This is a genomic window from Pseudomonas sp. 3A(2025) (assembly GCF_054589175.1).
Genome location: NZ_BAAILM010000113.1, coordinates 494,348 through 550,619 on the forward strand (window position 1 = coordinate 494,348; position 56,272 = coordinate 550,619).

Here is a 56,272-nt window from a genome sequence, read left to right on the forward strand (position 1 = left end):
CCAGCGCGGCATCGTCGACTTCGGCGGCACGCGCCAGCCCCGGCCACACACCGCTCGATAAGGCCACGACCAGCATCACAGCGGGCAACACGTCTCTCATTGCCCCTCCCGGCTGATTGACTGGCTACAGACCCTGACGCTAGCAGCCAATGCGACGTATTGACATGCGCAAGGTCGTATCCAGCCCGAACATGCCGCTCTCAGCAACGCCTGTCCAACCGCTCGGCCCCCTTGGGCAGGTCAATCGTCAGCATTAGGGTCAAGGTCCGGGAACAACACTTCGGTAAAGCCGAACTGGCTGTAATCGGTAATCCGCGAGGGGTATAGCCGACCGATCAGGTGATCGCATTCATGCTGCACCACCCGCGCATGAAAGCCTTCGGCCACACGCTGGATTGGCTGTCCTTGCGGATCGAAGCCTTCGTAGCGAATACGCAGGTGGCGTTCGACCAGGCCGCGCAGGCCGAGCACCGAGAGGCAGCCCTCCCAACCGGCTTCAAGGGTCGGTTCAAGCGGAGTAATCAGAGGGTTGAGCAGGATGGTGCGCGGCACCGCTTGCGCTTGCGGGTAGCGCTCGCTGCGCTCGAAACCAAAGATCACCAGTTGCAGATCGACGCCAATCTGTGGCGCGGCCAGACCTACGCCACCCACGCTCTGCATGGTTTCGAACATGTCGTCGATCAGGGTTTGCAGCTCTTGGCTGCCGAACAGGTGTTCAGGTACTGGCGGGGCGATACGCAACAAACGCGGATCGCCCATTTTCAGAATCTCGCGGATCATCAGGCAACATCCTGTAAGACAAAGCGCAATCCTGACATATTCCGCGCAGTGATTGCAGGCTCAGGCTTCAGGCATGCGGTTTGGTGTGCGCGCCGCCCACGCCTGGCTCATCGGGGCTGGAAGCCTCTACGCCACCGTCGCCCGGCTCTTTCTCGCCGCTGGCCTTGCCTTCCTGCGACATGTGCTCGATCACCGCGTTCATCTCCGCCCCCAGCAGCAGCACTGCCGCCGAGATATAGAAAAACAGCAGCAGCACAATGATTGCCCCGATGCTGCCGTACATGGCGTTGTAGTCGGCAAAGGTCTTGACGTAGAAGGCAAAACCCAGCGAAGCGATGATCCACACCACCACGGCCAGTACCGAACCTGGCGTGATGAAACGAAACTCCTGTTTGACGTCCGGCATGACGTAATAGATCAGTGCCACGGCAATCATCATCAGCAGAATGATCAACGGCCAGCGCAAAATCGTCCATAACGTGACAATGAACTCTTCGATGCCCAAATGGGCCGCGAACCAGTTCATGACCTGGGGTCCTGTGACCATCAGCGCAGCAGCGGCCAGCAACATACCGGCGATGCCGACGGTGTAGAAAATCGACAGTGGCAGGCGCTTCCACAGCGGGCGGCCTTCAACCACGTCATAAGCGGCGTTCATCGCGCTCATCATCAGGCGCACGGCAGCCGAAGCGGTCCACAGGGCAACGACAATACCGATCGACAGCAATCCGCCTTTGGACTGCTGCAACTGATCGATCACCGGGTTGACCTGCTCCAGCGCCTGGGGCGGCAACACCAGTTCGGACTGCAAACGCAGCCACGAGAAAAAGTCCGGCAAGTGCAGGAAACCGATCAGGGCAATCAGAAACAGCAGGAAGGGGAACAACGAAAACAGGGCCTGGTAAGCCAGGGCGGAGGCGTAAGTCGACATTTCGTCATCGATAAATTCGGTGACCGTGCGCACCATCACTTTGCCGAAAGACAAGTTGCGCAAGTGGGGAAAATTCATTGGCGTCTCCTTTCGCGAACAGACCCGCATACTTTACGTCTTCACGACGATTGGTGTTGTCTTGATCAAGGTCCCGGCGCGTGTGTCCTGATCCAGCGCACACATGGACTTGAATACCAGCAAAAGGTTTCAGCAAGGATAACCGTCACAACGCCTGCACGCTGTTGTGACGGTTGGGTTTACCCGACCGCAGGTCTTAACGGTCGATGCTTTTCTTGATTTCTTCTTTGGCCTTGCCTTTGATCTGCTGGCCTTCACCCTTGATTTCCTGGGCTTTGCCTTCGGCACGCAGTTTGTCGTTGTCAGTCACTTTGCCGACGCCCTGCTTGATATTGCCGACCGCTTCGTTGGCCAGGCCTTTGACTTTATCGCTGGTGCTGCTCATGAGGACTCTCCTGGGCCGCTGGGCCCGTATCGTAAGAAGGATGTCGTTATGAACCCGACAAAATCATGGACCCAAGGCCTTGGCGCAGAGTTTCAATTATTTGCACGATGAGTTTTCCGTTGATCCGTTCACCGTCGCCACGCCGGGCAATGGCTTATGCGACAATACGCGCCAGCGACGGGCGCTTGGGCCCGCACAGATGTCAGAATTTCCGGAAACCTTATGAAGCTCGATAAAAAGCAGGCCATTGATCGCCGTAATCAGCACCTTGCCCTCAACCAGAAACAGCCAGGCACTGTGCTGAACGCCGACAACAGCTACTTTGCGGTGCTGGACCCACGGCGCAATATCTGGTGGTTCGACCTGCCTGTCAGCCAGCTGAAAAGCCTCGAATGGCTGAACCTGCTAATGCACACGCCAGAGCCCGACCAACTGCTGCATGTCAAAGTGCCGACCTCGTTTTTGCGGGCGCGCATTGCCGGGCTTGAAGTGCGTAATCAGGGTAAACGCAAAGCCACGATCAGCCTCGAACTGAGCGCCGACCGTGATTCGTACCTCAAGGACCTGCGTCCTGAAGGCACCCACCTGGGGTTTGCGGTCTTCATCCAGGCCTGAATACTCAAACTGTGCCGTTCGTAACACAATCTTGCAAATAACCGGACTTTTCCCGGCACAAGGCAGTCACTCGTAAGGAGCCATACGGAGCCTTACCAATGAACACGGGTACGCCTAACACCCTCAGGGTCGACCTATGGAGTGACTACGTCTGCCCTTTCAGCTATCTGCAATTGCCGGTGCTCGAACAGTTGCAGACGCTCTATGGCTTGTCCATACAATGGTCCTGGCATGCATTCGAACTGCGCCCGGAACCCCTTGAAACGCCTGACCCGTGCGCTGAACACCTGCGCATGACCTGGTCGCGGGCCGTGTTACCCATGGCTGACAAGCGTCAGTTGCACATGAAGATTCCACCGGTGCAACCGCACAGCCGCAAGGCGCTGGAGGCGGCGACGTTTGCCCGCGCCCACGGTTGCTTCGAGGCCTTCAATCGGGCGGTGTTCAGGGCATTTTTCGAGCAAGGCCAGGACATCGGCGAGACGGACATTCTGTTGCAACTGGCCGATACCGCCGGTCTGGATGCGCAGGCGCTGCAAGAGGCGCTACTGCAAGAAGCGTACAGCGCCAGTGTACTGGCTGATGAAGGGCTGGCCGATGAGCTTGGCCTGCGGGCGGTGCCGACGCTGCTGTTGCGCCGTGCCGACCAGCCGCTGGCAGAGGCTCAGGTGCTCAATGGCACCCTGCCCCTGCAACGGCTGGCCCGGGAGATCGACGCACTGCTGAGTCAAGCCAGTTCGATGCGGTCCGGGTGAATGACGATCAGGCCCTGTTTGTACAAACCACCGATGGCCTTCTTGAAGTTGCCCTTGCTGACTCCGAACAGATCGCTGATGACTTTCGGGTCGCTCTTGTCGTTGACCGCCAACACGCCCTGGTTGTCGCGCAGGCGCGCCAGAATCTGCCCGGACAAACCGTCGGCCGCTTCGCTGCCCACCGGTTGCAGGCTGAGGCTGATCTTGCCGTCATCGCGCACTTGCTTGATGAAGCCCTTCTCTTGCATGCCCGGACGCAGGAACTTGAACACTTCGTTCTTGTGGATCAGGCCCCAGTGACGGTTGTCGATGATCGCCTTGAAGCCCATGTCGGTGGCTTCGACCACCAGCAGGTCGACCGCCTGGCCTGCACTGTAGTTGGCCGGGGTCTTGTCCAGGTAGCGGTCAAGGCGTGAAGTGGCGGTGATACGCCGGGTGTGTTTGTCCAGATAGACGTGGACCACACAGTATTCGCCAGCTTCCATCTGGCGCTTTTCTTCAGAGAACGGCAACAGCAGGTCTTTGGGCAGGCCCCAATCAAGAAACACGCCGATATTGTTGACCTGCACCGCCTTGAGGCTGGCAAAACCGCCGACCTGAACCTTGGGCTTCAGGGTCGTGGCGATCAGCTTGTCGTCGCTGTCCAGGTAGATGAAGACGTTCAGCCAGTCATCATCCTCAGTGGGCGTGTCCTTCGGGATGTAGCGGTTGGGCAGGAGGATTTCACCGTCTGCGCCGCCGTCCAGATACAGACCGAAGTTGGTGTGCTTGACGATTTGCAAGCTGTTGAAGCGCCCGATTAAAGCCATGTGCCGATACCCTGATTGCGTGACGCGTATTCTAACCGGTTTTGCCAAGCACGTACGGGCTGCTAATCTGCGGGTGATGAAACAGGAAGCAAAGGCCACACGGCCTTTCGGCACTCTCCCTTTCTGAAAAGCCCTTGGCGGAACTGCGTGATGAAAAACTGGATGCTGTTGGCGGCACTGATCGGGTTGAGCGGCTGCGCTTCATCGCCTTGCGAATACAGCGCCAATCAGGCCGCGCCCGGCGACAGCTGCCGTGCCGGGCAACTGCTGTACCAGAACGACATGCTCCAGGCCAAGCTGCTGATCAGCCAGGCCGACCGTGAAAACTACGAACTGGCCGAAGCCATGCTGCGCCGCGCGGCGCTGACCGACGCCTCGGGCGAGGCCGAGTTCTATCAGGCCGTGCTGCTGATTCGCGAACAGGCCGAGCCGGAACCGATCATCGCGCTGCTGGAAACCGCCGCCAGACATCGCCATCCACTGGCCATTGCCCTGCTCTCGCAACAGCTCACGACCCGCGATGAAAAAAAGGCCGCCTACTGGCGCGATCAATACGCTGAACTGGATGTGGCCAAGAGCGGCTACCCCTCGTTCGATCAGGCGTTGGTGGTGATTCGCGGCCTGGTGATTCCCCGCACCGAGATGACTGCTTCGCACTGATTTAAACGCGGATTTAAACGCGAATCGACGAACGGTCATACCCTGCAATATTTCGCCGGTATGCTGGCACGGCTCTAGCTTGAGGCTTGTAGCTCATCACTTGCCGCTTTCTTTTTCCACACTCCTAGCCCGCCCCTGGAGTGAGCAATGCTCTTTTTACGATCCCTGGTGCCCCTCGTTGGTGCCCTGTTGGTTTCTCAGCCGGCTGCTGCCCAGCTTCTGGAACGCAGCATGGGCGACTTCAGCCTGAAAGTCGGCACCACACCCGCCCGCACCATGGCCCAGGGCCTGGTAGCGCCAACCGGCGGCTCCGACGCCTTTCATGGCGGCCTGGACCTGACCCACGAAAGCGGCCTGTATGTCGGCCAGTGGTCACCCAATATGGGCCTGGTGCCTGAAAGCGACCTGGAGCTGGACTCTTACATGGGCTTCAAAAAGCCGTTCGACCAGACGCTGGGCTACGAAGTGGGGATGATCCGCTACAGCTATCCCGAGACCAGCCAGGTCGGCAGCCACGAGTTCTACGCCGGCCTGCGCGTACTCGACAGTCGCCTGGGCGCAGCCTTCAGCGACGACATCGGGGTGCGCAACAGCACGCTGTTCGTCGATCTGGGCAGCCTTGAACGCTTAGGCATGAACGTGCGCATGCAATACGCCACTCACCAGTTCGACACCACCCAGATCGCCAGCGACGGTAGCCTCATCGGCGGCTTTAACGATTGGTCACTAAAACTCTCGCGGCCCTGGCTGGGCATCGACATGAACCTCATCTACAGTGGCTCCAGCCTGTCCGGCGACACCTGCAATGTCTACAGCGGCCACAACCCGCGCTGCGAGCAGACCTTCACCATCAAGGCGGTACGCGCGCTGTTCTGAAATCCATGGAACCGCCTTGTATGCGCTGCCCTCTATTGGACAGCCAGTCGATCAAGGAGCGGTCATGCAGTACCTGTCGAAAGCCCTCGTTACGTTATTGCTCGCCGTGTCGTTACTGACCGGTTGCAGCCAGGTGAGCCTGGCTTACCGCAATCTGGACATGATCATCCCCTGGTCGCTCAACGATTATCTGAAGGTCAAGGGCGAGCAGAAAGACTGGCTCGACGAGCGCCTCAAGCAGCACCTGCAATGGCATTGCAGCACCCAGCTTCCCGGCTACCTGAGCTGGCTCGACGGTCTTGAACAGATGGTCCGCGACGATCAGGTGACGGCCGCCGGCTTGCAGGCACGCACCCGTGAAGCCGAACAGGCCATCGCCCGCATCGCGCAGCAAGTCACACCTTCGGCGGTCGAATTGCTTGGCAAACTGGACGACCGCCAGGTGCAGGACATGCAAAAAGCGTTCGAGCGCGATCAGGCCAAGCGCCAGAAGCAATACCTGAATCAGCCGCTCGACAAACAGATCGCCGAGCGTGCCGAACGCATGGAGAAACGCTTGTCGCCGTGGATGGGCTCACTGAATGCGACGCAAAAAGCTCGCGTACAGCAGTGGTCGGCGTCGTTGGGCGAGCAGAATCAGGCCTGGCTGGCGAACCGCGCCAGCTGGCAAAGCCGCTTCCTGACGGCCGTGCAACAACGCAACCAGAGCGACTTTGCCCCGCGCATCAGCGCCCTGCTGCAAGACCGCCAGACCTTCTGGACCCAGGATTACCGCGAGGCCTACGACCGCACCGAACAAGCCGCGATCAATCTGGTGGTGGATGTGTACGCGCAAAGCACACCGGAGCAGCGTCAACGGCTGCTGCGGCGTATCGATGACATGCGCAAGGACTTCAACGACCTGGATTGCCTGAAGGCCGCACGCGCTTCGTGATCAGGCCACTTGTGGCTTGGTCGCAACGTGGTCGAAAGTGGCAGGGTCCAGCGCATCGGCCTGTTCGTCCAGGACCTGACGCGGATGGTCGTTGCCGGGGATGCTGCTGTCGATCATCGCCAACAGGCTGGCACCGCGTGGGGTGAGGATGAAGTTGGCACCATCACCGCCTTCATGCTGCGGCCGCGGTTCAATATAACCACGCTCAAGCAATAGCGTCTTGAGCGGACTCTGACTCGCTACGCCATCATCGTTCTGTACGTCATGAAGCAGTCGCTCGATAAGGTCCCAATTGTAAGCCATGGTGCAAACCCTCCGTCCCGCATGGATTAATGGCCCCACGACATCCGGTCATGGGTGGCCTCATGGGTTGTGACAGAGGGAAGTGCACGGCGTTCAAGCGGGTTGCCGGATGGCAGGCGGCATGCGCCGCCCAACATCACTCAGCGGCAGGTGCCGGGGCCTTGCGCTTTTTCAGCGGTGCCATGCCGTCTTCGCTGACCAGCGCATCAGGCTTGGGACGATTGACCGTCTTGCGCTTGTTCGGGCCTTTGGCGGTGGTTTTCTTCTTGTCGCCCTTGGCGTCGGTCTTTTTCTTCTTCACGCCAACGGCCTTGCCCGAGGCCTTGACCTTTTTAGGCCCGCCGTAGGTGCCTTTGACTTCCTTGATGACGCGGCGCTCGAAGGTCTGCTTGAGGTAGCGCTCGATGCTCGACATCAGGTTCCAGTCGCCATGGCAGATCAGCGAGATGGCCAGGCCTTCGCCGCCGGCACGGCCGGTGCGGCCGATGCGGTGCACATAGTCGTCGCCGCTGCGTGGCATGTCGAAGTTGATCACCAGGTCCAGACCGTCGATGTCCAGACCACGGGCCGCGACATCGGTGGCAACCAGAATCTTCGCGCCGCCCTGCTTGAAGCGCTCGATGGAGGCCTTGCGGTCCTTCTGGTCCTTGTCGCCGTGCAGCACGAAGGCCTTGAGGTCTTGCGCCACCAGACGCCCGTACAGACGGTCGGCCATGGCCTTGGTGTTGGTGAAGATAATCGCCTTCTGGTAGGTCTCGTTGGCCACCAGCCAGTTGATGATCTGCTCTTTGTGCACGTTGTGGTCAGCCGTGACGATCTGCTGACGGGTACCGGTGGCCAGCTCGCTGACGCGGTTGAGTTGCAGATGCTGCGGGTCCTTGAGGACCTTTTGCGCCATTTCGCGCAGGCCGGCGCCGCCGGTGGTGGCCGAGAACAGCAGGGTCTGCTGACGCTGGGCGCATTCTAGCGACAGACGCTCGACGTCTTCGGCAAAGCCCATGTCGAGCATGCGGTCGGCTTCGTCGAGCACCAGCACTTCAACCAGTTTCAGGTCGAGGTTGCCGGCATTAAGGTGTTCGAGCATACGGCCCGGTGTACCGATCAGGATGTCCGGGACCTTGCGCAGCATGGCGGCCTGGACCTTGAAGTCTTCACCGCCGGTGATCAGGCCGGCCTTGACGAAGGTGAACTGCGAAAAGCGCTCGACTTCTTTCAGGGTTTGCTGGGCCAGCTCACGGGTCGGCAGCAGGATCAACGCACGAATGTCGACCCTTACACGCGCCGGGCCGATCAGGCGATTGAGGATTGGCAGTACGAAAGCGGCGGTCTTGCCGCTGCCGGTCTGCGCCGTCACCCGCAGATCGTGCCCTTGCAAGGCCAAGGGAATGGCCGCTGCCTGCACAGGCGTAGGCTCGACAAACTTCAACTCGGCCACAGCTTTGAGCAGGCGTTCGTGCAGGGCTAATTCGGAAAACACGGGTGCTACCTCGACGGAATACAGAAATACAGTCGCGTATCGTAACGGTTTCGAGCCTCGGGGCCGAGTTTCTTTAACGCCGCAGGTGGATTTTATTACCGGAGGCGTTGCGAATTTCGGCCTCAATCCCCCGCCGCATTGCCCTCACGGCGCGGGTCGGCGCCGCCCGACCAGCCGTTGGCGGTGCGCATGATCACTTGGGTGCCGCTGGTCATGTGCATGGGCTGGACCTCATGGCCACGGGCCTTGAGTTGCTCGATCAGGCCGTCGCTGATCAGTTCGGCCTCCACTTCAGTGCCGACATTGCGGCTGCCGAAGTTGGGCAGATTGACCGCCGCTTGTGGGTCGAGCTGCCAGTCCAGCAGGGCAATCAGGGTTTTATTCACGTATTCGACGATCTGCGAGCCACCGGGTGAGCCGACCGTGGCCAGCAGCGCGCCGCTGGCCTTGTCGAACACCAGCGTCGGCGCCATGGACGACAGCGGCCGCTTGCCGGGCTCGACGCGGTTGGCCACCGGCTTGCCGGCCTCTACGGGAATGAACGAGAAGTCGGTCAACTGATTGTTCAGCAAAAAGCCGTTGACCATGATGTGCGCGCCAAACCCCGCTTCCACCGAGGTGGTCATGGCAATCGCGCCGCCCTGATCGTCGACGGCGGTCAGGTGCGAAGTCGAAATGCGCAGCGGCGAGCGATCCGGCGCATAGGCCACGTTCAGCCCCGGCGGCGTCCCGGCCTGCGCCCGGCCCATGCTCTGCGTACCGATCAACGCCGCGCGTCCGGCCAGATAACCACTGTCGGTCAGGCCCTGAACGTTGACGGGAGTAAAGTCGCTGTCGGCCAGGTACAGCGCCCGGTCGGCAAACGCCAGACGCTGCGCCTCGGCGAGCAGGTGCGCGGCCTCGGCCGCAGGCTCAAGGCGGGCCGCAGAATCACTGGCCGTCGGCGGCATGCTCGTCAGATCAAGCTGTGGCGACTGGCGCTGCAGCGCGCCAAGAATACCCAGCGTCTGCAACACCGCAATGCCGCCCGACGATGGCGGCGGCATGCCGCAAACTTTCCAGCGCTTGTAGTCGGCGCATACCGGCGTGCGCTCCTTGGCCTGATAGTTGTCGAGGTCGGCCAGGTTCAGTTTTCCGGGATTACTGTGGCTGCCAACCTTGCTGACGATCGCCTCGGCAATCGCGCCGCGATAGAACGCATCGGGACCATCCTTGGCGATGGCTTCGAAGGTCTCGGCCAGTGCCGGGTTTTTCAGCAGGCTGCCGACCGGCTTTGCCTCGCCCTTGGCATCAAGAAAATAACGCGCCATCTCGGGCGAGTCCTTGATGAAGCGGCTGGCGGCAAGCTGCGTATACAAGCGCGGTGAAATCGGAAAGCCCTCACGGCTCAGGCGAATGGCCGGCTCGAACAGGTCGCGCCACGGCAATTTGCCGTGCTGCTCATGCGCCAGCTTCAAGGCCCTGAGCACACCGGGCACGCCCACCGAGCGCCCACCGATGCGCGCCTGATTGAAGCCCATCGGCTTGCCATCTGCCTGTAGAAACAGGTTTTCATCGACGCCTGCCGGGGCAGTTTCCCGGCCATCGAAGGCCTGCACGCGCCGGCCATCGGCGTACATCAGGAAGGCCCCACCACCAATACCACTCGATTGCGGCTCGACCAGGGTCAGCACCGCCTGCATCGCCACCGCCGCATCGATGGCGCTACCGCCGGCACGCAGCATTTGCTGACCGGCAGCAGTGGCCAGCGGGTTGGCGGCGGCGGCCATGTGTTTCGAGGCGTGTACAGACGTCATGCCGGATCGATAGCCGCTGGCAATTTCGGGCGGCAACGGCAATTGCTCTGGCGCAGAGGAATGATCGTCCGCCCAGGCAGACGTCAGCGTCAGCAGCGCCAGAGTGATTACACAGGCAGGTCGAGCGTTGAACAAAATACAGTCCCTGATTTGAGCATCCAGGGCCAGAAAGTAGTCCATATCGCACCCGCCTGAAAAGGCAAAACACTAAAGCGTTTGTGACGTTTGCATGACCTCGCAGCCCCTCGCCTGTCATCGAGGCGCTATGGATGTTCTAATCGTCATCCCTCTTTCATCACCGGGATCGTGTTGCCGCAATGGAGATTCAAACCCTTACCCTGCGCCTGCAAAAACTCTGGGACCTGCTGGATAAGCACCCCGTGATCAATGCCGGCCTGTCGCTGGCCCTGTTGCTGATCACCGCCCTGCTGCTGGGCCGCCTGGCGCGCTTCATGCTGATCTACAGCATGAAGGCGCTGGGCCGCAAACCCGCGCTGCAATGGATCAGCGACCTGCGCCACAACAAGGTTTTCCATCGCCTGGCGCAGATGGTGCCATCGCTGGTGATTCAGTTCGGCCTCAATCTGGTGCCCGAACTGAGCGCTGCCGGCAAGAACGTGATCGGCAACATTGCCCTGGCGTTCACCATCCTGTTCATGACGCTGGCCATCGGCGCCTCGCTCAATGCGCTGCTCGATATCTACGCGCGCACCGTGCACGCCCGTACCCGTTCGATCAAAGGCTATGTGCAACTGGCGAAGATGATCCTCTACATCTTCGCCACGATCATTATCATCGCCACCCTGATCGACCGTTCGCCGCTGCTGTTGCTGTCAGGTCTGGGTGCCATGTCGGCGGTCATCCTGTTGGTCTACAAGGACACGCTGCTGTCGTTCGTGGCCAGCGTGCAACTGACCAGCAACGACATGCTGCGCGTCGGCGACTGGATCGAAGTGCCGCAGGTCGGTGCCGACGGCGATGTGGTCGATATCACTCTGCACACCGTCAAGGTGCAGAACTTCGATAAAACCATCGTCTCGATTCCCACCTGGCGCTTGATGTCGGAGTCGTTTCGCAACTACCGCGGCATGCAGCAATCGGGCGGCCGGCGCATCAAACGCAGCCTGTTCATCGACACCAGCGGCATTCGTTTTCTCAACGATGAAGAAGAACAGAAGTTCTCCACCGTGCGCCTGCTGACCGACTACATGGGCCGCAAACAGGCCGAGCTCAAGGCCTGGAACCACGCCCAGGGTAACGTCGCCGCGCTGTCGGCCAACCGCCGGCGCATGACCAACATCGGCACCTTCCGCGCCTACGCGCTGGCCTACCTGAAAAATCACCCCGAAGTGCACCAGGACATGACCTGCATGGTCCGCCAGATGGCCGCCACCGAACACGGCGTGCCGCTGGAAATCTACTGCTTCAGCCGCACCGTGGTGTGGGCCGACTACGAGCGGATTCAGGGTGATATCTTCGACTACCTGCTGGCGGTGCTGCCGGAGTTTGGCTTGAGTTTGTATCAACAGCCGAGTGGTGCGGACATGCGCATGGGGTTGTCGGGACGGGAGCCTGCGGTGGGCGGGCTGGCGTTGCCGGCGCCTGAGGTGACGTTGGAAAAGACCGAGGCTGAAGCACCGCATCTGGTGCGGCAGGGTTAAAGGCATGCGTCCTTCAGGGGCGCATCCTGTTTCCGACATCAAGCGTCCTCTGAGCAGGGCGCCTGTCTGATTGACTTGTTCAGGCCCGCGCCCCAAGAATGAATCACGATAAATCCGGCTCGGAGGTTTCATGCCTAACGTCTCGATTGCCCTGGTCAGGGAATGCAACAAACGGCTCTCCTCTCCCCGAAAGGAAGGCGTCACGCGCTCATCCAGACTTTCAAAGGAAATCATCAACGGCATGATGAAGCGGGCTTATGAACGCTTGTCCCGCTGATTCAGAGAGACCGTCAGTGCAGCTTGATGTCTTCAACCAGATGGTAGAGGACGATAACGACTTTCTCGGCCTTATCGCCTACTCGTTGTACAAGCGTCATAAGATCGAGTGGATTCGAAGTCATTCAAGCGACAATCATGATGCCTTCAAGCAGATCGCCTGCACCGCAAAGCAAATCGGGATGTACCGTGATCAAGCTGAGCAATTTGCGAAAAACTTCATTGAAGAGTCACTCGATCAGCTCGGCGCACAAATGAAGGAATCGATTACCAACGACGTCATCGTTGCCAAAATCGAGAGTCTGAAACCTGGCTTTTGGCGATCTCTGGGAAACCATACACTCAGTGGTTTCGCATCGGTCGCCGTAGCACTGGCGCTATTTGGTCTGATGACGCTCTATTCGAGCTATCAGGAAACCGGAGGACTGGAAGGTCGTATCAAACAGATGAATACACCAGGGTTGGAAGCTCGATAAAACCAGCCTAGGCACTAATGCCGATCCGTTAAGAACAACACGGCCTCGTAGGAGTGAGCGCTAGCTCGCGAATGCTGAGTTGAAGCCCCCGCAAATGTACGGATTTTGAGGGCCCTTTCGCGAGCTACCGGGCGGCGATCCGACTCACCCCTACGGATTCGGTGCCAGACGAAGTATTGGCGAAATCCCGCTTAACTGATCGGCATTAGCCCAGGCGCTTGCCTTTGAATCTTTGCCCAAGTGCAAAGTCAGCAGACCCAGTATTTCGGTGCAGCAAACATCAAGTATTTCACCTGCCAAAGGCGCGTCATCTATGCATAACCGAGACAGCCTGACCGCGCCGATTGCCTGCGCGGGTGTATTGATCATTTTTCCCTGAGCCTCTGGCTGCAACGCATCCAGACTTACCTGGTATCTCTCCTCCCCCGCCACCTTGGCCGCACTCACGAAATAGCTCTGAAACCGTTTGCACGATAGGCGCCCGGTAGGCGAACGATTGGCCCAAGCATTTTTTGATGTCGATCATAATCAAAAAGATTGACAGCTTAGATGATGACCAACATCATAAGGCCATTGCAGCCAAATCACCCACCGACAACCACCCCAGAGAATCCATTCATGAGCCTTCCTCAAACCGTACTCATCACCGGCGCTTCGACTGGCATTGGCGCCGTTTATGCCGAGCGTTTTGCGCAACGCGGTCACAATCTGGTGTTGGTCGCCCGCGACAAGAACCGCCTGGATGCACTGGCCTCGCGGCTGGGTGAGAAACACGACGTTGCCATTGATGTGATTCAGGCTGACCTGACTCAAACCGGTGATTTGACCACCGTCGAAGCCCGCCTGCGCGATGACGCCAGCATTGGCATCCTTGTGAATAACGCAGGCGCCGCCCAGTCGGGCAGTTTCATCGAGCAATCCACCGACAGCGTTGCTAACCTGGTTGCGCTCAACACCACCGCCCTGGTGCGACTCGCCAGCGCCATCGCCCCGCGCCTTGCGCAAGCCGGGAACGGCGCGATTATCAATATTGGCTCGGTCGTGGGCCTGGCACCGGAATTCGGCATGAGCGTCTACGGAGCGACCAAGGCGTTTGCGCTGTTTCTGTCGCAAGGGCTCAGCCTTGAGCTGGCGCCCAAAGGCGTCTACGTGCAAGCCGTACTGCCGGCGGCCACCCGCACGGAAATCTGGGAACGTGCAGGCATCGATATCAACACCCTGAGCGAAATCATGGACGCAAGCGATCTGGTCGATGCCGCGCTGGCCGGTTTTGATCGTCGCGAGCCGGTGACCATTCCGCCGTTACAGGACGCCGCTCATTGGGATGCCCTGCAGGCTGCTCGCCAGGGCTTGCTGGCTGATATCCGGCAATCGACCGTTGCCCCGCGCTATCAGGCCCAATGACGATGAAAGCCTTTGTCATCGACCGTTATGGAAAGAGTCAGGGACGCATTACCGAGTTGCCAACTCCTGAAACAGGCGCCAACGACGTTCTGATTCAAGTGCACGCGGCAAGCGTCAACCTGCTGGATTCGAAGATTCGCACAGGTGAATTCAAACTGATCCTGCCGTACTCCTTTCCGTTGATCATGGGCAATGACCTGGCCGGCGTCGTGGTTCGTGTGGGCTCGGGTGTGCACAACTTCAAACCCGGCGATGAAGTGTATGCACGGCCGCCACAAGGGCACATCGGCGGATTTGCCGAGTTCATTGCGGTAGAGCAAAGCGCCCTCGCGTTGAAACCCAAAAACATCAGCATGGAACACGCCGCCGCCCTGCCCCTGGTTGCGTTGACCGCCTGGCAGACGCTGGTTGAAACAGCCCAATTGAAAAAGGGCCAGAAAGTGTTTATCCACGCAGGTTCCGGTGGCGTCGGCACTGTTGCCATCCAGCTTGCAAAGCACTTGGGGGCCTTCGTGGCGACGACCACCAGCACAAACAACGTGGAATGGGTCAAGGCGCTGGGCGCGGATATCGTCATCGACTACAAGCAGCAGAACGTCGAAGACACGCTGCGTGACTACGACGTTGTCTTGAACAGCCTGGGTCCTGTCGAACTTGAAAAATCACTGAGGATTCTCAAGCCGGGCGGCCTGCTTGTCTCCATCTCGGGACCGCCGACACCTGAGTTTGCGCAGGAGCAAAAACTGTTCTGGGGACTGGGTTGGGTGATGCGCCTGTTAAGCAGTGGCGTGCGCAGAAAAGCGCGCAAACAGGGCGTCAGGTACGCATTTGTTTTCATGCGGGCGAGCGGCGAACAACTGAAGAAAATCACCGCGCTTGTCGAGTCCGGAATCATCAAGCCGGTGATTGACCGAACGTTCTCTTTCGAGTCCACAGCCGAAGCGTTGAGATACGTGGAACAAGGCAGGGCCAAGGGCAAAGTTGTCATCAGGCTCATCTGACGCCCTGATCGAAAAACCTGAAGCCTTCTCATCCAACCCTTTGAGCGGTGGAGTATCAAATGAGCGTATTACCTGAAAGAACCGCAATCGTGACCGGGGCATCCTCGGGTATTGGTCGTGCGACTGCGCAGGCTCTGGTGCAGGCAGGATTCAAGGTGTTCGGCACCAGCCGCAAGGCCGTTGAGAGCCCAGCGCAGGTGTCCATGCTCACCTGCGATGTCACAGACGATGACTCTGTCGGCGCTCTCATTTCAACAGTGCTGGCGCAAACCGGGCGTATCGATCTGTTGGTCAATAACGCCGGCATCGGCCTGCTCGGGGGTGCTGAAGAATTCTCGATCCCACAGGTGCAGGCACTGTTCGACGTCAATCTGTTCGGCGTCATCCGCATGGTCAATGCGGTATTACCGTCGATGCGCCAGCGTGGCCAGGGCCGCATTATCAATATCGGCTCGATTCTGGGATTGGTACCGGCGCCCTACTCCGCTCATTATTCGGCGGTCAAACATGCTGTAGAGGGGTATTCGGAATCTCTTGATCACGAGATTCGCGCTTTCAATATCCGCGTCTCGGTCATCGAACCGGCATTCGTGCGTACCGGCTTTGATCAAAACGGTATTGAGCCAGACTCGCCATTGAAAACCTACGACCAGGCCCGCGCCGGGGTCAAGGCACTGTTAGCCGATGTCATGCCCAAAGCCGATCTGCCAGAGGTAGTGGCAGCGGTGGTTGTGAAAGCGGCGACCGATACCCGACCTCTGCATCGCTACACGGCCGGCAAGGCAGCGAGGCAGATCAGCCTACTGCGCCGTTTTGCCCCGGCAGGCATGTTTGACAAGAACTTGCGCAAGCAATTTCGCCTGCCGGTCTGAGCGACAGCGCCGTCGGTCCCGGGTCAGGCAACAGTCATCAATAGTAATCGCTCCCGCTTTCAAAAGGCGTGGGCGTGCTGTAACAGGGCAAGTAGCTGACGCGCGTTTCGTTTTGCGGGTCCTTTTTATTACTCAGGATGAGCTCCCGCTCTTTTGTAGATACCTTCCATTCAACCTGGCGACTGAAATACCGACGGCTCGCCTGAGGGTCACGGCATGGATGAGCCACGATGACCGTCAGTAAGCTGGTGTATTTCACCTCAACACGCTGTTCACCATCACTGCCGAGATTGCCTTTGAAAAGATAAATGTCCCGGTACTTGTCGCAATTTGTGCCAAGGATGCTCAGACAGAACAGTTGCTGCCCGACCATAAGGTGCTGTTTGACCATGGCGATCGTGTCGGGAATGGGCTGGCCATTTTCATCGAGTACCCGAATGGTGACCTGCACCGGGGGATCAATCGCTTGTTTTCTGGCATTGAAGTACTCAGACACACAGCCTGAAAGGGGCACTGCAATAACAGCACACGCGGCAAGGAAGCCCACTGTTTTAAGTTTGATCTTCATGGTCTTTACTACGCAGTGGTGACGCCCCTGAAGGGGAGGGAGTTGCATCAGAAATAATCATTCCAGCCCCTGAGCGGCGGCGTGGTTGTGGCACAAGGCAGAGAGCCGACGTAGTACCCCCTTGCAGGGTCCCAATCACGTTCCATGATAAAGACTCGCTGCGTTGAAAGGTCTTTCCATTGGATATGGCGGGTGAAATACCCGCGATAACCCTTGGGGTCAGAACAAGGAAGGGCCACTTTGACGGTCATCTGGGTGGCGTATTTTACGGTAAACGTCTCTTCACCATCACGGCCGACTTCGCCTTTGAAAACGTGCATGTTCCAGAACTTTCTGCAGGTTCCACCAAACAGGTTCATACAGAACAGTTTCTCTCCCACATCAAGGGACTGTGTGGCGAGTGCGACCGTATCGGGAATGGGCTGGCCATCATCATCGAGTACCCGAATGGTGATCTGCAACGGAGGGTCGATCGCCTGTTTTCTGGCATTGATGACCTCTGACACACAGCCTGACAGGGGCAATGCAATAACAGCACACGCTGCAAAACGGCCCAGCGCTTTAAGTGTGATCGTCATGGTCTTCATTACGCCAATGATTACGTCCCTGAGGATGGGATGGAGTCATTTGCAGCACGTTGGTTCAAGAGTGGGCGATAGATAAATACACGACCATCCGTCGCCTGCGCGGCACCGCAGGCCACTGCAACGGCCGAATCATAGGTGATTAAAACAAGGAGTCTCACCATGAAACTGATTCGTCCTCAACCGCTTGCCCTGGCGTTGTGCCTGGGTATGTTCGCTCCTTTGAGCTTTGCCGCCACCGACATGAACGGCACCGGCACCAGCCCTTCGAGCACCCAGACGCCGGGCACTACCATGAGCCCGTCAGCGCCTACCGGCACCATGAACCCCAGTTCGACCACTGATAACGGTGGTAACGCTGACGGCACCAGCAGTGGTAGCCCTACAACTGGCAGCGGCGCGGGCAATGCCACCGATGCTTCCAAGGCAGGCCCTGGCGGCGCGACCGGCGCAGGTGGGTCCAGCAATGGCGGTTCGAGTGGTGCCAGTGGCGCCACTTCGAAAGAGGGCGGCTGATCCGCAGCCAGTCTCTGCTACGCCGCCCAGCAGTCCTGTAGACCAAGGGCGGCGCTTTTAGCGCTGTTTCAGAATCGCATCGAGCAACCCCGGAAACCGCTCGCTCAACTCGTCCTTGCGCAACGAGTTCATGTGCGTGGTGCCTATATTGCGGGTATGCACCAGGCCTGCATCGCGCAACACGCGAAAGTGGTGGGACATGCTGGATTTCGGCCGCCCGCCGTCCAGTTCGCCACAGCTGGCTTCATCGACGCGGGCAAGATGGCGAACGATGTCCATGCGCACCGGGTCGCTCAAGGCATAGAGCAGGCGCTCAAGGACAAAGTCCTGAATGGCGGGGTGTTTGAAGGTTCTCATGGGGCGGCATGATAGCGGGGGGTTTCAATCGACGCCATATTTCGAATACTATCGAACTACCGAATCAAACATGACCCATGGAGTTCTACATGTCTGCACTGTTCGAGCCCTTCAAGCTCAAAGACGTGACCTTGCGCAACCGCATCGCCATTCCACCGATGTGCCAGTACAGCGCCGAAGAAGGCGTGGTCAACGATTGGCACCACGTGCACCTGGCCAGCATGGCGCGCGGCGGTGCGGGGCTGGTGGTGGTCGAAGCCACTGCCGTGGCGCCTGAAGGCCGTATCACCCCAGGCTGTGCCGGCATCTGGACCGATGCGCAGGCCCAGGCGTTCATTCCGGCGGTCAAGGCCATCAAGGCCGCCGGCTCCGTGCCGGGTATCCAGATCGCCCATGCCGGTCGCAAGGCCAGTGCCAATCGGCCGTGGGAAGGTGACGACCACATTGCCCAGGGCGATCCGCGCGGCTGGCAGACCATCGCGCCGTCGGCCATTGCCTTCGGTCACCACTTGCCCAACGTGCCGCGCGCCATGACCCTGGACGACATCGCTCAGGTCAAACAGGACTTTGTCGACGCCGCCCGCCGCGCCCGTGATGTCGGCTTTGAGTGGATCGAGCTGCACTTTGCCCACGGTTACCTGGGCCAGAGCTTCTTCTCGGAACACAGCAACCAGCGCACCGATGCCTATGGCGGCAGCTTCGACAACCGCAGCCGCTTTTTGCTCGAAACCCTGGCGGCGGTGCGTGAAGTGTGGCCGGAAAACCTGCCGCTGACCGCCCGTTTCGGCGTGATCGAATACGACGGCCGCGACGAGCAGACCCTCAGCGAATCCATCGAACTGGCGCGCCGCTTCAAGGCCGGTGGTCTGGATTTGCTCAGCGTCAGCGTCGGTTTCACCATCGCCGAAACCAACATTCCATGGGGGCCTGCGTTCATGGGGCCGATCGCCGAGCAAGTGCGTCGCGAAGCCGCAATCCCGGTGACCTCGGCCTGGGGCTTTGGCACCCCGCAATTGGCCAACGAAGCGGTGCAGGCCGGTCAGCTGGACCTGGTGTCGGTGGGTCGTGCTCACCTGGCCGATCCGCACTGGGCCTACTTTGCGGCTAAAGAGCTGGGTGTCGACAAGGCCTCCTGGACCTTGCCCGCCCCTTATGCGCACTGGCTGGAACGCTATCGCTGAGTCTGCAACAACAACGCTTCATACAGCGCCGTGGGCAACTGGATGCCCTCGCCCACGGCGTTTTCATAAGCCTGCTGCCGGGCCTGCCCCGGCAAGTGAATGCCCAGGCCTTGCAGGCGGGTCATTTGCTGGCCCAGACGCCGTGCAAACTGCTCATCGAGCAAACGCGGGGCAATGGCAACCACCAGTAATCCCGCCCCGGGACTCTGCCGGCCGCTGCGAAAATCGGCTGCGTCCAGCGACCAGTTGGCGCCGGTCAGCCCGGCCGCCAGCACCTCGACCATCAAGGCTATGTTCGCTCCCCGGCTGCCGCCAAATGCCAGCAGTGTGCCGTGCAAGGCCTCACGCGCACTGAGTGCTGGCTGGCCGTGGACATCGACGGCCCAGTCGGCGGGAATCGGCTGCCCGCTTTCAGCCGCCTGAAGAATATTGACGAAGGCCGTTGCACTGCTGGACTGGTCGATCATCAGTACCCGGCCATCGTTGCTGGCGGCGGCGAAGGCAATCGGGTTGGTGGAGTACAGCGGCCGGCTTTGGCCTTTTACGGTCAACAGCGCCGGACCATTGGTAAACGCCAGGGCGACCAGACCCTGAGCGGCCAGGCGGCGCGTGTAGTAACCCAGCTCGCCGCTGGTAAAGGCGTTGTGCTGGGCAAACAGGCTGATGCCCAGCGCCTGGGCGTGGTCGCACAACGTACTCAATTCTCTGTCGAAGCCCAATTGCGCAATGCCCTGGCGCGCATTGCAGCGGGTCATGGTCGGTGCCGGACGATCAATCAGCGGCTCGGCATCGGCGGCGATGCGCCCGCAGGCAAAGCCGTCGAGGTAATCCGGTAAATGCGCAAACCCCACATTCGGCAGACTATGGGCATGCGCCGAGACCGTGGCACGGGCCAGCGAATCGGCCACCGCCTGGCTGGCCCCGTGTGCCAGGCAGCATTGCTGAGCCAGTTGCAGGGCGGCGTCGAGCGACAGGCGGGTCATGGGTAGCGTTTCAAGCTTCAAGCGGCACTTCCTGGCTCGTCTGGCTGACGAGCATCGACTGGACAAGACGGGTCAGAAAGTCGCTCTCGAGCACTGCACCCTGCCCGTTCCAGCCATTGAACAACATGCCGACGATCAGGCTCGATAACAGTCCGGTTTGAGCATTACCGGGTGATCGAGGGCTGATACTGCTCTGCAGCAGCGCCTCGTAACGTGCCTTCAGACGGTCGATTTCGGCTTTCTGTGCATTGTTCAGATGCAGATATTCGCGCACCACCAGCTCCAGCCGTTGACCATCGCTGGCACGAAAGCGCACGAACACGTCCATGAAAACCCGCAGGCGCTGAGCCGGTGCGACGCACTGCTTCAGGTGCCGCAAGGTGACGTTGAGCAGGTCCGACAAAGCCGACTCGATCAGTTCGAACAGCAAGTCCTGCTTGCTTTCAAAGTGATAGTAAAGCGAGCCGGCATGCAGGTTCAGTTGCCGCGCCAGCTCGCGCAGGCCAATGGCCGAGTAGCCGTGGGCAGCGAACAATTCGACCGCCACGCGGAGCATATTCTGGTGTTGTTCGAACCTGGGGTCAGGCATGTGTTGTCTGGGCATGGCGCTCTCCGGCAGGCGCAGGACCGCGAACGGCCCTGCGCACAGGCATCATTCGACCAGGCGTGGTGCACCCACGTCGGCGGCTTTGCGGTCCAGGCCAAACGAGCCAAGAATCTCGGCGATCTCGCCAGAACTGTGCAAGGCCTGGATATTGGCATCCAGCGCCTTGCCCAGCGCGGTGTTGGCTTTCATGAACGGAAAGCTGGTCTGGCCGGGTTCCAGCGTCGCCTTGACCCGTGGATCAGGCTCGGACACCTTGATGCTGTCGCCCTTGTAGGCGCCGTTGCCCTGCGACGCCACTGCCACCGCGAAGCTGTCGATGCCGGCGACAATGCGCCCGGCGCTCAGGTCTTGAGCCATGGCCACCGGGTTGGGGTACAGCACCAGGTTATCGCCGAGCACCTTTTTCAGGTCCGCCACCCACAGATAGCCTTGCACCGTGCCCACCCGCTTGCCTTCAAGCTCGGTGACCTTGCTATGGCCCTGGGCCGAGATAATGCCCATCACGTCCAGGTACAGCGGTGCCGAAAGCCCCAGCACCTTGCCGCGCTCGGCAGTGCGGTACCAGTCGCCGATCACCAGATCGGCACGCTTGGTGACCACCGACTGAATCGCTGCCGCAGGGTCAAGCACGCTGGCCTTGATGGTCAGGCATTCGCGGGCGGCGATCTTCTTGATGATTTCGCCGTCCACACCGCTCAGTTCATTGTTGGCGCCGGGAATCGAATACGGCGGAAATACCCACGCCGCCACGGTCAGCACGCCGGGGGTCAGGGTTTCAAAGGTATTGGCCGGCTTGCAATCAGCCAGCGCATGAGCGCTGCCGATCAGGGTGAAACACAGGAACAGGTGGCGGGCGACACGGTTGAGTGAAGTCATGACTGGATACCTTTTCATTCAGAGTCAGGGTGTTTGAAAAGCAGTGCAATCAGGGATCAGGCGTGCTGGCTGGGCGCCAGTCTCTTCTCCAATGCCGCCACACCCAGTGTTGCCGGGGCACAGACAGCGGCGTACATCAGGCCCGCCAGAATCAGCACGGGCATGTATTCGAAGGTTGATGAACCAATCGCCGAGGCGCGGCTGACGATTTCCGGCAAGGCAATGGTGAAACACAGCGAACAGGCCTGGAACATCATGATCGAGAAGCCCAGCAGCGATGGCAGGGCCACGCGCAGAGCCTGCGGCAGGATCACGAAACGCAAGGCGTCCAGGCGGTCGAGGCCGATCACTTCGGCGGCTTCACGCTGCCCTTCGGCCACCGCCTCGATGCCGCCACGAATGATTTCACTGGTGTAAGCCCCGGTGCAGTAAGCCAGGGCCAGTACCGCCGCCCAGAACGAGGTCAGGGTCAGGTTGACCGACGGCAAACCAAAGTAGAAATACTGCAACAGGATCAAGGCGGGCGCGCCGCGTCCCAACTCCACGACCAGCAACGCCGGGTAACGTAGCCAGCGGCTCGCCGCACTCACGCCCAAGGCCAGCAACAAACCCAATGCCAGGCCCAACAGCAGACTGAGCGCGGTCACTTGCATCGACAGCACGAAGCCTTTCCACAGTTCGGGAAACCATTCGGCCCACATGATCAGCAGTTCGCTCATCGCGAGATCCTCCGTTTCAGGTTGCCCGACACCCAGCGGGAAAGCAGCGCCACCGGCACGCTGAGCGCCAGATACACCAGCGCCGCCATGCTGTAGACGCCCAGGCCGTTGAAGGTTTGCTGCGACACTTGATAAGCCTGAAAACTGATGTCGGTGACGCCCAGGGTGGAGGCCACGGCCGAGTCCTTGAGCAAGCCGATGGCGTAGGTGGCCGAGGTCGGAATCGCGATGCGGATCAGTTGCGGCAGGATCACATCGAAAAAGCGTTGCGGCGCGCTGAGGTTAAGCACGCAGGCCGCCTCGTACTGGCCATCGGGAATCGCCGCCCAGGCGCCGCGATAGACTTCGGCCATTTGCGCTGCAGTGATCAAACCCAGGCCAACCACGGCGGCCGCGAAAGGCGACAGGTTGATATAGCCCCCGCCAATGCCAAAGAAGATAAAGAACAGCCAGACAATCGGCGGGATCGAGCGCAAGGTCAGCACCACCGCAGCGCCCAGCAGGCGCAACGCTGTGACGTTGGACATACGCAGTGCGCACAGCGGAAACCCCAACAGCACGCCGACACTGAACGCCAGCACGGTTACCCCCAGCGTCCAGGGGATGCCCACCAGCAGCATCATGAGGATATCCATCAGCGATTCCTCACGGCCTGCAGGAACCTGACCACCCGCTCATGCTGGGGCTGACGCATCACCCGGGTGCTGGGCCCCTGCTCCAGAATCCGTCCGTCGGCCATGACCACCACACGATCGGACACGGTTTCGGCAAAGTGCATTTCGTGGGTCACCACGATCATGGTCATGCCGTCTTGCGCCAGCTCCTTCATGACCGCCAGCACTTCAAGTCCCAGTTCCGGGTCGAGCGCCGAGGTCGGCTCGTCGAACAGCATCAGTTCAGGCTCCAGCGCCAGCGCCCGGGCAATCGCGATACGTTGCTGTTGGCCACCCGAACACCGCGCCGGATAATGCCCGGCCTTGTCGGCCAGCCCGACCCGCTCCAGCAACTGCATCGAGCGGGCATCAGCCTCACGCGGGCTGCGGCCCAGGGTGCGGACCTGCGCCAGGCTGACGTTGCGCAACACCGTCAGGTGCGGGAACAGGTTGAACGACTGGAACACCATGCCGATGCGCCGGCGCAGCTTGACCAGTTCGCTGCGCGGCAAGGGCTGCCCCGCCTCGATCTGCTGCCCGCCAATGCTGACCCGGCCACGCGTCGGCGGTTCGAGTTGATTGATGCAGCGCAGCAAGGTGCTTTTGCCTGAACCGCTGGGGCCGATGATGGCGACCACTTCACCTTTGTTCAGCTCGAAGCTGACGTCATGCAGCACCGGATACGGGCCGAATTGTTTATGAATGCCTTCCAGGCGCAACAGCGGTTCGCTGGGCGGTGCAAGGGGTTGTGCATGGGGCATGGGCTTTTCGATCAGGGTCATGAGGCTCATTCTCTGTTTCTCCGGGGCCAGGCAATGGACGGCACACGCCGTCAACGATCGCTGTCGACCAGCGGCGTGCAGGACAACTTGACGGCTCCCTGCGCCGTGATCAGCACCTGCTCTTCAAGCTTCACGCCCTCACGCCCACCGTGCTCGCCGATGTAGCTCTCGACCGAAACCACCATGTTTTCCTCGAAGTGCCCGTCATAGCCCCATTCGGCAAAATCCACCGCGTAGGCCACGCTGGGGTACTCGTCCACCAGCCCTACGCCATGCAGCATCATCATGTAGCGGTTGTGTTCGAACTTGCCGGGCACCGGCCAGCAGCGCTCGGCAAACTCGCGAAACGACAGCCCCGGCCGCAGCAGGTCGAGGTTGTAGCTGATCTGCTCGCTGGCAATGCCGAGCAGTTCGCGCTGCGCGGCGGTGACCGGTTTGCCGGGGCAGACAAAGCTGCGCGAGATGTCCGACAGATAGCCGCCCGGCCCGACCATGTCGGTGTCGAAACAGACCATTTCACCGGCCTCAATGACTTTATCGGTGGCGTCCTGAAACCACGGATTGGTGCGCAGCCCGGAGCTGAGCAGGCGGCTTTCGGCCCACTCGCCGCCCTGCGCGACATTGGTGCCGTGCAGGATGCTCCACAGCTGGTTCTCGGTGACGCCGGGCACCAGGCTGGCGCGCATGCGGGCAATTGCCAGGTCGCAGACCGCCATTGATACCCGGTGGCTGGCGACTTCTTCGGCCGACTTGATCAACCGCGCCTGCTCCATCAGCGGCTGGGCGTCGAACAGCTCGATGCCCTTGCTCCTGAGTTTTTCCGCGCCCCACGGGTCACAACGATCAACCGCCAGGCGCCGGTTGCCACCGCTGTGCAAGGCCATCAGGCCGGCGACCTCTTCGGCCCACAGCCGGGCCTTTTCATCGACGCGGGGGCCGGCCAGAAAGTACAGCCAGGGGATCGCCGGACGAATCTCGTCGATGGTTTCGACATGCTGGCTGTTGTGCCGGCTGCTGGTGAATTCGAACAGCACCACCGGGCCTTCGGTGGGCACAAACACATAGCGACTGGGCGAATGCATGACCCACAGGCCCAGGTTGTTGGTGTCGGTGGCATAACGAATGTTGATCGGGTCGGCGAGCAGGATGCCGCTGTAATCGTGGGCGCGCAGTTGCTGGCGAATGCGCTCCAGCCGGTAACGGCGCAGGGCTGGGCGGTCGATGGCCGCCTGCGCGTCGAGCAAACCGGTATCGACGGGCGCAAGGCTGTGTCCGGTCACGGTCGGGTCGGTACGAAATTGAAGACGCTGTTCGATGTTCGGGGTAAAAGGCACGCTCGTTTGGGCATGGCTTTGCATGGCAACAACCTCCACTGGGTCAGCTTGGAAAGCAGTGAGTCCGGGGCAGTGAGTTGTGGATCTTTATGTTCTTTTTGTGATCGGCCAAGCGGGTGAATCAGGTGTGGCGCGTTACAGGTCCTTGAGCAGACGCAGGGCGTCATAAATGGCCGCGTGGGTGTTGCGCGACGACACCGCATCACCGATACGAAACAACTGGAAGCGGCCGTCGGGCCGGGTGGCCAGGGCCTGTGCACGGCCGGCGATCAGGTCCATGTACTGCACCGCACCTTCGTTGGTCGACAGCGGGCACAGTTCGAAATACAGCTCGTCCAGCGGACGGGTGCCGTGGTTGACCACCACCTGGTCATAGAGCCGGGTGTGTTCAAGGCTGCTGTAATCGGTGCCGATACTGGCCAGCAGGCCGCCGTCGGCGCGTTGCACGGCCTTGAGCCGCCAGGTCACGGTGAAGGTGGTGTCCAGCTGTTGCAGTGAGCGCATGTAAGGCACCAGGTTCATGCCCATGACTTCCGGCGCAAAGGTACGGTCAGGCGTCATCACCTCGGTTTTGGCCCCGCTGCGGGCAATCACTTCGGCCGCCTGTAACCCGGCATGGTCACCAGCGTCGTCGTAGACCAGTACGTTGCGCCCCGGTTTGACGTCGCCGGAGATAATGTCCCAGCTCGATACCACCAGCTCATTACCGTGACCCAGCACCTCGGTGTGCGGCAGGCCGCCGGTGGCGATGATCACCACATCGGCGTTTTCATCGAGAATGATCTGGGTGTCGGCCCAGGTGTTGTAGTGGAAGGTCACGCCCAGACGCTCGCACTGCGCCAGCCGCCAGTCAATGATGCTGATCATCTCGCGTCGGCGCTCGGACCGGGCGGTCAGGCGAATCTGCCCGCCGGCCTTGTCGGCCACTTCATAGACCACCACTTCATGCCCGCGCTCACCGGCCACCCGCGCTGCCTCAAGCCCGGCAGGGCCGGCGCCGACGATGACGATCTTGCGCCGCACAGCGGCCTTGGGAATGTCATGCGGCATGGTGGTTTCACGCCCGGTGGCCGCGTTATGAATGCAGTACGCCGCGCCGGCATGGTAGATGCGGTCCAGGCAATAGTTGGCGCCGACACACGGGCGGATGTCTTCTTCGCGGCCTTCGATGATCTTGCGCACGATGTGCGGGTCGGTCATGTGCGCACGGGTCATGCCGACCATGTCGACCAGCCCGCTGGCGATGGCGTGACGGGCAGTGGCAACGTCCGGGATCTTGGCGGCGTGAAAGGTCGGGAAGCCGGTCAGCGAACGGATCTCGCCGGCAAAATCCAGGTGCGGCGCATTGCGCATGCCCTGGATCGGAATGATGTCGGTCAGGCCGGCATCGGTGGCGATATTGCCGCGGATCACGTTCAGGAAGTCGATCATGCCGCTGTCTTTGAGCAACTGCGAGATCTGCAACCCCTCTTCACGGCCCAGGCCGCCGGCCAGCACTTCATCGGCGGTGTAGCGAATGCCGACGATAAACTCAGACCCCACGCGCTTGCGGATGGCGCTGAGCACCTCGAAGGTAAAGCGCAGGCGGTTGTGTAGCGAGCCGCCATATTCGCCTTCCAGCTCATTGGTCAGCGGTGACCAGAACTGGTCCATCAGGTGTCCGTAGGCTTGCAGTTCGATGCCGTCGAGCCCGGCCGCTTTCATCCGTTCGGCGGCATCGGCGTAGTCGCCAATGATCCGTTCGATATCCCAGATTTCCAGCTTCTTGGCAAACGCGCGGTGCGCCGGCTCCTGATTGTGCGAAGGCGACACCACTGGCAGCCAGTCACCTTTGTCCCAACGGGTGCGCCGGCCCAGATGCGTCAACTGGATCATCACCGCCGCGCCGTGTTCGTGGCACTCATCCGTCAGGTCTTTCATCCAGCCAACCACTTCATCCTTGTAGGCCAGCACGTTATTGAACACCGGCGGGCTGTCGCGAGAGATGGCGGCGGAACCTGCGGTCATGGTCATGGCAATACCGGCCTTGGCGCGCTCGACGTGGTAGGCCCGGTAGAGGTGTTTCGGCATTCCTTCTTCAGGGTAGGCCGGCTCGTGGGAGGTGGTGATGATGCGGTTACGCAGGGTCAGGTGCTTGAGTTGGTAGGGCTGAAGCAGCGGATCATTGGTCATGGTCAATCTCGCACTCAGGTCATCAGGCAAGACCGACAATAGACCCCGTGTACAGTAGTGTCAATTAAATCGACACCACTGTACATTAGCCTTGTATTCCCCTCTTGAATGCGGAAGAATTCGCCCATGAAAACGACTATCGATACACCGGATGCAGCTGCACGCGGCTCGCTCGAGGGCTGGTTGAATGCGGCTTACGAAAGCCTGAAGGAATCAGGGGTCGACGCTGTGCGGGTTTTGCCTCTGGCAAAAAAACTCAATCTGTCGCGCACCAGTTTCTATTGGTACTTCGAAGACCGCGAAGCCTTGCTGGCCGCTTTGATCGGGCTGTGGAAAAACAAGAACACCTTCAATCTGGTGACTCGCTCACAGGCTTACGCCGAATCACTGACCGAGGCGATTCTGAATGTCTTCGATTGCTGGCTAAACCCCGAGCTGTTCGATTCGCAGTTCGAGTATGCGATGCGCAGCTGGGCCTTGCAGTCGCCGGAGGTGGCCGAAGAAATCGGCCAGGCCGATATCCAGCGCGTCGAGGCGCTGCGGCAGATGTTCGAGCGTTTCGGTTTCGAGAATATTGCCGCCACCACCCGCGCCCGCTCCATCTACCTGGCACAGATCGGCTACATCAGCCTCAAGACCCAGGAGCCACTGGAGCAGCGCATGGTGTACATCCCCGAATACCTGAAAATATTCACCGGGATGGAGCCCCAGCTTCATGAACTGGAGCGTTTCTATCAGCGCAATGGCTGCCATCCACAGCCATGCCCAGCCTGATCAGCGCGCCGCCAACGGTTCGCGGCGCACACCCAGGCGGCTGATCCACACCGAACCGACAATCACTGCGCCGCCGATCAGCAGGCGGGTGTAATCCTCGTGCTGGTTCCAGATCAGCAGGTTGATCAGCAGCCCCAGCGGCACATGCAGGTTGTTCATCACCGCCAGGGTGCCGCCATGCACCAGACAGGCGCCCTTGTTCCACCAGTACATGCCCAGTGCCGTGGAACACAGGCCCAGAAATACCAGCACCAGCCATTGCTGCGGTGCGGCCGGCAGATGCTGAAAGTTGCCGAACGCCAGGCACGCCGGCAGCACCACGGCCAGCGCGCCCAGGTAGAAGTAACCGAAACGCCGGTAATGCGGCAGGTCACTGGGGTATCGCGCCACCAGATGCTTGTACAACACCTGCCCTGCGGCATAGGTGAAGTTGGCCAGTTGCAGCAGCAAGAAGCCGCCCAGGTAATCGCCGTCCAGCCCGTCGTAGCGAATCACCCCGGCACCCAGCACCGCCACCGCCGCCGCCAACAGCGCCCAGGGATTGAAGCGCCGGTTCATGGCGTCTTCGATCAGGGTCACGTGCAGCGGCGTCAGAATGGTAAACAGCAGCACCTCCGGCACCGTCAGCACGCGAAAGCTCAGGTACAGGCACACGTAGGTGATGCCGAACTGCAAGGCGCCGATCAACAGCATGCCGCGCATGAAGCCGGGTTCGACCTGACGCCAGCGCGTCAAGGGAATGAACACCAGCCCGGCCAACAGCACGCGGATCAGCACGGCAATGTAACTGTCGACATGCCCGGCCAGATAAACGCCGATCAGGCTGAAGGAAAACGCCTGGATCAGCGTGACGATGAGTAAATAGATCATGAGTGCCCCCGGATGAACGGAGGCGACCTTAGCGGCTGCAGGCCGGGCTGTCCACAGAACCTAGTCTGCGTAAGGCCTGACCGCCGTCAACTTCATCGGTGGATGGGGCAGATCGAGTTCAGCAACGGCAGACCACACCTCAGTGTCTGTAGCCTTGAGCACACCCCACTCGGCAAAAAAGTCCGTGAGGTCATATCGGGCGACGATCGATGCGCTGAGAACAAAGTCTTTCAAACCGGGTGACGGGCAAGGGTTTTCCCTGATATGGCGATGCCAGGCGGGTAGAAAATACTCACCCAGACCCTTGCGCAATTGCTCGAAGATGGCTTGAGGATCGGACTCTGGCGCACCGTAATTTTTATCGGCGCGCGGCAACGCCAGCCATTGCTGCGTAGCCGGCCAGCGATCTGGAAACACATCGGTATATTCGTTCGGGAACAGTCGCCCGACAGCCAGGGCGTAGAGGTTGACCGACGTCTCGGCAAAGGGACCACACGAATTGCAGGAAGTCTGACAGTGGTGCCCATGCTCGTGCAAAGCGACCCATTTACGGGTTGCCTGACCACCTGCAAGCGCCTGGTTGAATACGCTCACGCCGGGCGTGCAGGGGAATCCGATATAGCCTGACCCGGCATGTGGACTGGCAGAAGCACTCGACTCTACGGCATACAGCAACAAGCTGGATCGTGTGTGTAGCGGTGCCGATTCATCCAGCCCGCTGACCTGCGCCTGAATCCTCATCACCTCTTCATGCGCCTCGACCGTCTCGGCAGGGTTGACGTGCAGGAATCTCAAGGCCGTATCCCGAAAAGCCGCGACCACGATATGCCGACCGACCAGTTCGACCTCTGGCATCTCGCTGGCTGTAAGCATTTCGCGCCACTGGGCTGCAGTCGTCGACCCCTTGAGGTAGTAGGGGATCGGTTTTGCGCCGTAGCGCAACATGATTCGGGCGGCGCCGGAACCCGAACCAGCCAGGTTGCGGATGTGTATCACGCCGCCCAAGGGATCCTGAATCACGTTGCGCCCCCGCACCAGACGCGTTGCCCGCATATCGGCAGACCGGGTGAACCTGTGCTCCCTGTCTGCCATACCCTGTGTGCCGACCAGCAGGGTCACGTTTTCAACGTTACCCCAGGCCCAGACCTCCACCTCGACGCCTGCCGGCGCAAAATAGCCGGTTGGCTGGTAATCGGCCTTGGGCAGTAACCAGTGCATCATTGCCTGCTCGGCCGCGCTGGACAGCAGAGGATGAACAAGGACCGACGGTGGATGAGCAAAGCCCAGGGTCGAGATCATGTCATTGGATGAAGCCAGGCCGTTCTGTACGCGAACGCGGATCGAGTCCTGCGTATAAAGGTAGTGCCGCGGCACTGACGGATTGAAAAACCGGCCATTCACAACCTCGCCAATTCCCTTCCATTGCCCATCCGAGAGTGCCTCGACAATGCCATCGGTCAGGGTGGTCGCCCCCGTCACCGAGACACGTGCATCATCATTCAAGCGCGCCGACAGTTGAACGAGCGCGGGGATGATCGCAACGGTGACCTCCGTGTTTTCAACCCCTTGTATACGCAAGCGCATATGCTTTGAGTCCAGGCAATAGGCGGCAGGCACATTCGGGTTCGACAATAGATCGTCATGAACCGTACCAATCGAGGCCCACACGCCATTGGGCCATTGCGCTTCGATCGTCGCCCCCGGCATCGGGTTGATCCTTGCATGGACTTCGATCTGATCATGGGCAACCGCTGTAACGAGTGGCGGTTCGATAAAGCGTGCTGGTGGCGCGCTTGACGCCATAGGGACCGGATGAGTCCTGGTTTTTTTACTCATGGCAGTACCTCTTTGTGTACAGGCAACGCCTCGTTGCGCTGCAATGGCCACACTGTATGAGGCACAAACCCGGCAAGGGTCATATATAAATACCGCCGGTATCAGCTCGATACCGATTGCCGCCCGGCAACAAAAAACCCGATCAACCGCCAGCAGACGATCGATCGGGTCACGTACCCAGGAGCACAGGTACCAAGGGGAAGTCGTTGCGCTGAATCAGGTGTCCATCAAGCCACTTCGGCCAGTTTGGCCAGTGCCTGGTTCAGGCCTTTTTCGCTGAACTCGCCGCCCATGTTCAGGCCTTCGGCGTGGATAAAGGTCACGTCATGAATACCGACAAAACCCAGCACCTGGCGCAGGTAAGGTTCCTGGTGATCCAGGCTGCTGCCGGTGTACAGGCCGCCGCGGGCGGTCAGGACGAAGGCGCGCTTGCCGGTCAGCAGGCCTTGCGGGCCGGTTTCACCGTATTTGAAGGTCACGCCGGCACGCAGCACATGGTCGAACCAGGCCTTGAGGGTGCTGGGGATGGCAAAGTTGTACATCGGTGCGGCAAGCACCACGACGTCGGCGGCCAGCAGTTCGTCGGTCAGCAGGTTGGAGCGCTCCAGAGCGGCCTGTTCAGTGTCGTTGCGTTGATCTTCGGGCTTCATCCAGCCGCCCAGCAGGGTCGCGTCCAGGTGTGGAACCGGGTTGACCGCCAGATCACGGACAGTGATCGCATCTTGAGGGTGCGCAGCTTTCCACTGTTCGATGAACTGACGGGTCAGTTGGCGGGAGACGGAATCCTGTTGGCGGGCGCTGCTTTCGATGATCAGTACGCGGGACATGTGAAGTGCTCCATCTATTCAATTTAGTGTCGAGTTGATGGAGCACAGCTTAATCATCGGCCTATCGATAAAAAAGCGCAAAAAACGGCTCAAACCAATCGAACAATCTGTTCTATTGATTTAACCTGCCGACTCCTTATCCAGACATTTCCCCCCTCCTCACACTGGAGTTCGAGTCGATGAAAGCCCCCCGCGTCACCCTTGATCAATGGCGCACGTTGCAAGCTGTGGTCGATCACGGCGGCTTTGCCCAGGCCGCCGAGGCCACGCACCGCTCGCAGTCGTCGGTGAGTTACACCGTGGCGCGCATGCAGGAACAACTCGGTGTGCCGCTGTTGCGCATCGACGGGCGCAAGGCGGTGCTGACCGAAGCGGGTGGTGTGCTGCTGCGCCGTTCGCGGCAATTGATCAAGCAGGCCAGCCAGCTGGAAGATCTCGCCCATCATATGGAGCAAGGCTGGGAGGCCGAGGTGGGCCTGGTGGTCGATGCCGCCTACCCGACCGCGCGTATTGTCCGCGCCCTGACCGCGTTCATGCCGCAAAGCCGGGGCTGCCGGGTGCGGCTGCGTGAAGAGGTGCTGTCCGGGGTCGAAGAAGTCTTGCTTGAAGGCGTGGCGGACCTTGCGATCAGCAGCTTCAATATCCCAGGCCACCTGGGCACCGAGATGAGCACCGTGGAGTTCGTTGCCGTGGCGCATCCCGAACATGTACTGCATCAGGCCAACCGCGAACTGACCTTTCAGGACCTGGAGTCCCAGTTGCAGGTGGTGATCCGAGATTCAGGCCGCCAGAAACCCAAGGACGTCGGCTGGCTGGGCGCCGAACAGCGCTGGACCGTCGGCAGCCTGGGCACCGCCACCACCTTTGTCAGCAGCGGCCTGGGCTTTGCCTGGCTGCCCCGGCACATGATCGAGCGCGAGCTGCGCGACGGTGTGCTCAAGCCCTTGCCGCTGGATAAAGGCGGCACCCGCAACCCGGCGTTCTATCTTTACTCCAACAAGGACAAACCGCTGGGCCCGGCGACGCAGATTCTGATCGAACTGATCCGCACCTTTGACACCGCGCCGCTGAATGCGCCGTTCGCGGCGCCACCCCAAGCCTGACAAGAGAGGGAATGCATGGCTTTTTTCGAACACGACGGCTGCTCGCTGCACTACGAAGAATATGGCCAGGGCCTCCCGCTCCTGCTGCTGCACGGTCTGGGTTCCAGTGGCCTGGACTGGGAATACCAGATCCCGGCGTTCAGCGCCCATTACCGGGTCATCACCCTGGACCTGCGCGGCCACGGTCGCTCGGACAAACCGCGTGAGCGCTACAGCATCAAGGCGTTCAGCAGCGACGTCGAAGCGTTGATCGAGCACTTGCACCTGGGGCCGGTGCATCTGGTCGGCCTGTCGATGGGCGCCATGGTCGGTTTTCAACTGGCGGTGGACCAGCCGCAATTGCTCAAGAGCCTGTGCATCGTCAACAGCGGGCCGCAGGTCAAGGTGCGCGGTGCCAATGATGCCTGGCAGTGGTTCAAGCGCTGGAGCCTGGCACGGGTCATGAGCATGCAAACCCTGGGGCAGGCGCTGGGCAAGCTATTGTTCCCGCACCCTGAACAAAGCGACTTGCGGCGCAAGATTGGCGAGCGCTGGGCACGCAACGACAAGCGCGCTTATCTGGCCAGTTTCGATGCCATCGTCGGCTGGGGCGTGCAGGAACGGCTGTCACGCATCACCTGCCCGACACTGGTGGTCAGTGCCGACCGCGACTACACACCGGTCGCCATAAAACAGGCCTATGTAAAGCTGATCCCCAACGCGCGGCTGGTGGTCATCGACAACTCCCGGCATGCCACGCCGCTGGATCAACCGGAAGCGTTCAACCGCACAGTGCTGGAATTCATCGACGCACAAGGCCAAACGTGATTTGCTTGCCGGCCAGTCGATACCACCACTGAAGGACTCACTGCCTCATGTTCAAGACCCTCGCCCTCGCTGCCTGCACCGTGTTGTTCTCGGCCAATCTGATGGCTGCCGAGCCTGCCGCCAAGAGGACGCACGTCGTACTCGATACCAGCTTCGGCCAGATCGAACTGGAACTGGCCGACGACAAGGCGCCGATCAGCACCCAGAACTTTCTCGGCTATGTCGACAGCGGTTTCTACAGCAACACGATCTTTCACCGCGTGATCCCGGGCTTCATGGTCCAGGGCGGTGGCTTTACCCGTGACATGAACCAGAAGTCCACCAAGGACCCGATCAAGAACGAGGCGCAGAACGGCCTCAAGAACGTGCGCGGCACCATTGCCATGGCGCGTACTTCAAGCGTGAACTCGGCCACCAGCCAGTTTTTCATCAACACCAATGACAATGAAATGCTCGATAACGGTGTGCGTGACTACGGTTACGCCGTGTTCGGCAAAGTCACCAAGGGCATGGAGGTCGTCGACCAGATCGTCAACTCCCGTACCGCCACTCAGAAAGGCATGCAGAACGTGCCTGTCGACCCGATCCTGATCAAGTCCGCCAAGCGCGTGGAGTGATCGGGGGCCGGCCCGCCTTGCCGACAAGGTGGGCCGGACGGGAATTTTTCCCACCCTCAAGGAGAGCCCACTGGTGTGGGCGTCATACAGATGCTTTATCGTCGTTTCGAGCAATTAATCGACATTTTCCGGGAAGATCCCGGTGCTGCACCGCCCAATCGGGTCCTGCCTTTTTATCTGCATTATCTGCGTCAGGTCTGGCCCACGTTTGCCGCCTTGCTGGTGGTCGGGCTGATCGTCGCGCTGATCGAAGTCGCGCTGTTCAGCTACCTGAGCCGGATTATCGACCTTGCGCAAAACACGCCGCCGGCCGAGTTTTTCAGCACCCATCGTAACGAACTGATCTGGATGGTGGTGGTGACTCTGCTGCTGCGGCCGATCTTCGTCGGCCTGCACGACCTGCTGGTGCACCAGACCATCGGTCCAGGCATGACCAGCCTCATTCGCTGGCAAAACCACCGCTATGTGCTCAAGCAGAGTATCAACTTCTTCCAGAGCGATTTTGCCGGGCGCATTGCCCAGCGCATCATGCAGACCGGCAACTCGCTGCGCGACTCGGCGGTGCAGGCCATGGATGCCCTGTGGCACGTGCTGATCTACTCGATCAGCGCCCTGGTGCTGTTCGCCGAAGCCGACTGGCGACTGGTGATCCCGCTGGTGGCGTGGATCTTCGCCTATATCCTCGCGCTCGCCTACTTCGTGCCACGGGTCAAGCAACGCTCGGTGGACGCCTCCGATGCACGCTCGAAACTGATGGGCCGTATCGTCGATGGTTACACCAACATCACCACCCTCAAGCTGTTCGCCCACACCAATCACGAGCAGCAGTACGCCCGCGAAGCCATTACCGAGCAGACTGAAAAGACCCAACTGGCCGGTCGCGTAGTCACCGCCATGGACACCGTGATCACCAGCATGAACGGCCTGCTGATCGTCGGCACCACCGGCCTTGCGCTGTGGCTGTGGACCCAGTCGTTGATCTCGATGGGCGCCATCGCTTTGGCCACCGGCCTGGTGATCCGCATCGTCAACATGTCGGGCTGGATCATGTGGGTGGTCAACGGCATCTTCGAAAATATCGGCACCGTGCAGGATGGCCTGGAGAGCATCTCGCAACCGGTGGCAGTCACTGACAAGCCTGGCGCAAAACAGTTGGCAATCAGCCAGGGCGGGGTGAAATTCGACGGCGTGGATTTCCACTACGGCAATGGCCGGGGAATCATTCAGGGCCTGGACCTGAACATCCGGCCCGGCGAGAAAATCGGCCTGATCGGCCCATCGGGTGCGGGCAAGTCAACGCTGGTCAACCTGCTGCTGCGTCTGTACGACGTGCAGAGCGGGAAGATTCTGATCGATGGTCAGGACGTGGCCGAGGTCACTCAGGAAAGCCTGCGCGCGCAGATCGGCATGATCACTCAGGACACTTCGCTGCTGCACCGCTCGATTCGCGACAACCTGCTGTACGGCAACCCCGGCGCGACCGAGGAACAACTGTGGCAAGCGGTGCACCGCGCCAAGGCCGATGAGTTCATCCCGCTGCTGTCCGACGCACAAGGCCGTACCGGCTTCGATGCGCACGTGGGCGAGCGCGGGGTCAAACTGTCTGGTGGCCAGCGCCAGCGCATCGCGATTACGCGGGTGCTGCTCAAGGACGCACCGATCCTGATCATGGACGAAGCCACCTCGGCACTGGACTCGGAGGTGGAAGCGGCGATTCAGGAAAGCCTGGAAACCCTGATGCAAGGCAAGACGGTGATCGCCATCGCCCACCGCCTGTCGACCATCGCCCGCATGGACCGGCTGGTGGTGCTGGACAAAGGCCGGGTGGTGGAAATGGGCAGCCACAGCGAACTGCTGGCCCAGGGCGGGCTGTATGCACGGCTGTGGCAGCATCAGACCGGCGGGTTTGTCGGAGTGGATTGAGTCTGGTTGCCCGCACGTCCCGTAGGAGCTGCTTCAGCAGCGAAGGGCACAACATGGTGTCGCGCCCTTCCCGGCTAAAGCCGGTCCTACGGCGTATTACCGCTCGATAGCGTTTACGGCTGTCGATACGGCAACGCGCCGCGGGCTTCTTCGGCGTAGGCCAGAATCCCTACCCGCTCTTCTTCCAGAAAATCCGCCACGGCGTCTTTTAGCCCCGGATGCAGCAGGTAGTGCCAGGAGTGGGTGATCTGCGGCTCGAAGCCGCGGATCAACTTGTGTTCGCCCTGCGCGCCGGCGTCGAAGCGTTGCAGGCCGTGGGCGATGGCGTAGTCCATGCCTTGGTAGAAACAGGTCTCGAAATGCAGCCGGTCGAATTCGGCCAGGCAACCCCAATAGCGCCCGTAGAAGCTGCCGCCGCCCACCAGGCTGAAAGCCATGGCCACCGGGCGGTTGCCCTGGCGCGCCAGCACCACGCGAATCGCCTCGGGCATGCGCTCGCCCAGCAGGCTGAAGAATTCGCGGGTCAGGTACGGCGACTGGCCGCGCACCTCGTAGGTGTTGCTGTAACAGGCATAGACAAAGTCCCACAGCGCCTCGCTCATTTGCGCGCCGTCGAGCCACTCGAACTCGATGCCCTGCCCCGCCACTTGCTCGCGTTCCTTGCGCATCTGCTTGCGCTTGCGCGAACTCAGGGCGTCAAGAAAATCCTGAAAGTCCCGGTAGCCCCGGTTGTGCCAGTGGTACTGGCAGCCATAGCGCTGCAACCAGCCGGGTTGTGCGGCCAGCAAGGCGTCGGCGTACGGGTCGGTGAAGTTCACATGGGCACTGGACAGGCCCTGAGCGTGCAAGTAACCCGGCAAGCCCTCCAGCAAGGCCATGCCGGCCTCGGGCGTTCGGGCCAGCACCCGCGCGCCACTGACCGGGCTGAACGGCACCGCCACCAGCAGCTTGGGGTAATAGGCAATGCCGGCGCGGCGGCAGGCATCGGCCCAGCCGTGATCGAACACGTATTCGCCATAGGAATGGCGCTTGCGATACGCCGGCAACGCGGCAATCAGCTCACCTTGCTCGATGTGCAGCACATGTTCGGCCCGCCAGCCGGAGCGAGGCCCCAGGCTGCCACTGTCTTCCAGCGCGCTCAAAAAAGCATGGCGCAAAAACGGCTGGCCATCGGGCAGCAATGCGTCCCATTGGGCGGCAGTCACGTGGCTCACGCTGTCGACGACTTGAACGGACATCAGCTTCTCCCCCAGTGCTCAGGCAGGGCCCGAGTATCACCGATCGGTCAGGTTTATACACGCCTTGTGCATGCGGACCGCTCTATCTCAAGCCTCTTGAGCCTTCAGCCTGAAACAGGATTGTCACGGACATGCCACTACATTGCCACTTTTTTGTAATGACTGGCAGCAATACTGGCGCCTGTTTTTAGAACCGGGGGTTACATACCCCTCTTTGTAGTTATCCCGCAAGGGATGTTCAGTGGGTCGACACGAACCTGCGTCCTCATCTTGGAGAGAATTATGCGTCCTGTTTCTATTCGTACTGCAGCAGCCCTGTGTGGCGGCTTCGCACTGGCCATGAGTGTACCGGCCAGCGCCGCAGTCGATGCCAAACTGCTCGACATGCTCAAAGCCAACGGCTCGATCAGCACCGCTCAGCACGCCGAGTTGCAAGCCGACCTGGCCAAGGAGCAGCAAGCTGCCGCCGCCACCAAGTCGTCGACGCAGAGCGATTTCGAGAAGAAAGTCGCTTGGGCCGCCAAGACTCAGATCAAGGGCGACGTCCGTATTCGCCAGGAAAACATCGATATCGATGGCGAAGCCGACAATGGCGGCCGCGACAAGGACCGTCAACGTGTGCGTGCACGTCTGGGCGCCTACACCGAGATCAACCCGCAGGTCGACAGCGGCATCCGTATCGCCACCGGTGGCGGCAACGATGCCCGCTCCACCAACCAGGACCTGGACGGTTACTTCTCGAAGAAGTCGATCTGGCTGGACCTGGCCTACATCGACTACCACCCGACCGCTCTCCCGGGCCTGTCGGTCATCGGCGGCAAGATGAACCAGCCGTGGGTCAACATGGGCGACATCATCTGGGATAGCGACATCAACCCGGAAGGTCTGGCCCTGACCTACAAACTGCCATTGGCCGGCAAGACCGAGCTGTTCGCCAGTGCCGGTCACTACACCCTCAAGGACAACGTCGACGGCAACGGCGTGGAGTTCAAGAACGACCTGCGCCTGTACGCAGGCCAGTTGGGTGCCAAATTCGCCCCGATCGACAACCTGAAAGTCACCCTGGGCGGTAGCGTCTACGGTTACGACAACGACAAGGACAGCGCGTGCGGCACCGCCACTACCACGCCTTGCGCCCTGTCGGTCAACGGCAACACCAGCACCGAATTCCGTCTGTATGAAGGCTTCGGTCAGATCGACGTCAGCGGCCTGGCCGTGCCTCTGGCCGTGTATGGTCAGTACGTGATCAACGACGAATCCACCGACGGCCACGACACTGCCTGGCTGGCCGGTGCCAAGACCAAGGCTTTCGGTTTCAGCCTGGACTACAACTACCGCGACGTGCAGCGTAACGCTGTAGTCGGTGCCTTCACCGACTCGGACTTCGCCAACGGCACCACAGGTTCCCGTGGCCACAAGTTCAAGGTCGGTTATGAAATCGACAAGAACTTCGCCCTGGGCGCAACCTACATGATGGCCGAAGCCGACTTCGCCAGCCGTGGCGGTCGCAACAAAGACGTCGACATCCTGCAACTGGACGCCGAAGTCAAATTCTAAGCCGCTGTACCGGGGCGCTGGAATTTCCGGCGCCCCACCCCTTTCTTAGGCTGGTCAGCGCTTGCGCAGAATCACGCAACCAATCGAATAACCGGCACCGAACGAACTCAGCACACCCAGTGCGCCCGCCGGCAAATCGTCCTGATAGGTATGAAACGCGATCACCGAACCTGCCGAACTGGTGTTGGCGTAGGTGTCGAGAATCACCGGCGCTTCATCCAGATCAGCCTCGCGGCCCAGCAATTTCTTGACGATCAGGTGGTTCATGCTCAGGTTGGCCTGATGCAGCCAGAAGCGTTTGACGTCGCTGACATTCAAGCCGCTGTCCTGCAAGTGGCTGCCGACCAGCTCGGCGACCATCGGGCATACCTCGCGGAACACCTTGCGACCTTCCTGCACGAACAGTTTGTCCGGCGCGCCAATGCCTTCTTCGGCGGTGCGATTGAGAAAGCCGAAGTTGTTGCGGATGTTGTTGGAGAACTGCGTCGACAGGCGGGTGCCAAGAATCTCGAACTGATGCGCCGAGGTGGCGAGATCGGCACGCTCAACGACGACGGCGGTGGCCGCATCGCCAAAGATGAAATGGCTGTCGCGATCACGGAAATTAAGGTGCGCGGTGCAGATTTCCGGACTGATCACCAGCATGGCCCGGGCCTGGCCCAGGTGCACATTGTTGTAGGCCGTCTGGATGCCGAAGGTCGCCGACGAGCAGGCAACGTTCATATCGAAGCCGTAACCCTGAATGCCCAGTGCCGCCTGGATCTCGATCGAGATGGCCGGGTAGGCGCGTTGCAGGTTGGAGCAGGCGACGATCACGCCGTCGATATCGGCAGCGGTCTTGCCGGCACGCTGCAAGGCCTGTTCGGCAGCGGCGACGCCCATCTCGCACAGAATCGAGCGCTCGTCGTTGCTGCGCTCCGCAAGCGAGGGCTTCATGCGCTGCGGGTCGAGGATGCCCTGCTTGTCCATCACGAAGCGGCTCTTGATGCCGGAGGCCTTTTCGATAAAGGCCGCGTCGGAGGGCGCCAGTGCCTGGACTTCGCCGCGCTCGATGGCAGCGGCGTTTTCGTGGTTGAACTGGGTGACCCAGGTATTGAAGGACTGCACCAGCTCTTCGTTGGAGATGCTCTGGGCCGGGGTGTACAGGCCGGTTCCGCTGATGACGACGTTATACACGGTCGTTTCTCTCTTATTGAGTGGGCTTGTTAAAGGTAAGGGCCGACAGGTAAGGCAAGGCGCAAAGTGTGACATATCGCCGCAATCGGGTGCTATCGCGCCGCTAACACCCGATTAAGTTCAGCCTTGCACCTGACTCCACTGTTTGCTCAACCGCTTGTCAGACACCGGCATGCGCGTACCCAGTTGTTGAGCGAACAGCGACACGCGGTATTCCTCCAGCCACCAGCGCCAGGTGACCAGCTCCGGGTCGCGCTTGCCTTCCTGGGCGTGTTTGTCGGCGCGTGCCTGATATTGGGTCCACAGCTCGCTCAACTGCGTACTCCAGACGCGGTCTTTCTGCACCTGGGCCGGGAGTTTTTCCAGGCGCAGTTCCACAGCTTTCAGGTAGCGCGGCAGTTCCTTGAGCCATTGCGACGGGGTCTCGCGGACAAAGCCCGGATACACCAGCTTGCCCAGTTGCGCCTTGATATCGTTAAGCGCCACGGCGCGGGCCAGGTCGATCTTGCCCTTGAAGCTCTTTTGCAGGCCATGCCACAGCTTGAGGATTTCCAGGGTCAGGCGTGCCAGGCGCTCGGCATGCTCGGCCCAGTCGCCGCGCTTGCGTTCGGCCAGCGACAGCAAGCCTGCACCGTCGCGGGGCAGATTGTCTTCGCCTTCGAGCACGCAGCTGTCGAGGCTGGCCAGCAGGATGTCTTCGATCAGCGCATCGACGCGGCCCAGGTCGCGATACAGCAGCGCCAGCTCGGTCTGCCCCGGCAATTTGCCGCGCAAGAATTTCGCAGTGTCGGCCAGTTGCTGCAACAGCAAACGCTGCAAGGCCCGGCGGTGCTGGTACTCGGCTTCGGCCTGGGTCGGGAAGCGCCCTTCCTTGACCGTGCCGCCCTCTTCGATCAAGGCCGGATACACGGTCAGCGACAGGCCGGCAATCTTCTGCTGGGTCTGTTGCGCCACGGCAGCAAAGCCCTTGGCTTCCACCGGCTGCTGGTTTTTTGCGGTGTGCGGCATGGCCAGCGCGGCTTGCCCGGCTTCAGCGAAACGGGCGGTCAAGGTGTCGAGATCACGGCCTTCGCCAAGGAACTTGCCGTTGCCGTCGACCACTTCAAGGTTCATCCGCAAATGCCCTTCAAGCTGCTCGGCGGCCTCGCTCCAGGCCTCATCGGTGACCCGTGCGCCGGTCATGCGCAGCAGTTCGCGGCCCAGCGCCTGGGGCAGCGAGCCCTCGGCAAAGGTGATGCGCTGCAGGGCGGCGCGGACAAAGTCCGGCACCGGCACGAAGTTCTTGCGGGTCGCCTTGGGCAGGTTGCGTACCAGCGCGATGCACTTGGTTTCCAGCAGGCCCGGCACCAGCCATTCCAGGCGCTCGGCGGGCAGCGACTGCAACAGCGGCACAGGCACGCGCAGGGTCACGCCATCGCGTGGGTGGTTGGGCTCGAAGTGATAGGTCAGCGGCAGGGTCAGTTCGCCCAGACGCAAGGTGTCGGGGTACTGCGCGGCGGTGACTTCGTTGGCGTCGCGGGCCAGCACGTCTTCTTCGCGCATGATCAACAGTTGCGGGTCTTTCTGGCTGTGCACCCGGTACCAGCTGTCGAAGGTCGCAGTCTGGTGCACCTCGGCCGGCAGCCGTGCTTCATAGAAGCCGTACAGGGTTTCTTCGTCGGCCAGAATGTCGCGGCGCCGGGCCTTGGCTTCCAGCTCGTCGAGTTCTTCAAGCAAGCGCGCGTTGCTGCTCAGGCACTTGGCTCGCGACAGGATATCGCCGCGCACCAGGCCTTCACGAATGAACATCTCGCGCGACACCACCGGGTCCACCGGGCCGTAATGCACCGGGCGGCGACCGACGATGATCAGCCCATACAGGGTGATCTGCTCGAAGGCCACGACCTGACCGCGCTTTTTCTCCCAGTGCGGCTCGAAGTGGTTTTTCTTGATCAGGTGCCCGGCCAGCGGCTCGATCCAGTCGACATCGATTTTGGCCACCATGCGTGCGTACAGCTTGGTGGTTTCCATCAATTCGGCGGCCATCACCCACTGCGGCCGCTTGCGCCCCAGCCCTGAAGACGGGTGCACCCAGAAGCGCCGCTGGCGGGCGCCGAGGTAATCGCCCTCTTCGGTCTTCTGGCCAATGTGGCTGAGCAGGCCGGACAGGACTGCCTTGTGAAATTTCGGGTAATCGGCAGGTTCGGCGTTGATCGGCAGTTTCAGCTCGCGGCAGATCAGGCTCAATTGCCGGTGCGCATCGCGCCATTCGCGCAGGCGCAGGTAATTGAGGAAGTTGCGTCGGCACCAGTTGCGCAACGGGCTTGAGGTCAGCGCCTGGCGCTGCTCCTCGAAACCGCGCCACAGATTGACCAGGGCGGCGAAGTCCGAGTCGGCGTCTTTCCATTGCGCGTGGGCCTGGTCGGCGGCTTGCTGACGCTCGGGCGGACGCTCGCGCACATCCTGCACCGACAGCGCACTGGCGATGATCAGCACTTCTTGCAGGCTACCCTGCTGCGCCGCTTCCAGCAGCATGCGGCCCATGCGCGGGTCGACCGGCAGGCGCGCCAACTGGCGACCCAGCGGGGTCAGTTGATTCTCGCGGGTGACCGCCGAGAGCTCCTGCAACAGGTTGAAACCGTCGCTGATCGCCTTGCCGTCGGGCGGCTCGATGAACGGGAAATCGCTGATATCTCCCAGACGCAGGTGCAGCATCTGCAGGATCACCGCCGCCAGGTTGGTGCGCAGAATCTCCGGGTCGGTAAATTCCGGGCGGGCGAGAAAATCTTCTTCGCTGTACAGACGGAAGCACACGCCCGGCTCGACCCGGCCACAGCGGCCCTTGCGCTGGTTAGCGCTGGCCTGCGACACCGCCTCGATGGGCAGGCGCTGGATCTTGGCGCGGTAGCTGTAGCGGCTGATGCGTGCGGTACCGGTGTCGATCACATACCGAATGCCCGGCACGGTCAGCGAGGTTTCGGCGACGTTGGTGGCCAGCACCACGCGCCGGCCGGGGTGCGACTGAAAGATACGCTGCTGTTCGGCCGGCGACAGGCGCGCGTACAGCGGCAGAATCTCGGTGTGCCTGAGCTGCGCCTTGCGCAGCACCTCGGCGGCGTCGCGAATCTCGCGCTCACCGGGCAGGAACACCAGCACATCGCCCGGTGATTTACCCTCGCTGCGCTCCACGGCGGCGATTTCGTCGAGGGTCGCCAGAATCGCCTGATCGACGGTCAGGTCTTCCTCGACACTGTTGCCCTCTTCGTCCTGCTCGCTGGTCAATGGCCGGTACACGGTCTCGACCGGGAAGGTGCGCCCCGACACCTCGATGATCGGCGCCTTGTCGAAATGCTCGGAGAAACGCTGCAGGTCGATGGTCGCGGAGGTGATGATGACTTTCAGGTCCGGGCGACGCGGCAGCAGGGTCTTGAGATAACCGAGCAGGAAGTCGATGTTCAGGCTGCGCTCGTGGGCTTCGTCGACGATCAGGGTGTCGTAGCGTTCAAGAAAACGGTCGTTCTGGGTCTCGGCCAGCAGAATACCGTCGGTCATCAGCTTGATCAGCGTGTTGTCGCCACTCTGGTCTTCGAAACGCACCTGATAGCCGACCAGCGAACCCAGAGGTGTGGCCAGCTCTTCGGCGACCCGGGTCGCGACGCTGCGCGCGGCGATGCGTCGCGGCTGGGTGTGGCCGATCAGGCCGTACTGGCCGCGACCGATTTCCAGGCAGATCTTGGGCAACTGGGTAGTTTTGCCCGAGCCGGTTTCGCCGGCGATGATCAGCACCTGGTGCTTGAGCAGCGCGTCCTTGATCTCATCGCGCTTGGCGGCGATGGGCAACTGATCGTCATAGCGGATCTTCGGCACGCTCAAGCGCCGCGCTTCGACCTTGGCGCAGGATGCCTGGAAGCGCTCGAGCCACGCCGCCAGCTTCGCCTCGTCGGGCTTCTTGCGCAGCTCATGCAACTGGCGCCGCAATCTGTGACGGTCGCCGCTCATGGCGTGGTCGAGGTTTTTCAACAACTGGTCGATAGAGGGCGATTCGGCGGTCATCAGGTACGCAAGGTCAGGTCGAAGGGGCAAAGCGGGGATTGTCGCAGATTTGGGCGGGATCAGGGGATGGGGGTGAGATTGCCTCACCCCCGACGCCGTTGTGGCTATTTCTTCACGCCGAGCTTTTTCAGCTCTTCGTCGCGCAGTTCGCGGCGCAGGATCTTGCCGACGTTGGTGGTCGGCAGCGCATCGCGGAATTCGACGCTGCGGGCCACTTTGTAGCCGGTCAGGTTGGCGCGCATGTGCTCGATGACCTGGTCCTTGGTCAGGGTCATACCGGGCTTGACCACCACGAATACCTTGATTGCCTCGCCGGATTTCTCGTCCGGCACACCAATGGCCGCACATTGCGACACACCCGGCAGGCTGACCAGCACGTCTTCGATTTCGTTGGGGTACACGTTGAAGCCGGAGATCAGGATCATGTCCTTCTTGCGGTCAACGATGCGCAGGTAGCCATCGGGCTGGATCAGCGCGATGTCGCCGGTCTTGAGCCAGCCTTCGGCATCGAGGATCTCTTCGGTGGCTTCGACGCGCTGCCAATAGCCTTTCATGACCTGTGGGCCCTTGATGCACAGTTCGCCGACTTCGCCGAACGCCAGTTCAGTGCCCGCATCGTCGATCACCTTGCACAGGGTCGACGGCACCGGAATGCCGATGGTGCCGATCTGGATGTTCTGAATCGGGTTGACCGTAGCCACCGGGCTGGTTTCGGTCATGCCATAGCCTTCGCAGATCGGGCATTGGGTGACCGCTTTCCAGCGCTCGGCCACCGCCTGTTGCAGGGCCATGCCGCCGGACAGCGTGACTTTGAGCGCAGAGAAGTCCAGGTTGCGGAAATCCTGGTTGTTGCACAGGGCAACGAACAGCGTGTTGAGGCCGACGAAGCCGCTGAACTTCCACTTCGACAGTTCCTTGACCATCGCCGGCAGGTCGCGCGGGTTGGTGATCAGAACGTTGTGGTTGCCGCACTGCATCATCGCCATGCAGTGAAAGGTAAAGGCGTAGATGTGGTACAGCGGCAGCGGCGTGATGAGGATTTCGCAGCCTTCATTGAGGTTCGAGCCCATCAGTTCGCGGCATTGCAGCATGTTGGCGATCAGGTTGCGGTGGGTCAGCATCGCGCCTTTGGCCACGCCGGTAGTACCGCCGGTGTATTGCAGCACGGCCACGTCGTCACTGGTCGGCGAGACCTCGGCGACGGCCTTGCCACGGCCCTTGGCCAGGGCATCGTTGAAGCGTACGGCCTGCGGCAGGTGATAGGCCGGGACCATCTTCTTCACGTACTTGATGACGCTGTTGACCAGCAGGCGCTTGAGAGTGGGCAGCATATCGGCCACTTCGGTGACGATGACATGCCGAACTTGCGTCTTGGGCACCACCTTCTCGGCGAGGTGCGCCATGTTGGCCAGGCACAACAGCGCCTTGGCGCCGGAATCGTTGAGCTGGTGTTCCATCTCCCGCGCGGTGTACAGCGGGTTGGTGTTGACCACGATCAGGCCTGCACGCATGGCACCGAACACCGCGACCGGGTATTGCAGGACATTGGGCAGTTGCACGGCGATGCGGTCGCCGGGTTTCAGGTCGGTATGCTGCTGGATCCAGGCGGCAAACGCCCCGGACAACTCATACAGTTCGCCATAGGTCAGGGTCTTGCCCAGGTTGCTGAAAGCTGGCTTGTCGGCAAAACGCTGGCAGGACTGCTTGAGCACGGTCTGGACATTCGGGTACTTGTCAGGATCGATCTCGGCAGCCACACCAGTGGGGTACTTGTCCTTCCAGAAGTTTTCGATCATGCAAGCCAGCTCCTTAGCGATAGCGAACTCTGCACATCGCGAGGGCGATGTTGAGTGAATGTATTGGAATTATGCGATTCGCGCTTTCGCTTGATGACGAGTCAAAAAGCGGGCCGAGATTAGCAGCTTTGCCAAACAGCGACTAGCAGCAAACGAGTCACCACCGGTCACAATTGCGACTGAAAAGTAACAAATAGTCACGCTTTGCGACGCCCTTCAATAATCCTGTGTGCCCTTGCCTGCACGGGGCCATCGGCCTGCAGCGCCTGCCGGTATACACTCATACTCATCGCCGTTGCTCGCGGACACGACCATGACACAGCAGACTTTCTGGCTCGACACGCACGACCATTGCCGCCTGTTCATCAACGCCTGGGTGCCGGCATCGCAGGTACGCGCCGTGGTCATGCTGTCCCACGGCATGGCCGAGCACGGCGGCCGATATGCACAGCTGGGCGCGGCACTCAATGCCGTGGGCATCGCTTTGTATGCCCATGATCAGCGTGGCCACGGCAAGACTGCCGCCCAGGGGACGCTGGGGCATTATGCCGATGAAGACGGCTGGAGCAAGGTACTGGGCGACCTCGCGCTCATGGCCCGCACCCTTGAAGAGCGGCATCCGCAGCGGCCACTGTTTCTGCTGGGCCACAGCATGGGCAGCTATATCGCCCAGGCCTGGCTGATGCACCACGGCGCCAGCCTGCAAGGTGCGATTCTCAGCGGCTCGAATTATCAACCCATGGCCCTTTACCGTAGCGCACGCCAGATCGCCCGGCTGGAACGCTTACGCCAGGGCCCGCGTGGCCGCAGTGCGTTGATCGACTGGCTGTCGTTCGGCGCCTTCAATCAGGATTTCAAGCCGGCACGCACGCGTTTCGACTGGCTTAGCCGCGACCCGCAGGCAGTGGACGCCTATGTGCAAGACCCGCTGTGCGGCTTTCGTTGCACCAATCAACTGTGGTTCGACCTGCTGGGCGGGCTGACAAAAATCAGCAAACCGTCGAGCCTGGCACAGATCGATTCCAGTCTGCCGCTGCTGATAATCGGCGGCGAATGTGATCCGGTCAGCCACGGCAAGCGTCTGAAACGACTGGCCCATGTTTTGACCGGGGTGGGTCATCAGGCATTACAGCTTAAACTCTACCCCGGCGCTCGCCATGAGCTGTTCAACGAAACCAACCGTGATGAAGTCACGCGCGACGTGATCGACTGGCTGCAATGGGCCATGGAACAACCACGACCGCACAGAGCCGAATGACGCACCGGCCTTTTCTTTTAATAGTCAGGATAAGCGAATGACCCAGGTCACCAACACGCCCTACGAAGCCCTCGAAGTCGGCCAGACCGCCAGCTACAGCAAAACCGTCGAAGAACGCGATATCCAGCTGTTCGCCGCCATGTCGGGTGACCACAACCCGGTGCACCTGGACGCCGAGTACGCCGCCAGAACCATGTTCAAGGAGCGCATCGCCCACGGCATGTTCAGCGGCGCTCTGATCAGCGCTGCCGTCGCCTGCGAGCTGCCTGGCCCCGGCACTATTTATATCGGCCAGACCATGACCTTCCAGAAGCCGGTCAAACTGGGCGACACCCTGACCGTACGCCTGGAAATTCTGGAAAAACTGCCCAAGTTCCGCGTGCGCATCGCCACCCGCGTGTTCAACCAGAACGATGAACTGGTGGTGGATGGCGAAGCCGAGATTCTGGCACCACGCAAGCTGCAGACAGTGGAGCTGACGGTATTGCCGGAAATTACTTTCGGTTGACCCATAACCCCGGCCGCTTCAACGGCCGGGGTTATGTCATTGCGCATCAAATCGCAGACAAAAAAACGGGCAACCGAAGTCGCCCTAAATGCCTTGCGTGCTCGTGATGGAAAGCCGGCTCTCAGGGCCGCGAGTCTTTCCAGATAAACAGTCCCATGCCTGCGAAGAACACAGCCAGCATGGTCAAGGTGACGTAACCGACGGTGATCACGAGGTCAGAGTTTTCCAGAAACATGATGGCCTTCCTCCGCTGTGTTGCTGTTCGATGGAGCAAGATTAATCGGACGCGCACAGGCAGGCATTGATCTGGATCAGTGATCCGTAAGGTTGATGGCGGGATTTGACGCAGGAAATGTCAGACGCGGCGCAAGCCCACAGGACCGCACCGCTTTATCAAGGCGGGGTGTTCAGCGTTTTTTTGGTTTCTTGCTCTTCTTTTTGCTGCTCAGCGGCATGACCTGCTCGAATGCCTTGCGCATCTCGTTCAGGCGCTTGTCATTGGCATCATGGATACGCTTGGCGCGCTCGGCGCCGAAATCGATCAGTTGGGCTTCATCGCTCATGATGGGCAGTTCTCTGACAACAGGGTTGGCCAGATGTATCAGACCTCGACGTCGACCCACAAGCCCTGACGCGGCTCGTTGTCGATCAACGGCACCACCGGCACGGTGTTGTCGGCATTCAGCGAGTCGCCGGGGATGACCAGCAACTCGTCATCATGGTCGTGCTCGGGCGGCGCCTCGCCACGTTGCTGACGCTGCTGGCGTTCCTGCTCTTCACGCAATAGCAGTGCCGAACGCTCGGCGTCTTCGTAGCGCAGGTCGATGGTGGTTTCACTGGAGCTCGGTTGCACCGGCGCAACAGGCGGGACATCCGGCAGGCGTTTGGCCGGGTCCAGTTGCGAAGTCACTGGGACCACACTCAGAGGAAGCGTCGGTTGCAGCATGATGGGTTCTCCTGTTATCAGGCTTTCGGCGGCCATTTCGTCGACTTGAGCCTTTGCGGCAGAACTTTTCGACTATGTTTTGGGCAATTAGTGCCCTTGACAGGCACCATGGCCGCACGCACAGGCATAAACCTGCTGTTTTTTCACGTCGCCTTTGGTCTTGGCAGCAGGTTCCGTTACCATAGCCCGCTTTTTCACCGCGGAGACAGGCAGCATGGCGCAGCAGTATCAACCGGGGCAACGCTGGATCAGCGACAGCGAAGCCGAGCTCGGATTAGGCACCGTTCTGGCACAGGATGGCCGCTTATTGACCGTGCTCTATCCGGCCACTGGCGAAACCCGCCAGTACGCACTGCGCAACGCGCCATTGACCCGCGTGCGCTTCTCGCCAGGTGACCAGATCACCCATTTCGACAACTGGAAACTGACCGTACGCGAAGTCGAAGACGTCGACGGCCTGCTGGTCTATCACGGCTTCAACAGCCAGAACGAACTGGTGACCCTGCCGGAAACCCAGCTGTCGAACTTCATTCAGTTCCGCCTGGCCACCGACCGCCTGTTCGCCGGGCAGATCGACCCGCTGTCGTGGTTCTCGCTGCGCTACAACACTCTGGAGCACACCAGCCGCCAGTTGCAGTCTTCGCTGTGGGGCCTGGGCGGCGTGCGTGCGCAACCGATCGCGCACCAGTTGCACATTGCCCGTGAAGTGGCCGACCGCATTGCGCCGCGGGTTCTGCTGGCAGACGAAGTGGGCCTGGGCAAGACCATCGAAGCGGGCCTGGTGATCCATCGCCAGCTGCTCTCGGGCCGCGCCAGCCGGGTACTGATCCTGGTACCGGAAAACCTCCAGCACCAGTGGCTGGTCGAAATGCGTCGGCGCTTCAACCTGCAGGTCGCGCTGTTCGACCGCGAACGCTTTATCGAAAGCGATGCAGGCAACCCGTTCGAAGACACCCAACTGGCACTGGTTGCGCTGGAGTGGCTGGTCGAGGACGAAAAGGCCCAGGACGCGCTGTTTGCCGCCGGCTGGGACCTGATGGTGGTCGACGAGGCGCACCATCTGGTCTGGCATGAAGACAAGGCCAGCACCGAATACTCGCTGGTCGAGCAACTGGCCGAGGTCATCCCCGGCGTGCTGCTGCTGACCGCAACCCCTGAGCAATTGGGCCAGGACAGCCACTTTGCGCGCCTGCGCCTGCTGGACCCGAACCGTTTCCACGACCTGGCCGCCTTCCGCGCCGAGAGCGAACATTACCGCCCGGTGGCCGAAGCGGTGCAAGAGCTGCTCGACAAGGGCAAGCTGTCGGCCAAGGCGACCCAGACCATCAGCGGCTTCCTGGGCGCCGAGGGCGAAACCCTGATTACTGCCGTGAATGCCGGCGACGACGAAGCCAAGGCGCGCCTGGTGCGCGAACTGCTCGACCGTCACGGCACCGGCCGCGTGCTGTTCCGTAACACCCGTGCGGCGGTGCAGGGCTTCCCGCAACGTCAACTGCACCCCTACCCGCTGGCCAACCCGGACGAGTACATGGAGCTGCCACTGGGTGAGCATGCCGACCTGTACCCGGAAGTCAGCTTCCAGGCGCAAGCCGAGACGGGCGACGAAGAGCGCTGGTGGCGCTTCGACCCACGGGTCGAGTGGCTGATCGACACGCTGAAAATGCTCAAGCGCGTCAAGGTGCTGGTGATCTGTGCCCACGCCGAAACCGCCATGGACCTGGAGGATGCCCTGCGCGTGCGCTCCGGCATTCCGGCCACCGTGTTCCATGAAGGCATGAACATCCTGGAGCGCGACCGCGCTGCGGCCTACTTCGCTGACGAAGAGTTTGGTGCCCAGGTGCTGATCTGCTCGGAAATCGGCAGTGAAGGCCGCAACTTCCAGTTTGCCCATCATCTGGTGCTGTTCGACCTGCCGGCCCACCCGGACCTGCTGGAACAGCGCATCGGCCGTCTGGACCGGATCGGCCAGAAGCACACCATCGAACTGCACGTGCCGTACCTGGAAACCAGCCCGCAGGCGCGGCTGTTCCAGTGGTACCACGAAGCGCTGAATGCCTTCCTCAATACCTGCCCGACCGGCAACGCGCTGCAGCATCAGTTCGGCCCGCGCTTGCTGCCGCTGCTCGAAGGTGGCGATGATGACCAGTGGCAAGCGCTGATCGATGAAGCCCGCGCCGAGCGCGAGCGCCTGGAAAGCGAACTGCACACCGGCCGCGACCGTCTGCTGGAGCTCAACTCCGGCGGCGCAGGTGAAGGCGAGGCGCTGGTCGAGGCAATCCTGGAGCAGGACGACCAGTTCTCGCTGCCTATCTACATGGAAACCCTGTTCAATGCCTTCGGCATCGACAGCGAAGATCATTCGGAAAACGCGCTGATCCTCAAGCCCAGCGAAAAAATGCTCGATGCCAGCTTCCCGCTGGGCGACGACGAAGGTGTGACCATCACCTACGACCGCAATCAGGCGCTGAGCCGCGAAGACATGCAGTTCATCACCTGGGAACACCCGATGGTGCAAGGCGGCATGGACCTGGTGCTGTCCGGCTCCATGGGCAACACGGCCGTGGCGCTGATCAAGAACAAGGCACTCAAGCCCGGCACCGTACTGCTGGAGCTGATTTACGTCAGCGAAGTGGTCGCCCCGCGCGCCCTGCAACTGGGCCGTTACCTGCCACCGGCGGCGCTGCGCTGCCTGCTGGACGGCAATGGCAATGACCTGTCGGGCCGGGTGTCGTTCAACACTCTCAACGACCAGCTCGAAAGCGTGCCACGCGCCAGCGCCAACAAGTTCATCCAGGCCCAGCGCGACGTGCTGACGCCGAAGATCAACTCTGGCGAAGCCAAGATCGCCCCGCGCCATGCCGAGCGCGTGGCCGAGGCCCAGCGTCGCCTGGCCGCCGACACCGAAGAAGAACTGGCACGCCTGACCGCCCTGCAAGCGGTCAACCCGACCGTGCGCGACAGCGAGCTTGAAGCGCTGCGCAAACTGCGTGAGCAAGGCCTGGCCATGCTCGACAAAGCGGCCCTGCGCCTGGAGTCGATCAGGGTGCTGGTCGCGGGTTAACCCTCTGCGGCTCTACAAACGCGCCCGCATTGCTTCGGCATCGCGTCCGAAGCTGCGGGTTGCCAGCAGCAGAAACACCAGCGTCATCAGCAAGGCTGCCGGGATCAGGTACAAGGCCCCGTGCAGCCCGACCGCCTTGAAGGTTTCGGTCATTTGCAGCGCGCCCGCCGCCAGCATCGCCTGTTGGGCGAAATGATCGGACAACAGCCCCACCATCACCGGCCCCAGGCCGCCCCCAAGCAGGTATAAGCCTGCGAAAAACAGCGCCATGGCCGTGGCCCTCAAGCGAGGCTCCACCACGTCCTGGATAGCCGGATACACACAGGTGTAGAAGTTATAGGCAAACAGCCAGCCCAGGCTGAAGACCGCCACGAACAGCGTGATCGCTACCTGCCCCGCCAACAGCGCATAGCCGGTTGCAAGGGTCGCCACCAGCATGCTCAACGCCGCAAACCACAGCCGGCCGTTGACTGAACGCTCGTGCAGCTTGTCGGCCACCACCCCGCCCAATGTCAGGCCGAACAACCCGGTGACACCGACGATCACCCCGGTGGCCACTGCCGCTTCCTGCAATGACACCTGAAAATAACGTTGCAGCATCGGCACCATGAACGAGTTGCAGGCATAAGCGGCGAAGTTATAGGCAAGCCCCGCCAGCATCAGCCAGCGAAACGTGGCGATGCCCAGCAACCGGCGAATGGGCCGCTCGATCTTCGCTTGCGACACCACCACGCTTTCCGCTGCCCCGCGTTGTGGTTCGCGGATAAAAAACATGAACAGCGCCAGGATCAGGCCCGGCACCGCCGCAATAAAGAACGGCGCCCGCCAGCTGTCGAAGGCCTTGACCATCGCGCCGATGGTAAAGAACGCCAGCATCAAGCCCAGCGGCAGGCCGAGCATGAAGATGCCCATGGCCCGCGCCCGACGCCGTGCCGGAAACAGGTCGCCGATCAGCGAATTGGCCGCCGGCGCGTAACTGGCCTCACCGATGCCGACCCCCATGCGCACCAGCACGAAGGCCCAGAAACTGCTGGCCATGCCGTTGATGGCCGTCAGCGCGCTCCAGACTGCCAGACCGCCGCCCATGATGGCCCTGCGTGAACCGTTATCGGCCAGACGCCCCAGCGGCAGGCCGGCGATGGCGTAGACCAGGGTGAACGCGGTGCCCATCAGCCCGAGCTGGAAATCGCTCAGGTGCCACTCCAGACGGATGGGTTCGGTGACGATCGAAGGAATCGCCCGGTCGAAAAAATTGAACAGGTTGGCCAGAAACAGCAAAAACAGAACGCGCCAGGCGTTGCTGGCCTGGGTGGAAACATCCGGCAGGGGCTTGTTCATGCAGGCATCCTTGCTGTGCGGGGTATCGGCGACGATAAATTAATCATCGATGGAACTGGCGAGTTTTTATCAGCTTCTATACTGATAACCGAATCGCCAACCGGAGCATAGAGCCCTTTGGCGACCCTGGCAGTGAAGATATAGGGCTCGCTATGGAATGGCCGGGTTTGCATGTGTTTGTCGGGCTTCCGACATCGGGGCAAGTACTGACTGACTGCAGTCACAATGTTTTTCTGGTTGCGCTGGCCTACGGCGTGATCTGTGCTGCCTGTTTCGCCAGCATGGACATCGCCGATCGGGCGATCCATGTCGAGCCGAGTCGCAATCGGCGCCTGTGGAAGTGTCTGGGCGCACTGTGTCTGGCAGGTGGCGTGTGGGCCATGCACTTCATCAGCATGCTGGCCTTTCAGGCCCCGCTGAACATCACCTTCGATTTGAGCATCACCCTGATCTCACTGTTGATCGTGGTGTTCGCCGGCGCCCTGGCGATCCGCAGCCTGTGCCTGGAAACCCTGACGATAGCCAGTACGCTGTTCAACGCCGTACTGATCGGTCTGGGCATCAGCGCCATGCACTATGTCGGTATGGCGGCCATGCGCTCCAATGCCAGCCAGTATTACGACCCGTCCCTGTTCGGGCTGTCAATTGCGCTCGCGATCCTGGCCAGTGCGGCGTTGTTGGTCGTGCCCAGACTGCTGCGCAAGCACAGCGGCATGTTCCATCAGATGTTCCGCTATGGCACCAGCATGTTGCTGGGTGCCGGCTTGCTGGCCATGCACTTGTTGGGAATGGAAGCTTTGCGCTTGGTGCTGCCCGAAGGCACGCCACTGCAAATGCCTAATACCGAGAACAGCCAGCAACTGGGCCTGACCCTGGCCACCATCACCCTGCTGATCATTGCCGGCAGCATCAGCGCGGCCATGGCCGACAAGAAGCTGCAAGGCAAAGAGCGCGACCTGCAGCGGGTCAACGCCCTGCTCAGCCAGCTCGATCAGGCGCGGGTATCGTTGCAACAGGTCGCGCACTACGACCCCTTGACCAACCTGGTCAACCGTCGCGGCTTTAACCAGTTGTTCGCTGAAAAGCTGGTCGAGCACGCGTCCAATGACGGCATGCTGGCCGTGATGTTTCTCGACATCGACCATTTCAAGCGTATCAATGACAGCCTGGGGCACGATGCCGGCGACGAATTGCTCAAGGTCATCGCCGAACGCATTCGCAGTGCCACCCGCATACAGGATGTGGTATCGCGCTTTGGGGGCGACGAGTTCTGCATCCTCATCAGCATTCCGCATTACGAAGAAGCCAGGCACCTGGCGAACCGGGTCATGCAAAAAATGAAAGAGCCCATCGCCCTGGCCGGACGGCGCATGGTCATGACCACCAGCATCGGCATCGCGGTATTCCCTCGCGACGGGTCGAGCAGCGACGAATTGCTCAAGCACGCCGACCTTGCGCTGTATCAGTCCAAAGGCAACGGACGCAACCGGGCGAATTTTTTCAGCCCTGCACTCAAGACCAAGGCCAGCCTGGAACTGCACCTCGAAGAAGAGTTGCGCAACGCCCTGCGCGAAGAAACCGGGCTGCAGGTCTATTACCAGCCCATCATCGACCTGCGCACCGGGCATGTCGCCAAGCTGGAGGCGCTGGTGCGCTGGGAGCATCCGCAACATGGCTTGCTGACCCCGGATCGCTTCATCGGCATCGCCGAAGCCAATGGCCTGATCGCCGACCTGGACAACTGGGTGCTGCGCCGGGCCTGCAAGGACCTGGGTGCCTTGCGCCTGGACGGCTTTGAAAAGCTGATCATCGCGGTCAATTGCTCGGCGCTGAACCTGGCCCGCGAAGAGCTGGGCGAGGAAGTCGAGGACGCCTTGCGTCAGGCCGATGTCGCGCCGGGGCGGCTGGAACTGGAGGTCACTGAAAACGCGCTGATGGGCAATATCAGCAACACCATCGTGCTGCTCAAGCACATTCGCAGCCTGGGTGTGTCACTGTCGATCGATGATTTCGGCACCGGTTATTCGTCGCTGGCCTATCTCAAACGTCTGCCGCTGGACACGTTGAAGATCGACCGCTCGTTCATTCAGGACATTCCCAAGTCGCCTCAGGACATGGAAATCGTTCACGCGATCATTGTGATGGCCCACACCCTGCACTTGAAAGTGGTGACCGAAGGCGTCGAAACCCCGGCACAGCTGGACTTTCTCAGCCAGTACGGCAGCGATTATGTGCAGGGCTATCTGTTCAGCAAGCCGCAGCCGCTGGAGCGACTGCTGCCCATGATCACGCAAATGAACGAGTGTGAGCCGGTCAGCCTGTGGCCCGCTTCGCTGATGCTGCAGGACCGCCTGCTGGAAACCGATATGCCCCGGTCAATGGATTTGTTTCACGACCTGCCTGCACCGCCGAATCATTACCCGGGCAGCAACCCGCAACGCACCAAACGAACGCGTTGGTCGGATTGAACGACAGTCAGACAAAGCGACACCAGAACAGCGCACCGATACGCACCACAAAGAAGCATAAATCAGTTGCTTGCCCTGTCCTGGATCAGAATCCACGGTGAGACCACCACGGCCCACAGTTGCGCATCACGCTCGAAAAAGTCCAGCGCCCTTGTTTCAGACACCTTGGCGACCTGTCCTGCGTCCATCCAGGTTGCCAGCGTGCCTGCCTTGTCTTCGGCCAGGGCCTCGCCCACGGCGATCAGATCAAGTGCTGGATCGACCCACAACAGGGCACCCTTTGCAAAGAATGGTTGCAATTGATGCCAGGGAATAATCGCGGTCTCACCGAGGATTTTGGCATAGAGGGTGCTTGGTTCTTGGTTCATGGGTTTCACCGAGTGGAAATCGTCGCAATGATAGCGCCGGCTTTCCCGGATAAAAACCCGGCAACACCCGCGTACGGCGGCACATGCGTCTTTTTTGCAAGGTTCGATGCGCCGGTTCGCAGGTTATCCGGGCCGTAGCGAAAAGCCGCGCCGCCACCGCATAAGTAACACCCGCAGGTCATCTGAGCGAGAACTGGCAACACGCCGAAAACCGAAACGACAGTGCAATTATGTAACTTTCTGTCGATCAGGCGACATGCAGCGGATCTTATCCAGACTGCCAGCTTTTCAAGCGATCCAGCGGCACTCTAAACTGTGCCGGTACAGTTGGCAGGGCGGGGAAAGACC

52 protein-coding genes are annotated in these 56,272 nt (G+C 60.8%); 22 read left to right on the forward strand and 30 right to left on the reverse strand.

Features of this window, described 5'->3' with window-relative positions; genetic code table 11:
- Positions 1-240 precede the first annotated feature (240 nt).
- The 3 genes from def to ACYP2A_RS28885 all read right to left on the reverse strand — a co-directional run bounded on the left by def (position 241) and on the right by ACYP2A_RS28885 (position 2,174).
- On the reverse strand, positions 241-780 hold the full coding sequence (def, locus tag ACYP2A_RS28875; RefSeq protein ID WP_459749335.1) for a peptide deformylase: 540 nt from the start codon (positions 778-780) through the stop codon (positions 241-243).
- A gap of 67 nt (positions 781-847) precedes the next feature.
- Complete coding sequence (locus ACYP2A_RS28880) at positions 848-1,789, reverse strand: YihY/virulence factor BrkB family protein (RefSeq protein WP_459749336.1); 942 nt, start codon at positions 1,787-1,789, stop codon at positions 848-850.
- 196 nt (positions 1,790-1,985) lie between these two features.
- Positions 1,986-2,174, reverse strand: a complete 189-nt coding sequence (locus ACYP2A_RS28885) for a CsbD family protein (RefSeq protein ID WP_459749337.1) — start codon at positions 2,172-2,174, stop codon at positions 1,986-1,988.
- A gap of 222 nt (positions 2,175-2,396) precedes the next feature.
- Between ACYP2A_RS28885 and ACYP2A_RS28890 the strand changes: the two genes are divergently transcribed.
- Together ACYP2A_RS28890 and ACYP2A_RS28895 are read left to right on the forward strand one after the other, a co-directional pair.
- On the forward strand, positions 2,397-2,789 hold the full coding sequence (locus tag ACYP2A_RS28890) for a hypothetical protein (protein ID WP_459749338.1): 393 nt from the start codon (positions 2,397-2,399) through the stop codon (positions 2,787-2,789).
- Between the two features lie 98 nt (positions 2,790-2,887).
- Complete coding sequence (locus tag ACYP2A_RS28895) at positions 2,888-3,544, forward strand: DsbA family oxidoreductase (RefSeq protein ID WP_459749339.1); 657 nt, start codon at positions 2,888-2,890, stop codon at positions 3,542-3,544.
- Here the strand turns inward: ACYP2A_RS28895 and ACYP2A_RS28900 are convergent.
- Positions 3,517-4,353: a CvfB family protein gene (locus tag ACYP2A_RS28900; protein ID WP_459749340.1), complete on the reverse strand. Its 837-nt coding sequence runs from the start codon at positions 4,351-4,353 to the stop codon at positions 3,517-3,519. The genes ACYP2A_RS28895 and ACYP2A_RS28900 overlap by 28 nt on opposite strands.
- A 150-nt stretch (positions 4,354-4,503) precedes the next feature.
- On the opposite strand from ACYP2A_RS28900, the gene ACYP2A_RS28905 reads away from it, so the two are divergent.
- The 3 genes from ACYP2A_RS28905 to ACYP2A_RS28915 all read left to right on the forward strand — a co-directional run bounded on the left by ACYP2A_RS28905 (position 4,504) and on the right by ACYP2A_RS28915 (position 6,823).
- The gene (locus ACYP2A_RS28905) at positions 4,504-5,013 is read left to right on the forward strand and encodes a hypothetical protein (protein WP_459749341.1); all 510 of its coding nucleotides are present in this window, start codon (positions 4,504-4,506) and stop codon (positions 5,011-5,013) included.
- A gap of 147 nt (positions 5,014-5,160) precedes the next feature.
- Positions 5,161-5,889: a TorF family putative porin gene (locus ACYP2A_RS28910; RefSeq protein ID WP_459749342.1), complete on the forward strand. Its 729-nt coding sequence runs from the start codon at positions 5,161-5,163 to the stop codon at positions 5,887-5,889.
- A gap of 64 nt (positions 5,890-5,953) precedes the next feature.
- Entirely contained in the window at positions 5,954-6,823 is an 870-nt protein-coding gene (locus ACYP2A_RS28915; RefSeq protein ID WP_459749343.1) for a DUF6279 family lipoprotein, read from the forward strand.
- Here ACYP2A_RS28915 and ACYP2A_RS28920 read toward each other — a convergent pair whose 3' ends face one another.
- The 3 genes from ACYP2A_RS28920 to ggt form a co-directional block, all read right to left on the reverse strand.
- On the reverse strand, positions 6,824-7,126 hold the full coding sequence (locus ACYP2A_RS28920; RefSeq protein ID WP_459749344.1) for a hypothetical protein: 303 nt from the start codon (positions 7,124-7,126) through the stop codon (positions 6,824-6,826). It abuts the gene before it with no gap.
- Positions 7,127-7,262: 136 nt separating this feature from the next.
- A complete protein-coding gene (locus ACYP2A_RS28925; protein WP_459749345.1) occupies positions 7,263-8,603 on the reverse strand; it encodes a DEAD/DEAH box helicase in 1,341 nt (446 codons plus the stop codon).
- A gap of 122 nt (positions 8,604-8,725) precedes the next feature.
- Positions 8,726-10,579 carry a gamma-glutamyltransferase gene (gene ggt, locus ACYP2A_RS28930; protein ID WP_459749346.1) on the reverse strand — a complete coding sequence of 618 codons (1,854 nt, stop codon included), beginning with the start codon at positions 10,577-10,579 and terminating at the stop codon, positions 8,726-8,728.
- Between the two features lie 137 nt (positions 10,580-10,716).
- On the opposite strand from ggt, the gene ACYP2A_RS28935 reads away from it, so the two are divergent.
- From ACYP2A_RS28935 to ACYP2A_RS28955, 5 genes are all read left to right on the forward strand, one after another.
- Positions 10,717-12,060 carry a mechanosensitive ion channel family protein gene (locus ACYP2A_RS28935; RefSeq protein WP_459749347.1) on the forward strand — a complete coding sequence of 448 codons (1,344 nt, stop codon included), beginning with the start codon at positions 10,717-10,719 and terminating at the stop codon, positions 12,058-12,060.
- A gap of 293 nt (positions 12,061-12,353) precedes the next feature.
- Complete coding sequence (locus tag ACYP2A_RS28940) at positions 12,354-12,812, forward strand: hypothetical protein (RefSeq protein WP_459749348.1); 459 nt, start codon at positions 12,354-12,356, stop codon at positions 12,810-12,812.
- A gap of 618 nt (positions 12,813-13,430) precedes the next feature.
- Entirely contained in the window at positions 13,431-14,216 is a 786-nt protein-coding gene (locus tag ACYP2A_RS28945; RefSeq protein ID WP_459749349.1) for an SDR family NAD(P)-dependent oxidoreductase, read from the forward strand.
- A gap of 2 nt (positions 14,217-14,218) precedes the next feature.
- Positions 14,219-15,217, forward strand: coding sequence for an NADP-dependent oxidoreductase (locus tag ACYP2A_RS28950; protein ID WP_459749350.1), 999 nt, complete (start codon positions 14,219-14,221; stop codon positions 15,215-15,217).
- Positions 15,218-15,276: 59 nt separating this feature from the next.
- Positions 15,277-16,089, forward strand: a complete 813-nt coding sequence (locus ACYP2A_RS28955) for an oxidoreductase (protein WP_459749351.1) — start codon at positions 15,277-15,279, stop codon at positions 16,087-16,089.
- Between the two features lie 37 nt (positions 16,090-16,126).
- Here ACYP2A_RS28955 and ACYP2A_RS28960 read toward each other — a convergent pair whose 3' ends face one another.
- On the reverse strand, positions 16,127-16,657 hold the full coding sequence (locus ACYP2A_RS28960; RefSeq protein WP_459749352.1) for a hypothetical protein: 531 nt from the start codon (positions 16,655-16,657) through the stop codon (positions 16,127-16,129).
- Between the two features lie 47 nt (positions 16,658-16,704).
- Positions 16,705-17,235, reverse strand: a complete 531-nt coding sequence (locus tag ACYP2A_RS28965; RefSeq protein WP_459749353.1) for a hypothetical protein — start codon at positions 17,233-17,235, stop codon at positions 16,705-16,707.
- A 168-nt stretch (positions 17,236-17,403) separates the two neighbouring features.
- Between ACYP2A_RS28965 and ACYP2A_RS28970 the strand changes: the two genes are divergently transcribed.
- Positions 17,404-17,757, forward strand: coding sequence for a hypothetical protein (locus ACYP2A_RS28970; RefSeq protein ID WP_459749354.1), 354 nt, complete (start codon positions 17,404-17,406; stop codon positions 17,755-17,757).
- Between the two features lie 57 nt (positions 17,758-17,814).
- Here the strand turns inward: ACYP2A_RS28970 and ACYP2A_RS28975 are convergent, their stop codons facing one another.
- Entirely contained in the window at positions 17,815-18,114 is a 300-nt protein-coding gene (locus ACYP2A_RS28975; RefSeq protein ID WP_459749355.1) for an ArsR/SmtB family transcription factor, read from the reverse strand.
- Positions 18,115-18,203: 89 nt separating this feature from the next.
- Here ACYP2A_RS28975 and ACYP2A_RS28980 point away from each other — a divergent pair, with 89 nt between their 5' ends.
- The gene (locus ACYP2A_RS28980; protein ID WP_459749356.1) at positions 18,204-19,295 is read left to right on the forward strand and encodes an NADH:flavin oxidoreductase/NADH oxidase; all 1,092 of its coding nucleotides are present in this window, start codon (positions 18,204-18,206) and stop codon (positions 19,293-19,295) included.
- Here the strand turns inward: ACYP2A_RS28980 and ACYP2A_RS28985 are convergent.
- From ACYP2A_RS28985 to ACYP2A_RS29020, 8 genes are all read right to left on the reverse strand, one after another.
- The gene (locus tag ACYP2A_RS28985) at positions 19,286-20,278 is read right to left on the reverse strand and encodes an Ldh family oxidoreductase (protein WP_459749835.1); all 993 of its coding nucleotides are present in this window, start codon (positions 20,276-20,278) and stop codon (positions 19,286-19,288) included. The genes ACYP2A_RS28980 and ACYP2A_RS28985 overlap by 10 nt on opposite strands.
- A 10-nt stretch (positions 20,279-20,288) precedes the next feature.
- Positions 20,289-20,882: a TetR/AcrR family transcriptional regulator gene (locus ACYP2A_RS28990; protein WP_459749357.1), complete on the reverse strand. Its 594-nt coding sequence runs from the start codon at positions 20,880-20,882 to the stop codon at positions 20,289-20,291.
- A gap of 48 nt (positions 20,883-20,930) precedes the next feature.
- Complete coding sequence (locus ACYP2A_RS28995) at positions 20,931-21,761, reverse strand: substrate-binding periplasmic protein (RefSeq protein WP_459749358.1); 831 nt, start codon at positions 21,759-21,761, stop codon at positions 20,931-20,933.
- A gap of 56 nt (positions 21,762-21,817) precedes the next feature.
- Positions 21,818-22,480 carry an amino acid ABC transporter permease gene (locus ACYP2A_RS29000; protein ID WP_459749359.1) on the reverse strand — a complete coding sequence of 221 codons (663 nt, stop codon included), beginning with the start codon at positions 22,478-22,480 and terminating at the stop codon, positions 21,818-21,820.
- Positions 22,477-23,118, reverse strand: coding sequence for an amino acid ABC transporter permease (locus tag ACYP2A_RS29005; protein ID WP_459749836.1), 642 nt, complete (start codon positions 23,116-23,118; stop codon positions 22,477-22,479). Before ACYP2A_RS29005 ends, ACYP2A_RS29000 begins: the two co-directional genes overlap by 4 nt.
- Positions 23,115-23,924, reverse strand: a complete 810-nt coding sequence (locus tag ACYP2A_RS29010) for an amino acid ABC transporter ATP-binding protein (protein WP_459749360.1) — start codon at positions 23,922-23,924, stop codon at positions 23,115-23,117. Before ACYP2A_RS29010 ends, ACYP2A_RS29005 begins: the two co-directional genes overlap by 4 nt.
- A 41-nt stretch (positions 23,925-23,965) precedes the next feature.
- Positions 23,966-25,273, reverse strand: coding sequence for a M24 family metallopeptidase (locus ACYP2A_RS29015; protein ID WP_459749361.1), 1,308 nt, complete (start codon positions 25,271-25,273; stop codon positions 23,966-23,968).
- A 111-nt stretch (positions 25,274-25,384) separates the two neighbouring features.
- Entirely contained in the window at positions 25,385-27,421 is a 2,037-nt protein-coding gene (locus ACYP2A_RS29020) for an oxidoreductase (RefSeq protein ID WP_459749362.1), read from the reverse strand.
- Between the two features lie 126 nt (positions 27,422-27,547).
- On the opposite strand from ACYP2A_RS29020, the gene ACYP2A_RS29025 reads away from it, so the two are divergent.
- Complete coding sequence (locus tag ACYP2A_RS29025; RefSeq protein ID WP_459749363.1) at positions 27,548-28,195, forward strand: TetR/AcrR family transcriptional regulator; 648 nt, start codon at positions 27,548-27,550, stop codon at positions 28,193-28,195.
- Here ACYP2A_RS29025 and ACYP2A_RS29030 read toward each other — a convergent pair whose 3' ends face one another.
- The 3 genes from ACYP2A_RS29030 to ACYP2A_RS29040 all read right to left on the reverse strand — a co-directional run bounded on the left by ACYP2A_RS29030 (position 28,196) and on the right by ACYP2A_RS29040 (position 31,728).
- Complete coding sequence (locus tag ACYP2A_RS29030) at positions 28,196-29,065, reverse strand: carboxylate/amino acid/amine transporter (RefSeq protein WP_459749364.1); 870 nt, start codon at positions 29,063-29,065, stop codon at positions 28,196-28,198.
- 60 nt (positions 29,066-29,125) lie between these two features.
- Positions 29,126-30,901: a M60 family metallopeptidase gene (locus ACYP2A_RS29035; RefSeq protein WP_459749365.1), complete on the reverse strand. Its 1,776-nt coding sequence runs from the start codon at positions 30,899-30,901 to the stop codon at positions 29,126-29,128.
- 227 nt (positions 30,902-31,128) lie between these two features.
- Entirely contained in the window at positions 31,129-31,728 is a 600-nt protein-coding gene (locus tag ACYP2A_RS29040; RefSeq protein ID WP_459749366.1) for an FMN-dependent NADH-azoreductase, read from the reverse strand.
- A 179-nt stretch (positions 31,729-31,907) separates the two neighbouring features.
- On the opposite strand from ACYP2A_RS29040, the gene ACYP2A_RS29045 reads away from it, so the two are divergent.
- The 4 genes from ACYP2A_RS29045 to ACYP2A_RS29060 all read left to right on the forward strand — a co-directional run bounded on the left by ACYP2A_RS29045 (position 31,908) and on the right by ACYP2A_RS29060 (position 36,178).
- Positions 31,908-32,831 carry a LysR family transcriptional regulator gene (locus ACYP2A_RS29045; RefSeq protein WP_459749367.1) on the forward strand — a complete coding sequence of 308 codons (924 nt, stop codon included), beginning with the start codon at positions 31,908-31,910 and terminating at the stop codon, positions 32,829-32,831.
- Positions 32,832-32,846: 15 nt separating this feature from the next.
- Positions 32,847-33,638, forward strand: coding sequence for an alpha/beta fold hydrolase (locus ACYP2A_RS29050; protein ID WP_459749368.1), 792 nt, complete (start codon positions 32,847-32,849; stop codon positions 33,636-33,638).
- Between the two features lie 47 nt (positions 33,639-33,685).
- Positions 33,686-34,255 carry a peptidylprolyl isomerase gene (locus tag ACYP2A_RS29055; RefSeq protein ID WP_459749369.1) on the forward strand — a complete coding sequence of 190 codons (570 nt, stop codon included), beginning with the start codon at positions 33,686-33,688 and terminating at the stop codon, positions 34,253-34,255.
- A gap of 90 nt (positions 34,256-34,345) precedes the next feature.
- Complete coding sequence (locus ACYP2A_RS29060; protein WP_459749370.1) at positions 34,346-36,178, forward strand: ABC transporter ATP-binding protein; 1,833 nt, start codon at positions 34,346-34,348, stop codon at positions 36,176-36,178.
- 113 nt (positions 36,179-36,291) lie between these two features.
- On the opposite strand, the gene ACYP2A_RS29065 is transcribed toward ACYP2A_RS29060, so the two are convergent.
- Entirely contained in the window at positions 36,292-37,416 is a 1,125-nt protein-coding gene (locus ACYP2A_RS29065; RefSeq protein WP_459749371.1) for a GNAT family N-acetyltransferase, read from the reverse strand.
- A 282-nt stretch (positions 37,417-37,698) separates the two neighbouring features.
- Between ACYP2A_RS29065 and ACYP2A_RS29070 the strand changes: the two genes are divergently transcribed.
- The gene (locus ACYP2A_RS29070) at positions 37,699-38,973 is read left to right on the forward strand and encodes a putative porin (protein ID WP_459749372.1); all 1,275 of its coding nucleotides are present in this window, start codon (positions 37,699-37,701) and stop codon (positions 38,971-38,973) included.
- A 54-nt stretch (positions 38,974-39,027) separates the two neighbouring features.
- Here the strand turns inward: ACYP2A_RS29070 and ACYP2A_RS29075 are convergent, their stop codons facing one another.
- The 3 genes from ACYP2A_RS29075 to fadD1 all read right to left on the reverse strand — a co-directional run bounded on the left by ACYP2A_RS29075 (position 39,028) and on the right by fadD1 (position 45,977).
- Positions 39,028-40,149 carry a beta-ketoacyl-ACP synthase III gene (locus ACYP2A_RS29075; protein ID WP_459749373.1) on the reverse strand — a complete coding sequence of 374 codons (1,122 nt, stop codon included), beginning with the start codon at positions 40,147-40,149 and terminating at the stop codon, positions 39,028-39,030.
- Between the two features lie 120 nt (positions 40,150-40,269).
- A complete protein-coding gene (gene hrpA / locus ACYP2A_RS29080) occupies positions 40,270-44,181 on the reverse strand; it encodes an ATP-dependent RNA helicase HrpA (RefSeq protein ID WP_459749374.1) in 3,912 nt (1,303 codons plus the stop codon).
- Between the two features lie 104 nt (positions 44,182-44,285).
- The gene (gene fadD1 / locus ACYP2A_RS29085; protein WP_459749375.1) at positions 44,286-45,977 is read right to left on the reverse strand and encodes a long-chain-fatty-acid--CoA ligase FadD1; all 1,692 of its coding nucleotides are present in this window, start codon (positions 45,975-45,977) and stop codon (positions 44,286-44,288) included.
- 313 nt (positions 45,978-46,290) lie between these two features.
- On the opposite strand from fadD1, the gene ACYP2A_RS29090 reads away from it, so the two are divergent.
- Both ACYP2A_RS29090 and ACYP2A_RS29095 read left to right on the forward strand, forming a co-directional pair.
- Positions 46,291-47,235: an alpha/beta hydrolase gene (locus ACYP2A_RS29090; protein WP_459749376.1), complete on the forward strand. Its 945-nt coding sequence runs from the start codon at positions 46,291-46,293 to the stop codon at positions 47,233-47,235.
- Between the two features lie 37 nt (positions 47,236-47,272).
- Complete coding sequence (locus tag ACYP2A_RS29095) at positions 47,273-47,743, forward strand: MaoC family dehydratase (RefSeq protein ID WP_459749377.1); 471 nt, start codon at positions 47,273-47,275, stop codon at positions 47,741-47,743.
- A gap of 121 nt (positions 47,744-47,864) precedes the next feature.
- On the opposite strand, the gene ACYP2A_RS29100 is transcribed toward ACYP2A_RS29095, so the two are convergent.
- The 3 genes from ACYP2A_RS29100 to ACYP2A_RS29110 all read right to left on the reverse strand — a co-directional run bounded on the left by ACYP2A_RS29100 (position 47,865) and on the right by ACYP2A_RS29110 (position 48,689).
- On the reverse strand, positions 47,865-47,978 hold the full coding sequence (locus tag ACYP2A_RS29100; RefSeq protein ID WP_459749378.1) for a cytochrome c oxidase subunit CcoM: 114 nt from the start codon (positions 47,976-47,978) through the stop codon (positions 47,865-47,867).
- A 172-nt stretch (positions 47,979-48,150) separates the two neighbouring features.
- The gene (locus ACYP2A_RS29105) at positions 48,151-48,306 is read right to left on the reverse strand and encodes a hypothetical protein (protein ID WP_459749379.1); all 156 of its coding nucleotides are present in this window, start codon (positions 48,304-48,306) and stop codon (positions 48,151-48,153) included.
- A gap of 38 nt (positions 48,307-48,344) precedes the next feature.
- Positions 48,345-48,689: an aspartate-semialdehyde dehydrogenase gene (locus ACYP2A_RS29110; RefSeq protein WP_459749380.1), complete on the reverse strand. Its 345-nt coding sequence runs from the start codon at positions 48,687-48,689 to the stop codon at positions 48,345-48,347.
- A 214-nt stretch (positions 48,690-48,903) separates the two neighbouring features.
- Between ACYP2A_RS29110 and rapA the strand changes: the two genes are divergently transcribed.
- Positions 48,904-51,750, forward strand: a complete 2,847-nt coding sequence (gene rapA, locus ACYP2A_RS29115) for an RNA polymerase-associated protein RapA (protein WP_459749381.1) — start codon at positions 48,904-48,906, stop codon at positions 51,748-51,750.
- Between the two features lie 12 nt (positions 51,751-51,762).
- Here the strand turns inward: rapA and ACYP2A_RS29120 are convergent, their stop codons facing one another.
- Positions 51,763-53,088 (reverse strand): spinster family MFS transporter, encoded by a 1,326-nt coding sequence (locus ACYP2A_RS29120; RefSeq protein WP_459749382.1) that lies wholly within the window; start codon positions 53,086-53,088, stop codon positions 51,763-51,765.
- A 152-nt stretch (positions 53,089-53,240) separates the two neighbouring features.
- Here ACYP2A_RS29120 and ACYP2A_RS29125 point away from each other — a divergent pair, with 152 nt between their 5' ends.
- Positions 53,241-55,556, forward strand: coding sequence for a putative bifunctional diguanylate cyclase/phosphodiesterase (locus tag ACYP2A_RS29125; RefSeq protein WP_459749383.1), 2,316 nt, complete (start codon positions 53,241-53,243; stop codon positions 55,554-55,556).
- A 62-nt stretch (positions 55,557-55,618) separates the two neighbouring features.
- Here the strand turns inward: ACYP2A_RS29125 and ACYP2A_RS29130 are convergent, their stop codons facing one another.
- Positions 55,619-55,924 (reverse strand): DUF2288 domain-containing protein, encoded by a 306-nt coding sequence (locus tag ACYP2A_RS29130; RefSeq protein WP_459749384.1) that lies wholly within the window; start codon positions 55,922-55,924, stop codon positions 55,619-55,621.
- Positions 55,925-56,272: the final 348 nt, after the last annotated feature.

What these genes read in the sequence shown, in the direction of transcription:
- ACYP2A_RS29010 (WP_459749360.1), bottom strand. Translation starts at nt 23,924, where the DNA reads ATGAGCCTCATGACCCTGATCGAAAAGCCCATGCCCCATGCACAACCC.
- fadD1 (WP_459749375.1), bottom strand. Translation starts at nt 45,977, where the DNA reads ATGATCGAAAACTTCTGGAAGGACAAGTACCCCACTGGTGTGGCTGCC.
- rapA (WP_459749381.1), top strand. Translation starts at nt 48,904, where the DNA reads ATGGCGCAGCAGTATCAACCGGGGCAACGCTGGATCAGCGACAGCGAA.
- ACYP2A_RS29045 (WP_459749367.1), top strand. Translation starts at nt 31,908, where the DNA reads ATGAAAGCCCCCCGCGTCACCCTTGATCAATGGCGCACGTTGCAAGCT.
- ACYP2A_RS29130 (WP_459749384.1), bottom strand. Translation starts at nt 55,924, where the DNA reads ATGAACCAAGAACCAAGCACCCTCTATGCCAAAATCCTCGGTGAGACC.
- ACYP2A_RS28905 (WP_459749341.1), top strand. Translation starts at nt 4,504, where the DNA reads ATGAAAAACTGGATGCTGTTGGCGGCACTGATCGGGTTGAGCGGCTGC.
- ACYP2A_RS28985 (WP_459749835.1), bottom strand. Translation starts at nt 20,278, where the DNA reads ATGACCCGCCTGTCGCTCGACGCCGCCCTGCAACTGGCTCAGCAATGC.
- ACYP2A_RS29020 (WP_459749362.1), bottom strand. Translation starts at nt 27,421, where the DNA reads ATGACCAATGATCCGCTGCTTCAGCCCTACCAACTCAAGCACCTGACC.
- ACYP2A_RS29070 (WP_459749372.1), top strand. Translation starts at nt 37,699, where the DNA reads ATGCGTCCTGTTTCTATTCGTACTGCAGCAGCCCTGTGTGGCGGCTTC.
- ACYP2A_RS28920 (WP_459749344.1), bottom strand. Translation starts at nt 7,126, where the DNA reads ATGGCTTACAATTGGGACCTTATCGAGCGACTGCTTCATGACGTACAG.
- hrpA (WP_459749374.1), bottom strand. Translation starts at nt 44,181, where the DNA reads ATGACCGCCGAATCGCCCTCTATCGACCAGTTGTTGAAAAACCTCGAC.
- ACYP2A_RS29120 (WP_459749382.1), bottom strand. Translation starts at nt 53,088, where the DNA reads ATGAACAAGCCCCTGCCGGATGTTTCCACCCAGGCCAGCAACGCCTGG.
- ACYP2A_RS29125 (WP_459749383.1), top strand. Translation starts at nt 53,241, where the DNA reads ATGGAATGGCCGGGTTTGCATGTGTTTGTCGGGCTTCCGACATCGGGG.
- ACYP2A_RS28915 (WP_459749343.1), top strand. Translation starts at nt 5,954, where the DNA reads ATGCAGTACCTGTCGAAAGCCCTCGTTACGTTATTGCTCGCCGTGTCG.
- ACYP2A_RS28900 (WP_459749340.1), bottom strand. Translation starts at nt 4,353, where the DNA reads ATGGCTTTAATCGGGCGCTTCAACAGCTTGCAAATCGTCAAGCACACC.
- ACYP2A_RS28945 (WP_459749349.1), top strand. Translation starts at nt 13,431, where the DNA reads ATGAGCCTTCCTCAAACCGTACTCATCACCGGCGCTTCGACTGGCATT.
- ACYP2A_RS29000 (WP_459749359.1), bottom strand. Translation starts at nt 22,480, where the DNA reads ATGAGCGAACTGCTGATCATGTGGGCCGAATGGTTTCCCGAACTGTGG.
- ACYP2A_RS29055 (WP_459749369.1), top strand. Translation starts at nt 33,686, where the DNA reads ATGTTCAAGACCCTCGCCCTCGCTGCCTGCACCGTGTTGTTCTCGGCC.
- ACYP2A_RS29060 (WP_459749370.1), top strand. Translation starts at nt 34,346, where the DNA reads ATGCTTTATCGTCGTTTCGAGCAATTAATCGACATTTTCCGGGAAGAT.
- ACYP2A_RS28880 (WP_459749336.1), bottom strand. Translation starts at nt 1,789, where the DNA reads ATGAATTTTCCCCACTTGCGCAACTTGTCTTTCGGCAAAGTGATGGTG.
- ACYP2A_RS28895 (WP_459749339.1), top strand. Translation starts at nt 2,888, where the DNA reads ATGAACACGGGTACGCCTAACACCCTCAGGGTCGACCTATGGAGTGAC.
- ACYP2A_RS29095 (WP_459749377.1), top strand. Translation starts at nt 47,273, where the DNA reads ATGACCCAGGTCACCAACACGCCCTACGAAGCCCTCGAAGTCGGCCAG.
- ACYP2A_RS28965 (WP_459749353.1), bottom strand. Translation starts at nt 17,235, where the DNA reads ATGACGATCACACTTAAAGCGCTGGGCCGTTTTGCAGCGTGTGCTGTT.
- ACYP2A_RS29015 (WP_459749361.1), bottom strand. Translation starts at nt 25,273, where the DNA reads ATGCAAAGCCATGCCCAAACGAGCGTGCCTTTTACCCCGAACATCGAA.
- def (WP_459749335.1), bottom strand. Translation starts at nt 780, where the DNA reads ATGATCCGCGAGATTCTGAAAATGGGCGATCCGCGTTTGTTGCGTATC.
- ACYP2A_RS28980 (WP_459749356.1), top strand. Translation starts at nt 18,204, where the DNA reads ATGTCTGCACTGTTCGAGCCCTTCAAGCTCAAAGACGTGACCTTGCGC.
- ACYP2A_RS28975 (WP_459749355.1), bottom strand. Translation starts at nt 18,114, where the DNA reads ATGAGAACCTTCAAACACCCCGCCATTCAGGACTTTGTCCTTGAGCGC.
- ACYP2A_RS29090 (WP_459749376.1), top strand. Translation starts at nt 46,291, where the DNA reads ATGACACAGCAGACTTTCTGGCTCGACACGCACGACCATTGCCGCCTG.
- ACYP2A_RS28960 (WP_459749352.1), bottom strand. Translation starts at nt 16,657, where the DNA reads ATGAAGATCAAACTTAAAACAGTGGGCTTCCTTGCCGCGTGTGCTGTT.
- ACYP2A_RS28890 (WP_459749338.1), top strand. Translation starts at nt 2,397, where the DNA reads ATGAAGCTCGATAAAAAGCAGGCCATTGATCGCCGTAATCAGCACCTT.
- ggt (WP_459749346.1), bottom strand. Translation starts at nt 10,579, where the DNA reads ATGGACTACTTTCTGGCCCTGGATGCTCAAATCAGGGACTGTATTTTG.
- ACYP2A_RS29040 (WP_459749366.1), bottom strand. Translation starts at nt 31,728, where the DNA reads ATGTCCCGCGTACTGATCATCGAAAGCAGCGCCCGCCAACAGGATTCC.
- ACYP2A_RS28995 (WP_459749358.1), bottom strand. Translation starts at nt 21,761, where the DNA reads ATGACTTCACTCAACCGTGTCGCCCGCCACCTGTTCCTGTGTTTCACC.
- ACYP2A_RS28950 (WP_459749350.1), top strand. Translation starts at nt 14,219, where the DNA reads ATGAAAGCCTTTGTCATCGACCGTTATGGAAAGAGTCAGGGACGCATT.
- ACYP2A_RS29110 (WP_459749380.1), bottom strand. Translation starts at nt 48,689, where the DNA reads ATGCTGCAACCGACGCTTCCTCTGAGTGTGGTCCCAGTGACTTCGCAA.
- ACYP2A_RS28885 (WP_459749337.1), bottom strand. Translation starts at nt 2,174, where the DNA reads ATGAGCAGCACCAGCGATAAAGTCAAAGGCCTGGCCAACGAAGCGGTC.
- ACYP2A_RS29065 (WP_459749371.1), bottom strand. Translation starts at nt 37,416, where the DNA reads ATGTCCGTTCAAGTCGTCGACAGCGTGAGCCACGTGACTGCCGCCCAA.
- ACYP2A_RS28910 (WP_459749342.1), top strand. Translation starts at nt 5,161, where the DNA reads ATGCTCTTTTTACGATCCCTGGTGCCCCTCGTTGGTGCCCTGTTGGTT.
- ACYP2A_RS29105 (WP_459749379.1), bottom strand. Translation starts at nt 48,306, where the DNA reads ATGAGCGATGAAGCCCAACTGATCGATTTCGGCGCCGAGCGCGCCAAG.
- ACYP2A_RS29100 (WP_459749378.1), bottom strand. Translation starts at nt 47,978, where the DNA reads ATGTTTCTGGAAAACTCTGACCTCGTGATCACCGTCGGTTACGTCACC.
- ACYP2A_RS29050 (WP_459749368.1), top strand. Translation starts at nt 32,847, where the DNA reads ATGGCTTTTTTCGAACACGACGGCTGCTCGCTGCACTACGAAGAATAT.
- ACYP2A_RS28990 (WP_459749357.1), bottom strand. Translation starts at nt 20,882, where the DNA reads ATGCCCAGACAACACATGCCTGACCCCAGGTTCGAACAACACCAGAAT.
- ACYP2A_RS28955 (WP_459749351.1), top strand. Translation starts at nt 15,277, where the DNA reads ATGAGCGTATTACCTGAAAGAACCGCAATCGTGACCGGGGCATCCTCG.
- ACYP2A_RS28935 (WP_459749347.1), top strand. Translation starts at nt 10,717, where the DNA reads ATGGAGATTCAAACCCTTACCCTGCGCCTGCAAAAACTCTGGGACCTG.
- ACYP2A_RS29035 (WP_459749365.1), bottom strand. Translation starts at nt 30,901, where the DNA reads ATGAGTAAAAAAACCAGGACTCATCCGGTCCCTATGGCGTCAAGCGCG.
- ACYP2A_RS28970 (WP_459749354.1), top strand. Translation starts at nt 17,404, where the DNA reads ATGAAACTGATTCGTCCTCAACCGCTTGCCCTGGCGTTGTGCCTGGGT.
- ACYP2A_RS29030 (WP_459749364.1), bottom strand. Translation starts at nt 29,065, where the DNA reads ATGATCTATTTACTCATCGTCACGCTGATCCAGGCGTTTTCCTTCAGC.
- ACYP2A_RS29025 (WP_459749363.1), top strand. Translation starts at nt 27,548, where the DNA reads ATGAAAACGACTATCGATACACCGGATGCAGCTGCACGCGGCTCGCTC.